The organism is Streptomyces sp. NPDC030840 (genome assembly GCF_055572015.1).
Genome location: NZ_JBVIEE010000009.1, coordinates 63606 through 121276, shown reverse-complemented (window position 1 = coordinate 121276; position 57671 = coordinate 63606). Strand labels below are relative to the sequence as shown.

Genomic DNA, 57671 nt, shown 5'->3' with positions numbered 1-57671 from the left:
TGCGGGCCCTGCTGACCGACCTGTCGGACACGGCTCCGGCCACCCACGCCTGGCCCCGCCCCTTCACCACGGACCCGCTCCGCTACGCCATCGGCCTGGGCCTCACCCCACCGGCTCCCGACACCCTCACGGCCGTCGCGGAACGCCGGCTGCGCGGCCTGCCGGGAGTCACGCTGAGGAGAGCCGAGGGCGGCGAGATCCCGACGTTGTACTGACCCGGGCCTCGTCCTGACCCGGGCCCTCGTACTACCCCGGCCTCCTACCGACCGGCCTCGTACCGACCCGCCTCGTACCGACCGCCCTGCCGATCAGCGGTCCGCCGCCAGCAGCCCATCCCGCAGCGCCCCGTACGCCGGCTTCCGCCCGAACTCCTCGTCCATCGGCGTCGCCGCGCCCTGGCCCTCGAAGACCCCGGGCACCCACGAGTACTTGTCCGTGTAGCCCCACACCGTGAACGAGCTGCAGCCATGGGCGCCGAGGCACGCGTCCAGCAGCCTCCGGAAGTAGCTCGCCTGGGTCGCGAGCTTCGTCTCGTCCGCCGGCATGATCATGCGGACGTCGACCTCCGTGAACGCCGTCTGCATGCCCAGGGCCTCGAAGCGGGCCAGGTTCTCGGCGACCTGCCCCGGGAAGCCGTACTGGATCGCGAGGTGCCCCTGGATGCCGAAGCCCTGCACCGGGACGCCCTGGGCGCGGAGTTCCTTCGCCAGTTCGTAGTACGCCGTGGACTTCGCGTTGACGCCCTCGACGTTGTAGTCGTTCAGGAAGAGCTTCGCCTTGGGGTCGGCCGCGTGGGCCCAGCGGAAGGCGTCGGCGATGTACGAGGGGCCGAGCTTCTGGAGCCAGATGGAGTCGCGCAGACTGCCGTCCTCCTCGAAGACCTCGTTCACGACGTCCCACTGCTGGATCTTCCCCTTGTAACGCTTGACCTCCGTGGTGATGTGCTTGCGCAGAATCGTGCGGAGTTCGGACGTGCCGATCGAGCCGTCCGCCACCCCCGCCGTCAGCCACCCCGGCAACTGGCTGTGCCACACGAGCGTGTGGCCGCGCACCACCTGGCCATGCGCGCGGGCGAAGCGGACCAGGTCGTCGGCGGCCTTCCAGTCGTAGACACCTCGCTGCGGCTCCACCGACTCCCACTTCATGACGTTCTCGGCGGTCACCGAGTCGAACTCGCGGGCGGTGGTTCTGCGGTACGTCCTGTCCTCGGCCAGTGCCGTCATGTCCACGGCCGTACCGATGCGTACGTCGGCCCGGTCGGCGAGGACGCGCAGCGGGGCCGGGGAGTGGGCGGCGGCGGGCTGCGTCACGGTGCCCGTGACCAGGAGTGCCGTACCCAGCAGGGCGACGGTGGTGGGCAGGCGGAAGCGGTTCATGTGCGGGTCCTCTCTCGTCAGCGAACGCGGTAGCTCTCCAGTGGGCCCAGGTACGTCGGCGTCAGCCCGCCCGTGTCGATCACCAGCCGTTGCAGGACGACCGTCGGATCGACCATCCAGAACTTCAGCCGGTGCACACCGGCCCGCCCGATCGTGTGCCTGGTCGCGGTCACGTTGACGTTGTCCGAGGTGTTGCGGGCCCACTGCTTGTTCATCAGGCCGTCGTCGGCGCCCGTGACCGCGTGGATGTCGACGACCTGCGGCTCACCGTCGTCGAACGACACCCCGTACCGCAGCCCGCCCGTCACGAGCGTCGGGTTCCGTGGCGAGAGGTACGACCAGACCGTCACGTCGCCCGCCGACAGCAGCGTCACCTCGTACTCCAGGCGTGGCCCGGAGCCGCCGGGCGTCTGCCGGGGAGCCGTGACCGGCCACGCGGTCATCCCCGCTCCCGTACGGCCGATGCGGTCGATCCGCCTCCAGCGCACACCCTGGGAGTCGACGACCCTCGTGGCGTTCTCGGCGTCCATCGCCACGTACCCGCCGGCTTCCACGAAGCCCCGCAGCCCCCGCCGTGCCGGTTTCTCGGCGACCGCCCTGACGGTCACCGAGGCTCCCGCGCCGCTCACCACCAAGGCCCCCTCCGCACCGCCCGCCGGCACCCGCGCCCAGTCCACCGTCAGCGTCACCCGCACCTGCTGTCCGACCCGGCCGCGCGGACGGTCGGCCCGCAGCCACGGCACCGACGACTCGATCCGGTACTCGAAGGGTGTGCGGCCCCGGTTGAACACCTCGACGTACTGGTCGGGGCGGGTCTGGTACGGGCTGAACACCGGGAGCACGGCCACGCCCTGCGCGCCCCCGGGCCACCACTCCCCCGCGTCCTCCGCACCGTCCACCGACACCCCGAGGCCGGCCGCTTCGGGCACCTCGACGCGTTTGACCTTGGGGAAGATCTCGTCCGGCAGGGCCACGTGGTCCTTCTCGGGCTGCTGCCAGCCCGCGTTCGGCCCGTACCGTTCCACGTCCCCGTAGCCGATGTGCGGCTGGGTCTGGAAGCCGTCCCATTTGCCGCCCGCCACCTCGGTGTTGAAGCGCCGGGCCAGGGCGAAGTCGCGCTCCAGGCCGGCCTCCGCCTGCGTCGCCCGGTCGTTCGTGGCGGCGCGCCCCTGAGCCGCGTACAGCAGGTTCTCGAACTCGGCCTCCCGCAGCGCGTACACGTTCGCGGTCGCCTGCACCTGGTAGCCGACCAGCTCGAACCACGCGTCCCGTGCCCTCGCCGGAAGCCGTCGCTCGATCCGCTCCGCCGCCTTCGCCAGCTTCCGCCACTCCCCCGTGACCCGCTCCAGCTCGCGGTGGCCGAAGAAGAAGGGCGTCTCCTGGTCGTCGTACACGACCGCCGACTCCTCCTTCGCCGGGTCCTTGGCCGGGTCGAGCGTGATCCGGCGGTTCAGCAGCTCCGGCTTGCGGCGCGCCTGGAGCTGCCCGTACTCGGCGAGCACGGCGGCGATGGCCTCCGCCTGGGCCGCGCCGAAGTTCTGCCGCGCGTACCGCCGCTCCCACTGCTCCAGCTCGGACAGGCCCAGGCGGTCCGGGTTCCAGGCGTAGTTCAGGAAGAACTCGGTCGGCAGCTCGTTTCCCTTGAGGTCGCCGACGTTCGTCACCCACAGGCCGTGGTTGCCGTACGCGTGGGCCTGGTGGAGCTGGTCCCAGAGGTTGGCGAGGTTCGCCGTGTCGACCCACTTGTAGTTGCGGCCGACGCCCACGTAGTCGAAGTGGTAGTACAGGCCGTAGCCACCGCTCCGGGGCTCCTTCGGGTCCGGGTGCTTGCGGATGTTGCCCCAGTTGTCGTCCGTGAGGACCACGGTCACGTCGTCGGGCGCGCGCAGTCCGCGGTCCCAGTAGCGCTGGACCTCCTTGTAGAGCGTCCAGACCTGCGGGGTCTCCTCCACCGGCCGCCCCGTCACCTCGGCGATGATGTCCCGCTGGGTGGCGATGATCTCCCGCATCAGTTCGATGCCGTCGCCGTCGGGGAGGCTCGTGTCGCCGTTGCCCCGCATCCCGAGCGTGACCACGCCCTCGAAGTCCTGGTCGACCATGCGCCGGATACCGTCGCGCCAGTAGGCCTTGACGGCCTCGGCGTTGCGCCGGTACGACCACTCGCCCGTGCCGCCGTAGGGGTCCCGTCCAGGTGTGACGATCTTCCCGGAACTGTCCCGCACCGCGGGCACGGCGTGCCGGTTCCACTCCTCGATGCCCCTCATCATGGGCGCCTCGTGAGACGTGCCCATGACAATCCCGTACTGCTTGGCCCGCGCGTGGTTCTCCGGATCGTCCTCGGCGAAGGCCCTCCCCCACACGGCGGGCCAGACGTAGTTCCCCTTCAGCCGCAGCACCACCTCGAAGACCTTGGCCCAGAAGTCCGCGGTGAAGCCCCCGGGGTGACCCGGCGCCTTCCCGGGGCCGAAGTACTTCGGTGCCCACGTCCCCAGCGCCGGGTTCTCGTCGTTGATGAAGACACCCCGGTACTTCACGGCAGGCGTGCCCTGGCTGAACCGGCCCGGCCGCACGTAAACCTCGTCCCGGTGGACCGGCGGCACGTCGTCCCACCAGTACCAGGGCGAGACCCCGATGCCGTACGAGACGTCGTACGCGCCGAAGATCGTGCCGCGCGGATCGCTGCCCGCGATCACAAGGGCCCGCTCGACCCCGGGCATCGGGTCCTCCACGACGGTCTGCAGCGAGGTCTCCCACCGGCCGCGCACGCCGCTCACATCGAGCTTGCCCGACGCCACCAGCCCGTCGATCAGGGGGCTGCGGCCGATCGTTCCCACCAGCACGGCCTCCCGCGCGACCGTGCCGCCGGGCCGCACACCCGTCACCCGCTCGATGTCGTCGCGCAGGTCCCCCGCGACCCGTACGACCCCGGGGTGGTCCTCGGGGCTGACGACGACCGGGGCACCCACGAGCGAGAAGACCCCACCGGTGAAGGAGATGTACGCGCCGGGGTCGGTGGGCCGTAAGCCCACATCCGCCTCCGCCACCGAAGTCGACGCGGGCAGCGCCAGGAAACCGATCCCCGCCCCGGCCCCCGCACCCAGCACGGCTCTACGGCTGACGCCTCCGGACATGCCTCACCCCTCCGTCGGTATGTGATCGGCGGTACTGATCAGCTGTGTTTGCTCAGCTGTATTTGCTCAGCGGCATGACAAATGGTGAGGGGAGTGCACGGTGGGGACAACGGGTCGTCCGTGTCGAATAGTTTCGTTACAGCGAAAAGGCCCGTACGACCGAAGTCGTACGGGCCTTTTCAGGTCAACTGACCGTCAGGCGAGCGAACTCACTTGTTGATCTTGGTGACCTGGCCGGCGCCCACGGTCCGACCACCCTCACGGATGGCGAACTTGAGGCCCTCCTCCATGGCGACGGGCTGGATGAGCTCCACCTTCATCTCGGTGTTGTCACCCGGCATGACCATCTCGGTGCCCTCGGGGAGGGTCACGACGCCGGTCACGTCCGTCGTACGGAAGTAGAACTGCGGGCGGTAGTTGTTGAAGAACGGCGTGTGGCGGCCACCCTCGTCCTTGGAGAGGATGTAGGCCTGCGCCTCGAACTCGGTGTGCGGGGTGACCGAGCCCGGCTTGATGATGACCTGGCCGCGCTCGACGTCCTCGCGCTTGATGCCGCGGAGCAGCAGACCGACGTTCTCACCGGCCTGGCCCTCGTCGAGCAGCTTGCGGAACATCTCGATGCCGGTGACCGTGGTGGAGGTCTTCTCCGGCTTGATGCCGATGATGTCCACGGTCTCGTTGACCTTCAGGACACCACGCTCGATACGGCCGGTGACGACCGTACCGCGACCGGTGATCGTGAAGACGTCCTCGATCGGCATCAGGAACGGCTTGTCGACGTCACGCTCGGGCTCCGGGATGGACTCGTCCACGGCCTTCATGAGCTCGAGGACGGAGTTGCCCCACTCCTTGTCGCCCTCGAGCGCCTTGAGCGCCGAGACCTTGACGACCGGAACGTCGTCGCCCGGGAACTCGTACTCGGAGAGCAGCTCGCGGACCTCGAGCTCGACGAGCTCCAGGATCTCCTCGTCGTCCACCATGTCGGCCTTGTTCAGGGCGACGACGATGTACGGAACGCCGACCTGGCGGGCCAGGAGCACGTGCTCCTTGGTCTGCGGCATCGGGCCGTCGGTGGCGGCGACCACGAGGATGGCGCCGTCCATCTGGGCAGCACCGGTGATCATGTTCTTGATGTAGTCCGCGTGACCGGGGCAGTCGACGTGGGCGTAGTGACGGGTCTCCGTCTGGTACTCGACGTGCGCGATGGAGATGGTGATACCGCGCTGGCGCTCCTCAGGAGCCTTGTCGATCTGGTCGAACGCCGAGGCCTCGTTCAGGTCCGGGAACGCGTCGTGCAGCACCTTGGTAATGGCGGCCGTGAGGGTCGTCTTACCGTGGTCGATGTGACCGATGGTGCCGATGTTGACGTGCGGCTTAGTCCGCTCGAACTTCGCCTTCGCCACTGGGGTCCTCCTGTGGAGTGGTTCTGAACGCCTTGCTTCATCGGCGCCAGGTGATCTTTGCTGGAAAGCCCGGGCCCCGGGGCATCCCCCCACGAATGCGGGTGAATGCCCCTCAAGGCTCCGGAGTCAAGCCTACGGCGTGAGAACGCGGTGCGTTACTCGCCCTTGGCCTTCGCGATGATCTCCTCGGCGACGTTCCGCGGAACCTCGGCGTAGGAGTCGAACTGCATGGAGTAGCTGGCGCGGCCGGACGTCTTGCTGCGCAGGTCGCCGACGTAGCCGAACATCTCCGAGAGGGGCACGAGGCCCTTCACGACGCGGGCACCGGCCCGCTCCTCCATGGCCTGGATCTGGCCACGGCGGGAGTTGATGTCGCCGATGACCTCACCCATGTAGTCCTCGGGCGTGGTGACCTCGACGGCCATCATCGGCTCGAGCAGCACAGGGCTGGCCTTGCGCGCGGCCTCCTTGAAGGCCTGCGAACCGGCGATCTTGAACGCCAGCTCGGAGGAGTCGACCTCGTGGTAGGCACCGTCGTGCAGGATGACGCGCACGCCGGTCATCTCGTAGCCCGCGAGGATGCCGAACTGCATGGCCTCCTGGCAGCCGGCGTCGACCGAAGGGATGTACTCCTTCGGGATACGACCACCGGTCACCTTGTTCACGAACTCGTACGACGCGTCGCCGCCCTCGAGCGGCTCGATGCCGATCTGCACCTTGGCGAACTGGCCGGTACCACCAGTCTGCTTCTTGTGCGTGAAGTCGACGCGCTCGACGGGCTTGCGGATCGTCTCGCGGTAGGCGACCTGCGGCTTGCCGACGTTGGCCTCGACCTTGAACTCACGGCGCATACGGTCGACCAGCACCTCGAGGTGCAGCTCGCCCATACCGCCGATGATGGTCTGGCCGGTCTCCTCGTCCGAGTGGACCTGGAAGGACGGGTCCTCCTCGGCCAGGCGCTGGATCGCGACACCCAGCTTCTCCTGGTCGCCCTTCGACTTGGGCTCGATGGCGACCTGGATGACCGGCGCCGGGAAGTCCATGGACTCCAGGATCACCGGCTGCTTGTCGTCGCACAGCGTCTCACCGGTCGTGGTCTGCTTCAGACCCATGACGGCGATGATGTCGCCGGCGCCCACCGACGCGATCTCCTCACGCTTGTTCGCGTGCATGCGGTAGATCTTGCCGATGCGCTCCTTCTTGCCCTTGACGGAGTTCAGCACCTGGGTGCCGGACTCCAGACGGCCGGAGTACACGCGGACGAAGGTGAGCTTGCCGAGGTGCGGGTCGCTCATGATCTTGAACGCCAGCGCCGACAGCGGCTCGTCCTCGGACGGCTTGCGCTTCACGACCTCTTCGGGGTCGCTCACCGCGTGGCCCTCGATGGCCTCGATGTCGAGCGGGGAGGGCAGGTAGCGGACCACCGCGTCGAGCAGGGGCTGAACACCCTTGTTCTTGAACGCGGTACCACAGAACACCGGGGTGACCGTGGTGTCGCTGGACTTGCCGGAGGCGATCGTGATGCGGCGGATGGCCGCGTACAGCTGCTCCTCGGAGGGCTCCTCGCCCTCCAGGTACAGCTCCATGATCTCCTCGTCGTTCTCCGCGACGGCCTCGAGCAGCTTGCCGCGCCACTCCTCGGCCGCCTCGGCGTGCGTGGCCGGGATGTCGACGGTGTCGTACATCTCGCCCTTGGTGGCCTCGGCGGACCAGACGAGCGCCTTCATGCGGACCAGGTCCACGACGCCCTTGAAGTCGGCCTCGGCACCGATCGGGAGCTGCATGACGAGCGGCTGGGCACCCAGGCGGTCGCTGATCATGTCGACGCAGCGGTGGAACTCGGCGCCCGTGCGGTCCAGCTTGTTGACGAAGCAGATACGCGGAACGCGGTAGCGGTCCGCCTGACGCCACACCGTCTCGGACTGGGGCTCGACGCCGGCGACGCCGTCGAACACCGTCACGGCACCGTCGAGCACACGCAGGGAGCGCTCCACCTCGACGGTGAAGTCGACGTGGCCCGGCGTGTCGATGATGTTGATGGTGTGGTCGACGTCTTCCAGCGGCCAGTGGCAGGTGGTGGCAGCAGAGGTGATCGTGATGCCACGCTCCTGCTCCTGCTCCATCCAGTCCATGGTGGCAGCGCCGTCGTGGACCTCACCGATCTTGTAAGACACACCGGTGTAGAACAGGATCCGCTCGGTGGTGGTCGTCTTGCCCGCGTCGATGTGGGCCATGATCCCGATATTGCGGACCTTGGCCAGGTCAAGTGAAGTGGTAGCCATAAGGCTTCAGTCTTCTCTCGGTCTCGATGTGGGTAGCGACTACCAGCGGTAGTGCGCGAAGGCCTTGTTGGACTCGGCCATCTTGTGCGTGTCCTCGCGCTTCTTCACCGCGGCACCGAGGCCGTTGGAGGCGTCGAGGAGCTCGTTGAGCAGACGCTCGGTCATGGTCTTCTCGCGACGGGCGCGGGAGTAGCCCACGAGCCAGCGCAGCGCCAGGGTGTTGGCACGGCCGGGCTTGACCTCGACCGGCACCTGGTAGGTGGCGCCACCGACGCGGCGGGACTTGACCTCGAGGGTCGGCTTGATGTTCTCGAGAGCGCGCTTCAGCGTGATGACCGGGTCGTTGCCGGTCTTCGTGCGCAGGCCCTCCATGGCGCCGTAGACGATGCGCTCGGCGGTGGAGCGCTTGCCGTTCAGCAGCACCTTGTTGATGAGCGAGGTGACCAGAGGAGAACCGTAGACCGGGTCGATGATGACCGGGCGCTTCGGGGCGGGGCCCTTACGAGGCATTCTTACTTCTCCTTCTTGGCGCCGTAACGGCTGCGGGCCTGCTTGCGGTTCTTGACACCCTGGGTGTCGAGGGAACCGCGGATGATCTTGTAGCGAACACCCGGCAGGTCCTTCACACGGCCACCACGCACGAGCACGATGGAGTGCTCCTGCAGGTTGTGACCCTCACCCGGAATGTAAGCAGTGACCTCGATCCCGCTGGTCAGACGCACACGCGCGACCTTACGCAGGGCCGAGTTCGGCTTCTTCGGGGTGGTCGTGAACACACGCGTGCAGACGCCCCGACGCTGAGGGGAACCCTCGAGTGCGGGCGTCTTGTTCTTCTCGACCTTGTCCTGCCGGCCCTTGCGGACCAGCTGCTGGATCGTAGGCACTACTTCTCCGGTTTCTGTGTGCCGATGGGTACAGCTAACCTGGAACGTCACCGACCCACGCGGTCGGGTGTGTCGAATCCGGCAGACTCCCACCGCAAGGCAGAAAGGGCGCAGATTACGGTGGCCGCTTACGGCTCCCCTCGCGGTCTGAAGGCACGCACGAGAGCCAGGGCACACCCCAGGCACAAGGTCTGAGCGTACCTAGCGTACGGACTCCGGTCAAAACAAATGGGGAGCGCATGACAGGCCGGAGGTTTAAGCGGGTGCGCGGCGGGTCAAAAGGGGGCTCTGCCCCCCGTGCTCGGTGCGGATGTCCGCTGTCGCGGTCGGCCGTCAACCGTCGGCCGTCGGCCCACAGGGCGCTCCGTGACCGCTGGAGGCCCGCTGCCGGGAGCAGGGCGGAGAGGAAGCCCGGAACCGGCGAACTCCCTCTGCGCGGCGCCAGAGAGCGTTTTCGACGGGCCGACGGAGCGGTAGACCGCCGAGCGGGCCAGGAGGCGAGCACCGAGCCAGGCCGGGCCCGAAAGCCGAGCCGACCGAGGCGAGCGCCGAACCGGCCGAGTCCCGAGCCGACCGAGCACCGAGCCCGGAGCCGACCGACCGCCGAGCCGACCGAGAGGCGAGTGCGCCGAGAGCCGAGCGCGAGCCGGCCGAGCACCGAGCCAGGAGCCGACCGACCGCCGAGCCGGCCGAGAGCCAGGCCGACCGAGAGCCAGGCCGACCGAGAGCCAGGCCGACCGAGAGCCAGGCCGACCGAGAGGCGAGCGCGAGCCGGCCGAGCACCGAGCCGCCGACCGACCGAGAGGCGAGCGCAAGCCGGCCCAGGCGAGCGCAAGCCGGCCGAGGCGAGCGCCGAGCCGACCAAGAGGCGAACCGGTCGAGAGCCAAGCCCGGAGCCGACCGAGCGCCGAGCCGGCCGAGAGGCGAGTTGCGCCGAGAGGCGAGTGCGCCGAGAGCCGAGTGGGCCGAGAGCCGAGTGGGCCGAGAGCCGAGTGCGCCGAGAGCCGAGCGCGAGCCGGCCAAGGCGAGCGCCAAGCCAGCCGAGCCCCGAGCCCCGAGCCCCGAGCCCCGAGCCCCGAGCCCCGAGCCCCGAGCCAGGGTCGCGCCTCGTCCGCGTACGGGCCATGGCTGTGCGCCCCGCAGGCGAGCGTGAGAGGGGGAGCAGAGCCGGTCTCCCCACGCGCCGGGGCCGGAGAACGCCGAAGGGCGGCCACCCCGGAGGATGGCCGCCCACGGCTCAGGCGACTCGCTTACTGGTTGTACGGACCGTAGTCGTAGTCCTCCAGCGGCACGGCCTGGCCGGAGCCCGTGCCGAACGGCGAGTAGTCGATGTCGTCGTAGCCCACGGCCGAGTACATCGCGGCCTTGGCCTCCTCGGTCGGCTCGACCCGGATGTTGCGGTAGCGGGACAGACCCGTACCGGCCGGGATGAGCTTACCGATGATGACGTTCTCCTTGAGGCCGATCAGGGAGTCGGACTTGGCGTTGATCGCCGCGTCCGTGAGGACCCTGGTCGTCTCCTGGAAGGACGCCGCCGACAGCCACGACTCGGTCGCCAGCGAGGCCTTGGTGATACCCATCAGCTGCGGACGGCCGGAGGCCGGGTGACCGCCCTCCTGGACCACACGACGGTTCTCGGTCTCGAACTTCGAGCGCTCCACGAGCTCACCGGGCAGCAGCTCGGCGTCGCCCGACTCGATGATCGTCACACGGCGCAGCATCTGCCGGATGATGATCTCGATGTGCTTGTCGTGGATCGACACACCCTGCGAGTTGTAGACCTTCTGGACCTCGCCGACCAGGTGGACCTGGACGGCACGCTGGCCCAGGATGCGCAGCACGTCGTGCGGGTTGGTGGCACCCACGGTGAGCTGCTGGCCGACCTCGACGTGGTCGCCCTCACGGACCAGGACCTTGGCACGCTTCGAGATCGGGTACGCCGTCTCGTCGCTGCCGTCGTCCGGGGTGACGACGATCTTCTTGGTCTTCTCGGTCTCCTCGATCCGCACGCGGCCGGAGGCCTCGGAGATCGGGGCGACACCCTTCGGGGTACGGGCCTCGAAGAGCTCGACGACACGGGGCAGACCCTGGGTGATGTCGTCACCGGCCACACCACCGGTGTGGAAGGTACGCATCGTCAGCTGGGTACCGGGCTCACCGATGGACTGGGCGGCGATGATGCCGACCGCCTCACCGATGTCGACCAGCTTGCCGGTGGCCAGCGAGCGGCCGTAGCACATGGCGCAGGTGCCGACGTGGGACTCGCAGGTCAGGATCGAGCGGGTCTTGACCTCCTCGACACCGTGGTGCACCAGCTGGTCGATGAGCACGTCGCCCAGGTCCACGTTGGCCGGCGCGATCACCTTGCCGTCGATGACGACGTCCTCGGCGAGCATGCGGGCGTAGACGCTGGTCTCGACGTCGTCGGCCTTGCGCAGCACACCGTCGGCGCCGCGGTGGGCGATCTTCAGCTTCAGACCGCGCTCGGTACCGCAGTCCTCCTCGCGAATGATGACGTCCTGGGAGACGTCGACCAGACGACGGGTGAGGTAACCCGAGTCGGCGGTACGCAGAGCGGTGTCCGCCAGACCCTTACGGGCACCGTGCGTGGAGATGAAGTACTCCAGCACGGAGAGGCCCTCACGGAACGACGCCTTGATGGGCCGCGGGATCGTCTCGTTCTTCGCGTTCGACACCAGACCACGCATACCGGCGATCTGACGCATCTGCATCATGTTGCCTCGTGCACCCGAGTTCACCATCATGAAGATCGGGTTGGTCTTCGGGAAGTTGTCGTTCATCGCCTCGGCGACCTCGTTGGTCGCCTTGGTCCAGATCGCGATGAGCTCCTGCGTGCGCTCGTCCTTGGTGATCAGACCGCGCTCGTACTGCTTCTGGACCTTCTCGTCCTGCGCCTCGTACCCGCGGACGATCTCCTTCTTCGCCTCGGGAACGACGACGTCGGAGATGGCCACGGTGACGCCGGAACGGGTCGCCCAGTAGAAGCCGGCCGCCTTCAGGTTGTCGAGCGTCGCCGCCACGATGACCTTGGGGTAGCGCTCGGCGAGGTCGTTGACGATCTCGGAGAGCTGCTTCTTGCCGACCTCGTAGTCGACGAACGGGTAGTCCTCGGGCAGCAGCTCGTTGAAGAGCGCGCGGCCCAGCGTGGTGGTCAGCCGGAAGCTGTCACCCTGCTGCCACTCGGGCTCGCCCTCCTCCTGAGCCGGCGGGGTCCAGCCGCGCGGCGGGATGGTGCCCACCGGGAAGCGGATGTCCACCTTCGACTGCAGCGAGAGCTCGCCGGCGTCGAACGCCATGATCGCCTCGGCCACCGACGAGAAGGAGCGCTCCTCGCCCTTGACCTCCCGCATCTCGCCGTCGGTGGTGAGGAAGAACAGACCGAGGACCATGTCCTGGGTCGGCATCGTCACCGGACGGCCGTCAGCGGGCTTGAGGATGTTGTTCGAGGACAGCATCAGGATGCGGGCCTCGGCCTGCGCCTCCGCGGACAGCGGCAGGTGCACGGCCATCTGGTCACCGTCGAAGTCCGCGTTGAACGCGGTGCAGACGAGCGGGTGGATCTGGATGGCCTTGCCCTCGACCAGCTGCGGCTCGAAGGCCTGGATGCCGAGGCGGTGCAGCGTGGGCGCACGGTTCAGCAGAACCGGGTGCTCCGCGATGACCTCTTCCAGCACGTCGTACACGACCGTGCGGCCGCGCTCGACCATGCGCTTCGCCGACTTGATGTTCTGCGCGTGGTTCAGGTCGACCAGGCGCTTCATCACGAACGGCTTGAACAGCTCCAGCGCCATCGCCTTCGGCAGACCGCACTGGTGCAGCTTCAGCTGCGGACCGACGACGATCACGGAACGCGCGGAGTAGTCCACACGCTTGCCGAGCAGGTTCTGACGGAAGCGGCCCTGCTTACCCTTCAGCATGTCGCTGAGGGACTTCAGCGGGCGGTTACCGGGACCGGTCACCGGGCGGCCGCGACGACCGTTGTCGAAGAGGGCGTCAACAGCCTCCTGAAGCATGCGCTTCTCGTTGTTGACGATGATCTCGGGCGCGCCGAGGTCGAGCAGCCTCTTCAGACGGTTGTTGCGGTTGATCACACGGCGGTACAGGTCGTTGAGGTCGGAGGTCGCGAAGCGGCCACCGTCCAGCTGCACCATCGGGCGAAGGTCCGGCGGGATGACCGGCACGCAGTCGAGCACCATGCCCTTGGGGCTGTTGGACGTCTGCAGGAACGCGGAGACGACCTTCAGGCGCTTGAGCGCACGGGTCTTCTTCTGCCCCTTGCCGGTACGGATGATCTCGCGGAGGCGCTCGGCCTCCTCGTCCAGGTCGAAGGACTCCAGGCGCTTCTGCAGCGCCGCGGCACCCATCGAGCCGTCGAAGTACGTGCCGAAGCGGTCACGCAGCTCGCGGTAGAGGAGCTCGTCGCCCTCCAGGTCCTGGACCTTGAGGTTCTTGAACCGGGTCCACACCTCGTCGAGACGGTCGATCTCGCGCTGCGCACGGTCACGCAGCTGCTTCATCTCGCGCTCGGCACCCTCGCGCACCTTGCGGCGCACGTCGGCCTTGGCGCCCTCGGCCTCCAGCTCGGCCAGGTCGGTCTCGAGCTTCTTGGCGCGGGCCTCCAGGTCGGCGTCCCGGCGGTTCTCGATCTGCTGCCGCTCGACGGAGACGTGGGCCTCCAGGGAGGGCAGGTCGCGCGTACGGCGCTCCTCGTCGACGTACGTGATCATGTATGCCGCGAAGTAGATGACCTTCTCGAGGTCCTTGGGAGCCAGGTCGAGCAGGTAGCCCAGGCGGCTCGGGACACCCTTGAAGTACCAGATGTGCGTGACGGGAGCGGCCAGCTCGATGTGGCCCATCCGCTCACGGCGCACCTTGGCGCGCGTGACCTCGACGCCACAGCGCTCGCAGATGATGCCCTTGAAGCGGACACGCTTGTACTTGCCGCAGTAGCACTCCCAGTCCCGGGTCGGACCGAAGATCTTCTCGCAGAAGAGTCCGTCCTTTTCGGGCTTGAGGGTGCGGTAGTTGATGGTCTCGGGCTTCTTGACCTCGCCGTGGCTCCACTGACGGATGTCGTCAGCGGTGGCCAGGCCGATCCGGAGCTCGTCGAAGAAGTTGACGTCGAGCACTATGCGTCAATCCCTCTCAGGGTTGTAAGTCTTGGGGTCTGAAACGGGGGTCCCGGGGCCGGCGGGCCTTGATCGCTCAAGGCCCGCCGAGTTCCCGTCAGACCTCTTCGACGCTGCTCGGCTCGCGCCGGGACAGGTCGATGCCGAGCTCCTCCGCAGCGCGGAAGACGTCCTCGTCGGTGTCACGCATCTCGATGGACATACCGTCGCTGGACAGCACCTCCACGTTCAGGCACAGGGACTGCATCTCCTTGATGAGCACCTTGAAGGACTCGGGGATGCCGGGTTCGGGGATGTTCTCGCCCTTGACGATGGCCTCGTAGACCTTCACGCGGCCGGTGACGTCGTCGGACTTGATGGTCAGCAGCTCCTGGAGGGCGTACGCGGCACCGTATGCCTCCAGCGCCCACACCTCCATCTCACCGAAGCGCTGGCCACCGAACTGGGCCTTACCACCCAGCGGCTGCTGGGTGATCATCGAGTACGGACCGGTCGAGCGGGCGTGCAGCTTGTCGTCGACCAGGTGGTGCAGCTTGAGGATGTACATGTACCCGACCGAGATCGGGTCCGGGAACGGCTCACCGCTACGGCCGTCGAACAGCCGCGCCTTGCCGGACGGGAGCACCATGCGCTCGCCGTCGCGGTTCGGAATGGTGTGCTGCAGCAGACCCGCGAGCTCGTCCTCACGCGCACCGTCGAAGACGGGGGTGGCGACGTTGGTGCCGGGGGCGACGCTGTCGGCACCGATGGCCTGCAGGCGCTGTGCCCACTCGTCGGCGAGACCGGAGACGTCCCAGCCACGGCTGGCGAGCCAGCCGAGGTGGATCTCCAGCACCTGTCCCGGGTTCATTCGGGACGGGACACCGAGCGGGTTGAGGATGATGTCGACCGGGGTGCCGTCCTCCAGGAACGGCATGTCCTCGATCGGCAGGATCTTGGAGATGACACCCTTGTTGCCGTGCCGGCCGGCGAGCTTGTCACCGTCGGTGATCTTGCGCTTCTGCGCCACGTACACGCGCACCAGCTGGTTCACACCGGGGGGAAGCTCGTCGCCCTCCTCGCGGTCGAAGACGCGGACGCCGATGACCTTGCCGGTCTCGCCGTGCGGCACCTTCAGCGAGGTGTCACGGACCTCACGGGCCTTCTCACCGAAGATCGCGCGCAGCAGCCGCTCCTCGGGCGTCAGCTCGGTCTCACCCTTGGGCGTGACCTTGCCGACGAGGATGTCACCGGCGATGACCTCGGCACCGATACGGATGATGCCGCGCTCGTCGAGGTCGGCGAGGACCTCCTCGGAGACGTTCGGGATGTCCCGGGTGATCTCCTCGGGGCCGAGCTTGGTGTCACGGGCGTCGACCTCGTGCTCCTCGATGTGGATCGAGGAGAGGACGTCGTCCTGCACGAGGCGCTGCGACAGGATGATCGCGTCCTCGTAGTTGTGACCCTCCCACGGCATGAACGCCACGAGCAGGTTCTTGCCGAGCGCCATCTCGCCGTTCTGGGTGGCCGGACCGTCGGCGAGGACCTGGCCCTCGATGATCCGGTCGCCCTCGTTGACGATGACCTTCTGGTTGACCGAGGTGCCCTGGTTGGAGCGGGCGAACTTGGCGAGGCGGTACGTGATGTACGTGCCGTCGTCGTTGGCGGTGGTGATGTAGTCCGCGGAGACCTCCTGGACCACACCCGCCTTCTCGGCCTTGACCACGTCGCCGGCGTCGACGGCGGAGCGGTACTCCATGCCGGTGCCGACGAGCGGGGACTCGGACTTGATGAGCGGCACGGCCTGGCGCATCATGTTCGCGCCCATGAGGGCACGGTTGGCGTCGTCGTGCTCGAGGAACGGGATCATGGCGGTCGCGACCGACACCATCTGGCGCGGCGAGACGTCCATGTAGTCGACGTCCTCGGGGCTGACGTAGTCGACCTCACCGCCACGGCGGCGCACCAGGACACGCGCCTCGGCGAAGCGGAACTCGTCGTTCAGCGTGGCGTTGGCCTGCGCGATGACGAACCGGTCCTCTTCGTCGGCCGTGAGGTAGTCGACCTCGTCGGTGACCTGCCCGTCGACGACCTTGCGGTACGGCGTCTCGATGAAGCCGAACGCGTTGATGCGGCCGTACGAGGCGAGCGAACCGATCAGACCGATGTTCGGTCCTTCCGGCGTCTCGATCGGGCACATGCGGCCGTAGTGCGAGGGGTGCACGTCACGGACCTCGAAGCCGGCCCGCTCACGGGAGAGACCACCCGGGCCGAGGGCGTTGAGACGACGCTTGTGCGTCAGGCCCGACAGCGGGTTGTTCTGGTCCATGAACTGGGACAGCTGGCTGGTGCCGAAGAACTCCTTGATGGAGGCGACGACCGGCCGGATGTTGATCAGGGTCTGCGGCGTGATCGCCTCGACGTCCTGGGTGGTCATGCGCTCGCGCACGACGCGCTCCATACGGGCGAGACCCGTACGGACCTGGTTCTGGATCAGCTCTCCGACGTTGCGGATACGACGGTTGCCGAAGTGGTCGATGTCGTCGGTCTCGACGATGATCTCGCGCCCCGACTCGGCGATCGTCTCCGTCTCACCGGCGTGCAGCTTCACCAGGTACTTGATGGTGGCGATGATGTCGTCGGTGGTGAGCACGCCGGCGTCCAGCGGCTCGTTCGCACCGAGCTTCTTGTTCACCTTGTAGCGGCCGACCTTCGCCAGGTCGTAACGCTTGGGGTTGAAGTAGAGGTTCTCCAGCAGCGTCTGCGCGGCCTCACGGGTCGGCGGCTCGCCCGGGCGCAGCTTGCGGTAGATGTCGAGCAGCGCGTCGTCCTGGCCCTGGGTGTGGTCCTTCTCCAGGGTGGCGCGCATGGACTCGTACTCGCCGAACTCCTCGAGGATCTGCTCGGTGGTCCAACCGAGAGCCTTGAGCAGGACGGTGACGGACTGCTTGCGCTTGCGGTCGATGCGGACACCGACCATGTCGCGCTTGTCGATCTCCATCTCCAGCCAGGCACCCCGGGACGGGATCACCTTGGCGGAGAAGATGTCCTTGTCGGACGTCTTGTCGATCGAGGAGTCGAAGTAGACACCCGGCGAACGGACCAGCTGCGAGACCACGACACGCTCGGTGCCGTTGATGACGAAGGTGCCCTTGTTCGTCATGAGCGGGAAGTCGCCCATGAAGACCGTCTGGGACTTGATCTCGCCGGTCTCGTTGTTGGTGAACTCGGCCGTGACGAAGAGGGGCGCGGCGTAGGTGAAGTCGCGCTCCTTGCACTCGTCGATGCTGTTCTTCGGCGGCTCGAAGCGGTGGTCGCGGAACGTCAGCGACATCGACCCGGAGAAGTCCTCGATCGGGGAGATCTCCTCGAAGATCTCCTCGAGACCGGACTTGGTGGGGACGTCCTGACCGGACTCCAGAGCCTCCTCGACCCGACTCTGCCAGGCGGTGTTCCCGAGCAGCCAGTCAAAGCTCTCGGTCTGCAGCGCGAGCAGGTTGGGAACCTCGAGAGGCTCCTTGATCTTTGCAAAAGAGATGCGCAGCGGGGCGGTGCTGGCGCCGTTGTTCGTATTCGCGGTCGAGGCAGTGCGCGAGGCGGCCAAGAGGGGGTCCTTCCGAGGGCTCGGACTCACTACGCGCGTACCGGCCCCTCGAGCGGGCACAGAGATAGATGTCCCAGGTCGGAGACAGTTCTATCGTCGGTGCTCGAGCGAGGGCATGTTCCTGGTGACGGGCAGGAAGCAGCTAACAGGCAGCGCAAAGGGTCAGTGTAGCCACTTGGCTCACTGATGTCCAGTGCGGGTTTGCGGACCCTCGGAAACCCTCGTTGTTCGTCAACACCTGCGGCAAGCCACGCCCTCGATGCACACCGATACTTCCCTCTCCGCCGTCGATCCATGCCTCGGATTGCGGATCGTTGTGACGACGCGTCCTGAGAATTGCGCGCTGCGTGCGGTTCGTCAAGGCCCCCCAAGCCCGAGCCAGGTGCTGCGATCGTCACTCGCAGCGGGTCACCGGGGGTGCCCGGAGGCACAACGAAGATCACCATACTCGTCGGAACCCACAGTGCAAGGCAGCCGTCCGACAACGTCAGGAAACGCCGAAGGGCGACCACCCACTTGGATGATCGCCCTTCAGTGCGTTTGCGTTACAGCCCTACGGAGAGAGCTGCGCCGCGCACGAGAGTCCGTGCGGACCCGCGAAGGTCTTACTTGACCTCGACGGAGGCGCCGGCGGCCTTGAGGGACTCGGCAGCCTTGTCCGCGGCCTCCTTGTTGACCTTCTCGAGGACCGGCTTCGGGGTGCCGTCGACGAGGTCCTTGGCCTCCTTCAGACCCAGGGAGGTCAGCTCACGCACGACCTTAATGACCTGGATCTTCTTGTCGCCGGCGCCGGTGAGGATGACGTCGAACTCGTCCTTCTCCTCGACGGCCTCGGCGGCGGCGCCACCAGCGGCACCACCGGCGACCATGACCGGCGCGGCAGCGGCGGCGGTGACGTCGAACTTCTCCTCGAACGCCTTCACGAACTCGGAGAGCTCGATGAGGGTCATCTCCTCGAACTGCGCGAGCAGGTCTTCCTGGCTGAGCTTCGCCATGACGGGCGATCCTTCCACTAAATCGGCTGGTGCCGGATGTACATGTCTGGCGGGCGTGCGCCTTGCGGCGTTACTGCGTAGACGTTCGGCCCGCTACGACCGTCGCGTCAGGCGGCGGTCATGTTGCGAGCCGAATTACTCGGCACCGCCCTGCTCGTCCTGCTTGGCGCGCAGCGCGTCCACGGTGCGGACGAGCTTCGACGGCAGCGCCTGGAAGACAGAGGCAGCCTGGGACTGCTTGCCCTTCAGAGCACCGGCCAGCTTGGACAGCAGAACCTCGCGGGACTCGAGGTCCGCAAGCTTCTTGATCTCGTCGGCGGACAGCGCCTTACCGTCAAGGACACCGCCCTTGATGACGAGAGCGGGGTTCTCCTTGGCGAAGTCACGCAGACCCTTCGCCGCCTCGACCGGGTCACCGGTCACGAAGGCGACGGCCGTCGAGCCACTGAGGTGCTCGTCCAGCACGGAGATCCCGGCCTCCTGGGCCGCGATCTTGGTCAGCGTGTTCTTCACCACTCGGTACTGAGCGTTCTCGCCGAGAGAACGGCGCAACTGCTTGAGCTGCGCCACGCTCAGCCCGGTGTAGGACGTCACAACAGCGGCGTTGGAGCCACGGAGCTTCTCCGTAATCTCCTCCACGGCTGCGACCTTGTCGGGCGTCGCCATGAGCCTCGGCCTCCTTCCGGGTGATGAGGACCGCTCGGAAGGGGCTGGGACAAACGAAACGCCCTGGCGCAGGCGCACAGGGCGTAGCTCGACCGGACGAATTCCATCGGAGAACGGAACCGGCCCAGGAGCACTTCCACAGTCACCTACGCGGGTCGTCCGCAGTTCAGCGGATCCTTCGGCCACCGGGCCCTCTCACGAGTGCACGGCAACGACCAGCGGTCTTTGGCTTCCCCGGAAGGGTACGGGACCGGATCGCTGTCAAGCAAATCCGCTCGGGGTCCAGGGCCGGGACTGCCCCAGGGCCGTCCGGCCGACCGCCCTGGGGCCTCAGGTGTCAGGCGCCCGAGTTCGCCTCGAGCTCCTTCAGCTCCTTCTCGAGCTCTTCCAGCTCCTTGAGCTCCTCGTCCACCGTGCTGTCGTCCACGGTGCCCTCACCCGAGGCGGCTTCCTCCCCGAGGCCGCCCTCGCCCAGGCCCTTGAGCATCTCGAAGAGGTCGAAGGTGTCAGCAGCGGGCGGGACCTCGACGTCCGCCTTCGCACCGTAGTCCGACATGGTCATGGTGATTTCGACGGCACCCTCGGGGCTGTCGATGCCCACGTCCATCCGCACCGGCAGGTCGTCCTCGTTGACCCAGACCTCGGTGTCGTAGCCCTTGATGCCCGCCTTGTCGATGCCGTCCAGGAGCTGCTTCCGCTCCTTGGCGTCGAGGACGTCCAGCCCCTCGTTCGAGTCCAGCATCTCCTTGACACTCAGTGTGCCCTTGTAGTGCTGGGTCTCCTCGCCGTCGATCTTCTCGCTGCCCACGTGCTTGAGGTTGGGCGAGTCGAGGAGCATCGCCAGCTGCTGCGCCGGGTCCTGGTTCATGTTCTCCAGGCCGGAGGTCATCTGCTCCATGGCCTTCTCGTCCCCGGAGGCCTTCGCCGCGGCCTCCAGGTCCATCTTCATCCAGCGCTTGCCGTCCATGTCCTTGGCGGCGGCCGCACCCATGTCCATGTACATGACGTTGTCGCGCCAGATCATGCGTATGCGGTCCGGGGCGGCCGGTTCCGCCGCGAGCGCGGAGCCCTCCATCGTCACATCCATGACGGTCGGGTCCCAGCCCATGACCCCGGACATCTTCATGTCGCCGCCGCCCTTCATGGAGTCCGGCATCGACAGGGTCATGCTGATCTTGGCGGACTTGGCCTCCGCCGTCTTCTCGTACGCTGCGGTGATGACCTGCGCGGCTGAACGCTTCGTGGCCGCACCGCCACTCTCCCCGCCCCCGCACGCCACAGCACCGCCGAGCAGTGCCGCTGCGCCGACGGCGCCGGCCGTGGTGCGGCGGACGGTGCCACGCGCGGAATACCTCATGAGTCCCCCCAGGAACGTATGACTCCTGTGCGGAGCCTGTGATCAGGAGGCGACCTTACCCCGCGCCGGTCGTGCGCCCCCACGGATTTCAGGCCGCCGGCTGGCTCTGTATCAGCTTTGTGAAGTCCACCGTGTCCCCCGCCGGAGGCACCTCCGTGGCGACTTTCACGCCATAGTCGCTGTAATACGCCGTCTGCGACATCGTGCCGGACGTCATCTCGCCCTTCTCGACCTTCTTGACCAGCAGATCCCTGTCGTTGACCCAGATGTCGATGGTCTCGGTGGTGATCCCGGCCTGCTGCAGCTGCTTCTTCAGGTCGTCCAGCTGGCTCTCGGTCAGGCCAGAGTTCTTCTCGGCGAGGTCCGCGACCTCGACCGTGCCCGAGTAGTGCGTGGTCTTCTCACCGCGCACGGTCTCCTCGCCGACCTTCTTCACGTCGCCGGAGGCGAGCAGCAGCTTCACCGACTGGTTCGGCGTGGTGTTCTGCATCTGGTCCTTCATGTACGCGCCCGAGCCGCCGGCCGCTTCCGCCAGGGCGTCGTAGTCGTACTTGATCCAGTGCTTGCCGCCCGCCTGCTCGGCGAACGTGTCGCCCATCTGCGCGTAGTAGGCGTCGGGCAGGTAGCGGGCCTCCATCTTGGTGGCGCCCATCTGGCGCATCTGGTCGGCCATCGTTCCGCCGGTGTACTCGATGGTCATCGTGCCGGTGTAGCCGTCGGACCAGTCGAGGGCGCCCTCGGCCTCCATGGACATCATGGTGCCCATCGTGGTCGTGGACGTCACCCGCGCGGAGTCGGCGCTGCTGGTGGACTTCTCCGCCAGACGCAGGGCCGCGAGGGGACTGACGGCCGCCCCGCCCTTGCGGCCCGCCTTGTCGTCCTTGCCGGAGCCGCCCGAGGACTCCGCGGACGTGCAGGCGGCCGCCCCCGCCAGCGCGGTCACCACAGCGATCGAAAGAGCCATCCGGCGCACGGTCGTGCTGGTCATTCGTCCCAACCCCCCATGAGATTCCTGTGCTTCGCACGCTAGCGCAGAGCACTGACACTCGTACGTATGCCAGATATGGGACGAGCCCCGCACCTCGAAAGGTTGCGGGGCTCGCTGACCAGAACGCTTGCGCGACCGGCTACCGAAATCGGCGTAGGCCTCAGACGGCGGCCGGGTCCTCCTCGACGAGGAGGTTCCGGGTGCGGTTGGGGTCGACGGGAATGCCGGGGCCCATCGTGGTGGTGATGGCGGCCTTCTTGATGTAGCGACCCTTCGCGGCGGACGGCTTGAGACGGGTGATCTCCTCCAGCGCCGCGGCGTAGTTCTCCACCAGCTTCGTGTCGTCGAACGACGTCTTGCCGATGATGAAGTGCAGGTTCGAGTGCTTGTCGACGCGGAACTCGATCTTGCCGCCCTTGATGTCGTTGACGGCCTTCACGACGTCCGGGGTCACGGTGCCGGTCTTGGGGTTCGGCATGAGACCACGGGGACCGAGCACGCGGCCGAGGCGGCCGACCTTGCCCATGAGGTCCGGGGTGGCGACGACGGCGTCGAAGTCCAGACGGCCCTTCGACACCTCGTCGATCAGCTCGTCGGAGCCGACGATGTCGGCGCCGGCGGCACGAGCGGCCTCGGCACGGTCACCGGTCGCGAAGACCAGGACCCGGGCGGTCTTACCGGTGCCGTGCGGGAGGTTCACGGTGCCACGGACCATCTGGTCGGCCTTGCGCGGGTCGACACCCAGACGGAAGGCGACCTCGACGGTGCCGTCGAACTTGGTCGTGGAGGTCTCCTTGGCGAGACGGACGGCCTCGAGCGGGGCGTACAGCTTCTCCCGGTCGACCTTGGCGTCCGCAGCGCGGAGAGCCTTGCTGCGCTTGCTCACAACTGCTCCTGTGTGTTCTGAAAGGAGTCGTGGTACGGGCCGAGCAGGCCCTGCCACGTGCGGCGGGTGATCAGGGGATCACAGCCGCATGGTACGAAGGTGGGGTTCAGCCCTCGACCGTGACGCCCATGGAACGCGCGGTACCGGCGATGATCTTCGCGGCGGCGTCCAGGTCGTTGGCGTTGAGGTCGGGCAGCTTGGTCTGGGCGATCTCGCGGACCTGCGCCTCGGTGATCTTGGCGACCTTGGTCTTGTGCGGCTCGCCGGAGCCCTTCTCCACGCCCGCGGCCTTGAGGATCATCTTGGCGGCCGGCGGCGTCTTGGTGATGAAGGTGAAGGAGCGGTCCTCGTAGACCGTGATCTCCACCGGGATGACCCAACCGCGCTGCGACTCGGTCGCGGCGTTGTAGGCCTTGCAGAACTCCATGATGTTGACGCCGTGCTGACCCAGCGCCGGGCCGACCGGCGGGGCCGGGTTCGCGGCACCGGCCTGGATCTGGAGCTTGATGAGCCCCGTGACCTTCTTCTTCTTGGGAGGCATTGCTCTCCGGGTCCTTTCGATTCGAGTGCGCCTCCGACCGGGTCGCGTCCCGGATGGAGGCATACCGCACAACGATAACGGGTATAGATGCGCGGCCAAAAACCGAGCAGGTCAGACCGGCCACGAGAGCCCGCCTGACCTGCTCGGAAGCGACAGTTCCAGAAGCCGGGGCTCCCGGCCGCCGAACCAGTCCTCGAACCAGTCCTCGAACTAGTTCTTCTGGATCTGGTCGAAGCTCAGCTCGACCGGCGTCTCGCGGCCGAAGATCTCGACGAGGCCCTTGACCTTCTTCGAGTCGGCGTTGATCTCGTTGATCGTCGCCTGCAGCGTGGCGAACGGGCCGTCGGTGACGGTGACCGAGTCGCCGACCTCGAAGTCGAGCACCTGAACCTCGACCTTGCGGGCCGGAGCCGGCTTGCCCTCGGCCTCTGCGGCCTCGCGGGCGGCCTTCTCCTCGGCCTCGGGGGCGAGCATCTTGACGATCTCGTCGAGCGTCAGCGGGTACGGGTCGTAGGCGTTGCCCACGAAGCCGGTGACGCCGGGCGTGTTGCGGACGACACCCCAGGACTCGTTCGTCAGGTCCATGCGCACCAGGACGTAGCCCGGGAGCTTGTTCTGGCGGATGGTCTTGCGGTCGCCGTTCTTGATCTGGACGACCTCCTCCTGCGGCACCTCGGCCTGGAAGATGTAGTCCTCGACGTTCAGCGAGACGGCGCGCTGCTCCAGGTTGGTCTTCACGCGGTTCTCGTAGCCGGCGTAGGTGTGGATCACGTACCACTCGCCGGGCAGGGTCCGCAGCTCCTCGCGCAGGGCGGCGACGGGGTCGACGGGCTCGGCCTCCTCCTCGGCGGCCTCCTCCTCGACCTCGTCCTCGACGTGCACGGCGGCTTCCTCAGCCGGCTCCCCCGCCTCGGCCTCGGCAGCCTCGAACTCGTCGACCTCGTCCGCTCCCTCGACGATGTCGAGCTCGTCGTCCGCGGACTCGACACCTTCTCCACGAGGCTCGATGGCGTCGTTCACGTTCGGGTCAGACACGGTGGCTGCTTCTTCCTGGATTCATGGCGGTGGAACACGCGAAAGGGGCGCCGGGTACGGCGCCCTTCGCTTTCGGCTCAGCCGAAGACGTACTTGGCGGCCTTGTCGAGTCCGAAGTCAATCACAGTCACCAGACCGATCATGATGACGACGAAGACAATCACCACGGTCGTGTACGTCGTCAGCTGCGAGCGGGTCGGCCAGACGACCTTGCGGAGCTCCGCGACGATCTGGCGGTAGAACAACGCCAGGCGCTTGAAGGGGCCCTTCTTGCCGCGCTTGCCGCCCTTGCGGGTCTTCTTCTTGGACTCCGGCGCCTCATCCTGGGCATCAGGCATGTCGATGGAGCCCACGGCGTCCGTCACTCGTCCTCACCTGATTCCGGGTCGTGGCCGTGCCGCGCCCGGTCTGAGCCGCACGGCGGTGCATTGCTGCTGTACGTACATGCGCACACATCCTGGCGTAAGGAGTGTGTAGCAGGGCCGGAGGGACTTGAACCCCCAACCGCTGGTTTTGGAGACCAGTGCTCTACCAATTGAGCTACGACCCTTTGGTTCCCCACAAACGTACCGCATCCGCCTGAGTGCTCGGTGTGCACCGGGTGAGCGCGGCCGGTGGAGGCCAACGAGGTGAGAGTGTACGTGGTCCGGAGCCGGTCGTCGAACAGAAAGTGTTCCCACGGGCGTTGTCGGTTGCGGTTTCGCCGCTGCGCCGCCCTCGCACGGGCGTGTTTTTCGGTCGTACACGCCGCAGCCGCCCGTGGGGCGGCAGGGCTCGTACGCGCCCCGGGCCCGCGGCCCGGTCCGCCTGTGCCACGGGCCCGTCGGGCGTCTGTTCACCCGCGTGACCAGTCTGTGAAACCCGCGTGCCGCGGGCGTTTCGTGTCTGAAACGATGGGGTCCATGAGCGCTGCAACCCCTCCCACCGAGCGCCGGGTCTCCGCCCGAGTCGGCGCGATCTCCGAGTCCGCCACCCTCGCCGTGGACGCCAAGGCCAAGGCCCTCAAGGCCGCCGGGCGTCCGGTGATCGGCTTCGGCGCCGGTGAGCCCGACTTCCCGACGCCGGACTACATCGTCGAGGCGGCCGTCGAGGCCTGCAAGAACCCGAAGTTCCACCGCTACACGCCGGCGGGCGGCCTGCCCGAGCTGAAGGCCGCGATCGCCGCGAAGACGCTGCGCGACTCGGGCTACGAGCCCGACGTCTCCCAGATCCTGGTCACCAACGGCGGCAAGCAGGCCATCTACGAGGCCTTCGCCGCGATCCTCGACCCGGGCGACGAGGTCATCGTCCCGGCGCCGTACTGGACGACGTACCCGGAGTCGATCCGCCTCGCCGGCGGCGTCCCGGTCGAGGTCGTCGCGGACGAGACCACGGGCTACCGGGTCTCGGTCGAGCAGCTGGAGGCCGCCCGCACGGAGAAGACCAAGGTCGTCCTCTTCGTGTCACCGTCCAACCCGACCGGCTCCGTCTACAGCGAGGCCGAGACCGAGGCGATCGGCCGCTGGGCCGTCGAGCACGGCCTGTGGGTGCTCACGGACGAGATCTACGAGCACCTGGTCTACGGCGACGCGGTCTCCGTGTCCCTCCCCGCGCTCCTGCCTGAGCTGCGCGACAAGTGCATCGTGGTCAACGGCGTCGCCAAGACGTACGCGATGACGGGCTGGCGCGTCGGCTGGGTCATCGGCCCGAAGGACGTGGTCAAGGCCGCGACGAACCTCCAGTCGCACGCCACGTCCAACGTCTCGAACGTCGCCCAGGTGGCCGCGATCGCCGCCGTCTCCGGTGACCTGGACGCCGTCGCGACGATGCGCGAGGCCTTCGACCGCCGCCGCCGGACCATCGTCCGGATGCTCAACGAGATCGACGGCGTGCTCTGCCCGGAGCCCGAGGGCGCCTTCTACGCGTACCCCTCCGTGAAGGCCCTGATCGGCAAGGAGATCCGCGGCAAGCGTCCGCAGAACACCGTCGAGCTGGCGGCGCTCATCCTGGAGGAGGCCGAGGTCGCGGTCGTCCCGGGTGAGGCGTTCGGCACGCCGGGGTACCTGCGGCTGTCGTACGCGCTGGGTGACGAGGACCTCGTCGAGGGCGTGAGCCGCATCCAGAAGCTGCTGGCGGAGGCGCGGGACTGAGGCGTTCTCGTACGAGCGGGTGAGCACCTCCCGAGTGCGGGAGGTGCTCACCCGTTTTTTCGTGTCCGAGTGCGAGCAAGACCACGATCGGGGAAAGCGGTACCGATACGTAATCCGTGTACGGCAGGATCCTCGGATGGAGCACGTACGTGATGTCTCTGAGCTGCCCAAGGCTCATCTGCACCTGCATTTCACCGGGTCGATGCGGCCCGGAACCGTCCTCGAACTCGCCGACAAGTACGGCGTGCGGCTGCCCGAGACCCTCACCGAGGCACTGACCAGCGGGGAACCGCCCAGGCTGCGGGCGACGGACGAGCGGGGCTGGTTCCGCTTCCAGCGGCTGTACGACGCCGCGAGGTCCTGCATCAGAGAGCCCGAGGACATCCAGCGGCTGGTGCGCGAGGCGGCCGAGGAGGACCTCAGGGACGGCTCCGGCTGGCTGGAGATCCAGGTCGACCCCACGTCGTACGCGCCGCGGCTGGGCGGGCTCATCCCGGCCCTGGAGATCATTCTGGACGCGGTGGACACGACCGTCCGCGATACCGGCCTCGGGATGCGCGTCCTCGTCGCCGCGAACCGCATGAAGCATCCGCTCGACGCGCGCACACTGGCACGGCTGGCCGTGCGCTACAGGGACCGCGGCATCGTCGGTTTCGGGCTCTCGAACGACGAGCGGCGGGGCATGGCGCGGGACTTCGACCGGGCGTTCGCGATCGCGCGGGACGGGGGGCTGCTGTCGGCGCCGCACGGCGGTGAGCTGACCGGCCCGTCGTCGGTCCGGGACTGCCTGGACGACCTGCACGCCTCGCGGATCGGACACGGGGTGCGCGCGGCGGAGGATCCGCGGCTGTTGAAGCGGCTGGCCGAGCGGGGGATCACCTGCGAGGTGTGCCCGGCCTCCAACGTCGCGCTGGGCGTCTACGAGAAGCCCGAGGACGTCCCCTTGAGGACTCTGTTCGAGGCGGGGGTCCCGATGGCGCTCGGTGCGGACGACCCGCTGTTGTTCGGTTCACGCCTCGCGGCCCAGTACGAGATCGCCCGCGATCACCACGGTTTCACGGACGCCGAGCTGGCGGAGCTGGCCCGCCAGTCGGTACGCGGTTCGGCGGCCCCGGACGACGTCAAGGAGAAGCTGCTGTCGGGCGTCGACGACTGGCTCGCGGCGTGAGGCCGCGGTGGACGCGGCGGGCAGGGCCCGCTCTCAGAGGCTGACGCCCACCGTCACGGGCTCGTTCACCAGGGTGATCCCGAAGGCGTCCCGGACGCCGGCGACGACCTCCCGGGCGAGGGCGAGCAGGTCCTCGGTGGTGGCATCGCCGCGGTTGGTGAGGGCCAGCGTGTGCTTGGTGGAGATGCGGGCGGGTCCGGTGCCGTAGCCCTTGGTGAAGCCCGCCTTGTCGATCAGCCAGGCCGCGGAGGTCTTGGTGTGGCCGTCGCCCGCGGGGTAGGCGGGCGGGACGGCGCCGTCGCCCAGCCGCTCCCGTACGCGCGCGTGGAACGCGGCGAAGTCCTCGTTGGTGAGGATCGGGTTGGTGAAGAACGATCCGGCCGACCAGGTGTCGTGGTCCTCGGGGTCGAGGACCATGCCCTTGCCGGAGCGCAGTTTCAGCACCGCCTCGCGGGCGGCTGCGAGGGGGACGCGGTCGCCGGGTTCGACGCCGAGGGTCCGTGCGGCCTCCGCGTACCTGATCGGAGCCGACAGACCGTCCGCGTCCTCCAGCTCGAAGCGGACGCGCAGTACGACGTACCGCTCGGGGTCGCCCTTGAAGCGGCTGTGCCGGTACGAGAAGGCGCACTCGGCGTTCTGAAGGGTGACCGTCTCGTGGGTGACGCGGTCGTAGGCGACCACTTCGGTGATGGTGGAGGAGACCTCCTGGCCGTACGCCCCGACGTTCTGGATCGGTGTCGCGCCCGCCGAGCCGGGGATTCCGGCGAGGCACTCGACCCCCGCGAGTCCGGCCTCGACGGTGCGGGCGACGGCGTCGGTCCACACCTCGCCGGCCGCCAGCTCCAGCCGTGTGCCGTCGAGCGTGAAGCCCTTGGTCGCGATGACGAGTGCGGTCCCCGCGAAGCCCTTGTCGCCGATGACCAGGTTGGATCCGCCGCCGATGAGCAGCAGGGGTGTACCGGAGTCGTCGGCCTCGCGGACGGCGGCGATCACTTCGGCATCGGTCGTCGCGGTGATCAGCCGGTCCGCGGGGCCGCCGAGCCGGAAGGTGGTCAGCGGAGCGAGCGGGGCGTCGTGGAGTTCCAGCACGGGCACAAGGGTACGAGACGGCGCTGGGGCTTCCCCGCGCGCGTGCACGCCACGTGCGTCGCTTCGGCGTGTGTCCGGTGTGTCCACGAAGCTGGTGCCCCAGGGAGTACGACGCGTAAGGGGTGCCCCACCTGGATGGGCACCCCTTACGTGAACAGGCGCGGCTCACGCCAGGCGTACGACCGCCCGGGACATGCCGAGCACCTTCTGGCCGGCGCTGGTGACGGTCAGGTCGACGCGGACGGTGTCGTCGTCGAGCTTGGCCGCGACCTTGCCGCTGACCTCGATGGTGGCGCCCTCGTCGTCGTTCGGGACGACCACGGGCCGGGTGAAGCGGACCCCGTACTCCACGACCGCCGCCGGGTCGCCCGCCCAGTCGGTGACCACTCGGATCGCCTCGGCCATGGTGAACATGCCGTGCGCGATGACGTCCGGCAGCCCGACCTCCTTGGCGAACTTCTCGTTCCAGTGGATCGGGTTGAAGTCGCCGGAGGCGCCCGCGTACCGCACGAGCGTGGCCCGGGTGACCGGGAACGTCTGTCCGGGCAGTTCCGTGCCGACCTCGACGTCCGCGTACTTGATCTGTGCCGTCATCGGCTCACGCCTGCCCTTCTGCCGGGGCCTCGTCGTCCTCGGCGCGGGCGACGAGCTTGGTCCAGGCGGTCACCACGTGCTCGCCCGCCTCGTCGTGGACCTCACCCCGGATGTCCAGGAAGTCGTTGCCGGCCATGGACTTGATCTTCTCGATGGTCGAGGTGACCGTGAGCCGGTCGCCCGCGCGCACGGGGCGCGTGTACGCGAACTTCTGGTCGCCGTGCACGACGCGGCTGTAGTCGAGCCCCAGCTTGGGGTCCTGGACGACCTGCTCGGCCGCCCTGAAGGTGATCGAGAACACGAAGGTCGGCGGGGCGATCACATCGGCGTGACCGAGCGCCTTGGCGGCCTCCGGGTCCGTGTACGCCGGGTTGGTGTCCCCCACGGCCTCCGCGAACTCGCGGATCTTCTCCCGGCCGACCTCATAGGGATCGGTGGGCGGGTAGGACCGCCCCACGAAGGACTGGTCGAGCGCCATGGGCTCGGCACCTCCTGATGTGTGCTGTGGTTGACCGGTGAACGACGGCTCTGCAGGATCCTGCCTGATAACGAGCGTTCGCCACAGTGGCCGAAACGACGCGAGGCCGCCCCCTGTTACGGGGGCGGCCTCGCGTACGAGCCTGTTTTATCGCGTCTCGCGGTGCGCGGTGTGCGCGTTGCAGCGCGGGCAGTGCTTCTTCATCTCAAGACGGTCCGGGTTGTTACGCCGGTTCTTCTTGGTGATGTAGTTCCGCTCCTTGCACTCCACGCAGGCCAGCGTGATCTTCGGGCGGACGTCGGTGGCAGCCACGTGAGTGCTCCTTGACGAACAGAATGGACTGAATTAACGCAAGAAGAGTAGCCGATCGAAGGACCGACCCCGCAATCGGCTACTGTCTGTAGCGGTGACCGGACTTGAACCGGTGACACAGCGATTATGAGCCGCTTGCTCTACCGACTGAGCTACACCGCTGCGATGCGATCGATCCCCGCCTCACGGCGGGAACCCTTCACATCAGAGCCCCAATACGGAATCGAACCGTAGACCTTCTCCTTACCATGGAGACGCTCTGCCGACTGAGCTATTGGGGCGAGCGATGAAGACATTACACGCCCCACGGCCGATCGCCCAAATCGGTTTCGCGGCACCCACCCCGGACTGTTCCCGGATGCTTCATCGCCCTCCGTCACCTCACGTGTCACGGCCGCCGCACCGCCTGGACCAGGAGGGCAAGCCGTCGGGGCCGCGCCGATCACGCCCCCCGCCGACGGGGAGGACCACACCGGTACGACTATTCCGCTCCTCCCTGAAGCGGGCGGTCGGCCGCCCTAGGCTCGACTCACTCCGCGTGATCTTGCGTGTCCTCCTCGCGCAGCGGCCTACCCCAGGAGTGCGATGCCCGACAGTCAGCCGCAGCCCTCCCCTTCCTCGTCGGACCCCTCACCGGGCTTCTCGTCGGGACAGCCCGAGGGAACCGCCCTGCTGTTGTGCGGGGCGCGGCTCACCGACGGCCGGACCGTGGACGTACGGCTGTGCCGCGGGCGCATCGAGGCGGTGGGCACGGCGGGAAGCCTGGCGGGCGGAGGGGCCTCGGGCCCGGGCGGGCACGCCGCGCGCGTGGACCTCGGCGGCTACCTGCTGCTGCCCGCTCCGGCCGAGCCGCACGCACACGGCGACACGGCTCTGTCCGCCGACGCCGACGGACCGGTCCCGCACGACGCCGAGGACGTCCAGCGGCGGGCCACCGAGGCGGCGCTGCTCCAGCTCGGGCACGGGACGACGGCGCTGCGCTCGCACGTGCACGTGGGAGACGTACAAGGGCTCGGCGCGCTGACGGCCGTGCTCCGTGCGGGGCGGGCGCTGCGCGGCCTCGTCGAGCTGACGACGGTGGCGATGCCGCGGCTGCTGACCGGCGTCGCCGGTGCCGACGGGCTCGCGATGCTGCGGGACGCGGTGAAGATGGGCGCCTCCGTAGTGGGCGGCCGTCCGGATCTGGACCCCGATCCCACCGGGTACGTGGAAGCGGTCCTTGACGTCGCCTCCGAGCAGGGCTGCCCGGTCGACCTGCACGTCGACGGCTCCGATCCCGCGCGGCTCGGCCGGCTCGCCGCGATGGCGGGGGGCCTGCGGCCCGGCGTGACGCTCGGCCCCTGTGGTGGGCTCGGGCGCCTGCCCGCCGAGGCGGCGGCGCGAGCGGCGGACCAGCTCGCGGCGGCGGGGATCAGTGTCGTGTGCCTCCCTCAGGGCGGCTGCGGGGGCGCGGACGACCGGGGCACGGCTCCCGTACGGCTGCTGCGCGCGGCCGGCGTACGGGTCGCGGCGGGCAGCGGCGCCCTGCGTGACATGTCGAACCCGGTGGGGCGCGGCGACCCCCTGGAAGCGGCGTACCTGCTGGCCTCGCGTCACGGTCTGCGGGCCGAGGACGCCTACGACACGGTGAGCACGTCCGCGCGCAGGGTGCTCGGGCTCCCCGAGGTGCGGGTGGAGGCGGGCTTTCCCGCGGAACTCCTCGCTGTGCGGGGCGACCGGCTCGCGGGGGCGCTCTCACTGGCGTACAGCCGGATCGTGGTGCACCGGGGGCGCGTGGTGGCACGTACCAGCGCGGTACGGGAGTACTGCAACTCGTCGGCGGCCGCGGCACTGGACCTGCCCCGGCAGGGCCGGGGCGAGCCGTCGTAGGGCTCCCGGGTCGGGAGGCATGGGGCTTCCGGGGCGGCGGAACCCGCCGGGAAGCCATGCGGCGCACGGGGCCGGTCGGGCGTACGGTCGAAGACATGCGCATTGTTATCGCTGGAGGTCATGGTCAGATCGCGCTGCGGCTGGAGCGGTTGCTCGCCGGGCGCGGCGACGAGGTCGCGGGCATCATCCGCCGCCCCGAACAGGGCGACGACCTGCGGCGGGTCGGTGCCGAACCCGTGCTGTGCGACCTGGAGTCGGCCACGGTCGAGCAGGTCGCCGCGCATCTCCAGGGCGCGGACGCGGCCGTCTTCGCCGCGGGCGCGGGCCCGGGCAGCGGAGCGGCCCGCAAGGACACCGTGGACCGCGACGCCGCGGTGCTGTTCGCGGACGCCGCGGTACGGACGGGCGTGCGCCGTCACATCGTGGTGTCGTCGATGGGCGCCGACCCGGGTCACCAGGGCGACGAGGTCTTTGACGCGTACCTGCGCGCAAAGGGCAAGGCCGACGAGCACGTCCGGAACCAGAGCGCTCTGGACTGGACGATCCTGCGCCCCGGATCGCTGACCAACGACCCGGGCACGGGCCTGGTTCGCCTGGAGGCCTCGACCGGCCGCGGCTCGATCCCGCGTGACGACGTGGCCGCCATCCTCGCGGAACTGGTGGACACCCCGGCCACGGCCGGCCTGACCCTGGAACTGGTCAGCGGCTCGACACCGGTGTCGGTGGCGGTGAAGTCGGTGGCGGGCAACTGAGGGGCTCCTGAGGGGTCTTCGAAAGGTCCGTGGGGCATCGGAAGGTCTGTGGGGCGTCCCGCCTGCGGGGGCTTCGGAAAGCGCCTCAGAACAGCGGCAGTTGTCCAGGGAACTCCGGAACCACGTACCCGTCCAGCGTCGGCTGAGCCGCTCCCACCTCCGCCGGCCTGCGCGACCCGGCACACGACACCAGCCCACCGTTCGCACCGGGCGGATCATGCCGCGCGAACCGCCCGGCGACCACAGCGATCTCGCGACGACACTCAGGGCACCTTCTGCGACGGGACGACATGCTCTCAGTGTGCCCGGAAGCCCGTGCCGGCCACCGTGGTTGCGAAGCCGCCGGTCGAAGGACGGGCCGTGGCCAAGGAGTTGGAACACGGGGCCGGACAGCGGATCAGCAAACGGTGTCCGTCGAGTTGGCCCAGAAAACCAGGAAGGACCACGTCTGGGCCCCGACCACCCCGTCCACGACGATTCCGGCACAGCGCTGGAACCGCTGTGTCGCCGATTTGGTGACCGGTCCGAAGTCCCCGTCCACGTCCAGGTTCGCGCCTGTCATGGCGTTGTTCAGATAGCACTGGGCCTGTTGGACAGCGCTTCCTGACGACCCGTTCTTCAGCGTTGGACGCTGCTTGGTGAAGTTGCAGACGTCCCGGGATCCGTGCTCGGGCAGCGCGGCACTCGCCGGCTTCGCACGAGGCGCCTCCGGCTGGGCGCTGTGAGGTACCGCCAAGGCCGTGCCTCCCCCAAGGACGAGAGAGGCGACCACAGCCACGCTGGGAAACAGGTGTCGCATGCCCATCACCTCCAAACGACGCACCCCCAGTACCACCGTGCACTTTCACCCCACTGGTCGCATCTCGGAAGGTGCAGGACGCGACCCCCAAGTCGTGGCGGAGCGCACGGGCACCGAGCCGGAGTGAGAGGGCCCTTCCTTCCCTGGTGCCGCTCTCGGGAGACACATCGGGGAGGAGAGAATTCATGCGCGCACTGGCCAGGATGGCCGCAGTGTCCGCTCTCACGGCTGGGCGTCCACTTCGGTACAGCCTCAGCCCGCTTCTGCCGCACCGTCACGGCCATCGTGCAACGGCACTGTCCTCACCGTCACGGCCGCGGCATCTCCGTCATAGAGGAGGCGCGGATCGTCTGCCTGAGGAGGAACGAACCGGGTGCGGTATCGCTGGAGGCCGTCTTCGGAGAAGTCATGGCGGAGACGGCATCGTTGCCGGCCCGCCGTCCCTACGACCTGTGGCACGTCACGGTGTCGTTCCGGCTCAGCTCCGGCGTGAACGCCATGGAGTGCGCCCGCCGTGCCGGGCACAGCATCGCGGTACTGCACCAGGTGTACGCCAAGGTGCTCGACCAGACCCGGGAGCGCGCGAACAGCCGGATCGACGCAGCACTTCGGGAGTGGAACGAACCCGAGTGATCATGCTCACCCCCGGGGGACACCTGGGGGACACGCACTGATCAACGGTGGGATACGGGCGATACGAGGTGAGACACGTCCGCGCCCCGTCCACAGCCAGTCGAACCGAGGTGATCAACGAGAAACCCCCTCCGATCAGGTGCTATCCCTGATCGGAGGGGGTCTTCCCCAGTGTGGCGGCGCCAGGATTCGAACCTGGGAAGGCTGAGCCGGCAGATTTACAGTCTGCTCCCTTTGGCCGCTCGGGCACACCGCCGGGGTTTGCTGCCCGTCGCACCGCCTTTCGGCGCTGCTCCGGTGGCAACGACGTAAACGATACCTGATGCGCGGGGGTGCTTCGCCACCCGATTGATCTGCGCTCCGAGGGGAGGGGGTGGCTAGGCTTATGCGGATGCGGCCCGGGATCGACGCCGGGCTCGGCGACCGCCCCCACGTACGCCGATACGCACCGATTCACACCCTGATACAAGGAGCCACAGGACATGGCCGACTCCAGTTTCGACATCGTCTCGAAGGTCGAGCGGCAGGAGGTCGACAACGCCCTCAACCAGGCCGCCAAGGAGATCTCCCAGCGCTACGACTTCAAGGGCGTGGGTGCCTCGATCTCGTGGTCCGGCGACAAGATCCTGATGGAGGCGAACTCCGAGGACCGGGTGAAGGCGATCCTCGACGTCTTCCAGTCCAAGCTGATCAAGCGCGGCGTCTCCTTGAAGGCGCTGGACGCGGGCGAGCCCCAGCTGTCCGGCAAGGAGTACAAGATCTTCGCCTCGATCGAGGAGGGCATCTCCCAGGAGAATGCCAAGAAGGTGGCGAAGATCATCCGCGACGAGGGCCCCAAGGGCGTGAAGGCCCAGGTCCAGGGTGACGAGCTCCGGGTCAGCTCCAAGAGCCGCGACGACCTGCAGGCCGTGATCGCCCTCCTGAAAGGCAAGGACTTCGACTTCGCCCTTCAGTTCGTGAACTACCGGTGAGCCGACCGCGTCGGTGGTGAGCAACTGAGCGCTGCCGAGCCGATGGTGGTGGCACGCGCCGCGGGAGCCCGCGCTGCGGGCCGTGCTCGCCGGGGACGGACACGAAGAGGGCCGGTCCGGCGCTCACCAGCGCCGGACCGGCCCTCTCGCCTGCTGACTGCGGGCTCGGGGTATCTGATCAGCGGCGCGAGTGGCCGAAGAGTATGCGGTAGGCGATCAGCAGAACGAGGGAGCCGCCGATGGCCGCGGCCCAGGTGGCGCCGTCGTAGAAGTCCCTGCTGATGGGGTGGTCCATCCAACGGGCCGATATCCAGCCACCGATGAACGCGCCCGCGATACCGATGAGGGTCGTGCCGAAGAAGCCGCCCGGGTCGCGCCCCGGCAGCAGGAACTTGGCGATGGCTCCGGCCAACAGCCCCAGAATGATCCAGCTGATGATGCCCATGCCGTGAACCTGCCCTTCCGTTCTGTCTGTGCGCTGTACTCCTGCTCCGGCCAGGCTGTTTTCACACATGTCGCATCTGTCACATGTGTCGCAGAGGACACAGGTGCCTTGTGCTCGTGACGCCTGTACCGGTGCCCCGCTCGTCCCGGTGTGTCGCTCTCTTCGTGTCGTGTTGTGATGCAGGACGTCTCCGCGGTGCCTGCCGGTTGCACAGATCAGTAGGGTGCGGGCCATGACACAACCCGGTTCGAACACCAGCCTGCGGCGGACCCTCGGGGTAGGGGACGCCGTGGTCATCGGTCTGGGATCGATGGTCGGGGCCGGCATCTTCGCCGCCCTGGGACCGGCGGCGGCCGCTGCTGGGCCGGGACTCCTTCTCGGTCTCGGGGTGGCTGCCGTGGTCGCCTACTGCAACGCCATGTCCTCGGCACGGCTGGCGGCCCGCTACCCCGCTTCGGGCGGCACGTACGTGTACGGGCGCGAGCGGCTCGGGGACTTCTGGGGATACCTGGCGGGCTGGTCGTTCGTCGTCGGCAAGACGGCATCGTGCGCGGCGATGGCGCTCACCGTGGGTGCGTACGTCTGGCCTGGCCAGGCGCACGCCGTGGCCGTCGCGGCCGTGGTGGCGCTGACCGCGGTGAACTACGGCGGCGTCCAGAAGTCCGCCTGGCTGACGCGGGTGATCGTGGCGGTGGTGCTCGCGGTCCTCGCTGCCGTGGCGGTCGTGTGTCTCGGGTCCGGGGAGTCCGACGCCAGTCGGCTGGACATCGGCCTCTCGTCAGGCGCCGGCGGTGTGCTTCAGGCGGCCGGCTTGCTGTTCTTCGCTTTCGCCGGGTACGCACGGATCGCGACCCTCGGCGAGGAGGTGCGGGATCCGGCGCGCACCATCCCCCGCGCGATCCCGCTGGCCCTGGGTATCGCCCTCGTGGTGTACACAGCCGTGGCCGTCGCTGTCCTTTCCGTGCTGGGGCCCGGCGGGCTCGGGCAGGCCTCGGCGCCGCTCGCCGACGCGGTCCGGGCCGCGGGTGTCCCGGGGCTCGTTCCCGTGGTGCGGGTCGGTGCCGCCGTGGCCGCGCTGGGGTCGCTGCTCGCGCTCATCCTGGGTGTCTCCCGAACGACGCTCGCCATGGCCCGCGACCGGCATCTGCCGGGCGCCCTGGCCGCCGTGCACCCGCGCTTCCAGGTGCCGCACCGGGCCGAGCTGGCCGTCGGCGCGGTGGTCGCCGTCCTGGCCGCCACCACGGACGTGCGGGGTGCGATCGGTTTCTCCTCCTTCGGTGTGCTCGCCTACTACGCCGTGGCCAACGCGTCGGCCTGGACGCTGAGTCAGGCCCCGTTGGCACGGGTCGTACCGGTGGTCGGGCTCCTCGGCTGTGTCACGCTGGCGTTCGCGCTGCCCGGGGTGTCGGTGGCCGTGGGTGCGGCCGTCCTGGGCGTGGGGGCCGCCGCGTACGGGGTACGGCGGTGGTGGGTTTCGCGGCAGCGCGGGGCAACGGGGGCCTGACGGACGGAGATGGCTCCGGCACGCTCACGGGCATCAGCTCAGCCTCGCGGGCATCGGCTCAGCCTGTCGTGCCGCTGGGGCGCGCCGTGCGGTTACGACGCCTGCGCCGCCCTCGTCCGTATCTGGAACTCGGTCCAAGGGGCCAAATCCGTCCCCTCGTTGGGCTCCTCGTACCAGCCTGTGCCGTCCAGCCAGGTGTGCAGCCACTCCGTGAGGGTGGGAGCGTCGACGTACCAGGCGTGGTCCGCCTCGTGGGCGTTCGGCTCGTAGAGCAGCACCGTGCCCTCGGGGGTGTCGCAGTCCACGCAGGCGTACATGCCGCAGCCCCAGTGGGATATCGGCAGTACGTGCTCGGGCCAGGGCCATTCGGGGTCCTTACGGCCGCTCTTGCGGTTGGCCAGGTACTGCGTGACGGCGGCGGGCTCACCGGCGGGCGGGCTGTCGAGCAGGGGCAACAAGCCGTACTCCGGACCGAATCCGCCGTCTCCTATGCGCAGGTAGAGCGCGGCCAGCAGCGGCGGCAGGGCGAAGCCGAGGGCGGACTCGGCGCGGGCGACCGTCGCCTCGTCCACAGGCGCGGGGAGCGAAGGCCAGCCCCACGGCCGGGTGGTGCGGGCCTTGTCCGCCACCCTGTCCAGCAACTGCTCGAACTCGGTCATGGGTTCATGATGCAGGCCGGCACTGACAGTCGGGGCAGGCTGTGGACAAGCCGCGACAGGACGCATTCCGGGCGGCTTGCCCGAGCCGCTCTACCAGCTCTGCGTGAACGGCTGGTCCGTGGGCACGATCTCGCGTCCCAGGGGGAACAACGAGACCGGGATGAGCTTGAAGTTGGCGATGCCCAGGGGGATGCCGATGATCGTGGCGCACAGGACGAGGCCCGTCACGATGTGGCCGAGCGCCAGCCACCAGCCCGCGAGGACCAGCCACAGCACATTGCCGACGCAGGAGGGCGCACCCGCGTCGCGACGCTCGATGGTCGTGTACCCGAAGGGCCACAGGGCGTAGACACCGATACGGAACGACGCGATGCCGAACGGGATGCCGATGATGGTGATGCACAGCAGCAGGCCGGCGAGGAGGTAGGCGAGGAACAGCCAGAAGCCGCTCACGATGAGCCAAATGACGTTGAGGATTGTCTTCACTGGTGACGACCTGCCATCTGCTCGAGACGGGCGATGCGCTCCGCCATCGGTGGGTGTGTCGAGAACATCTTGGAGAGCCCCTGACCTCGGCGGAAAGGGTTCGCGATCATCATGTGGCTCGCCGTCTCGATACGCGGTTCCGGGGGCAGCGGTAGCTGTTTGGTGCCTGCTTCCAGCTTGCGCAGGGCGCTGGCCAGCGCCAGGGGGTCGCCGGTCAGCTGGGCACCGGACGCGTCCGCCTCGTACTCGCGGGAGCGGCTGATGGCCAGTTGGATCAGGGATGCGGCGAGCGGGCCCAGGATCAGGATCAGCAGCATGCCGAGGATGCCGGGTCCCTCGTCGTCGTCGGAGCGGCCGATGGGGATCAGCCAGGCGAAGTTGACCAGGAACATGATCACCGATGCCAGGGCGCCGGCGACCGATGAGATCAGGATGTCCCGGTTGTAGACGTGGCTCAACTCGTGGCCGATGACTCCGCGCAGTTCGCGCTCGTCCAGGAGGCGGAGGATGCCGTCGGTGCAGCACACCGCGGCATTGCGCGGGTTGCGCCCGGTCGCGAACGCGTTGGGCGCGTCCGTCGGGGAGATGTACAGGCGTGGCATGGGCTGGCGGGCCTGGGTGGAGAGCTCGCGGACCATGCGGTAGAGGGCGGGGGCTTCGAACTCGCTCACCGGGCGTGCGCGCATCGCGCGTAGAGCCAGCTTGTCGCTGTTCCAGTAGGCGTACGCGTTCGTGCCGAGCGCGACGACCAGCGCCACGATGAGCCCCGTACGGCCGAAGAAGCTGCCGATGAGGATGATGAGTGCGGACAGCCCCCCGAGGAGTACGGCGGTCCTGAGCCCGTTGTGCCGGCGGTGCACGGTACGCCCTCCAAGTCGTGCGGCGGGGAACCCTTGCTTGCGGATGCTGTTGACGCCACTTCTCAGTGGACCCTCCCGTACTGGTCAACGCCAGGCGGGGACCCCTAGTTCCCTTGTGCGCGCTGGGGCGCCCTCGGCCGTACGGGTGAGGGACGCCAGGCCGGGCCCACGCGCGCCGTCGGCTCGGGTGCCCCACTCGCGCGCGTGGATGCCGTAACGGTCAGAACAGGCCGGTGTCGGAGAAGCGCAGGATCAGCTGGGGCGCTCCGGACAGGGCGATTCCAAGGGCGCCGGTCAGGGCGATGGCAGCGGTCAGCGGGGCCGGTACGCGGTGCTTCTCGGGCTCGCCCTCCGGGGCGCGGAACAGCAGGGCCGTCCATTGGAGGTAGTAGAAGAGGGCGATCACGACGTTGGCGGCCATGACGACGGCGAGCCAGCCGAGGCCCGCGTCGACGGCTGCCGAGAAGACGGTGACCTTGGCGAAGAGGCCGATGATGCCGGGCGGGAGTCCGGCGAGGCAGAGCAGGAAGAAGCCGAGGAGCAGGGCGGTGAGGGGGCTGGCCGCGTACAGGCCGCGGTAGTCGCTCAGACGGTTCAGCGGCTTCGAGCGGGCCACGAGCGCCGCCACCGCGAAGGCGCCGAGGTTCACCGCCGCGTACATCAGGGCGTAGGCGACGGTGGAGCCGATGGCCTTCTCGGAGTCGTCGGTGTACGCGGCCGCCGCTATCGGCACCAGGAGGTAGCCCGCCTGGCCGACGGAGGACCACGCGAGGAGCCGTACCGCGCTGTACGCGCGCGTGGCCTGCTGCCGGAGGGCGCCGACGTTTCCGACGGTCATGGTGAGGGCGGCCAGCACGGCGAGGGCCGGGCCCCAGACGTCGGCGTATGACGGGAGGGCGACGACGGTGACGAGGATCAGGCCGGAGAAGCCGACCGCCTTGCCGACCACCGACAGGTAGGCGGCCACGGGCAGCGGTGCTCCCACGTAGGTGTCGGGCACCCAGAAGTGGAACGGTACGGCGGCCGTCTTGAAGGCGAAGCCGATGAGAGTGAGGACGACGCCGGCCTGGGCGAGTGTGTGGAACTGGCCGTCGACCTGACGGATCTCGTCGGCGATCTCGGTGAGGTGCAGGGTGCCTGTGGAGGCGTACACGAAGCTGATGCCCATCAGGCTCACGGCGGTCGCCGTGACCGACGACAGGAAGAACTTCAGGGCGGCTTCGGAGGACCGCTTGTCGCCGTGCCGGATGCCGACGAGGGCGAACGCGGGCAGGGAGGCGACCTCCAGGGCGACGATGAGGGTCGCCAGGTCGCGTGACGCGGGCAGGAGGGCGGCTCCCGCGGCGGACGACAGCAGCAGGAACCAGAACTCCCCTTCGGGGAGTTCCCTCCTGGCGTCCTTCAGGGTCGTCATCGACAGCAGGGCAGCGAGGAGGGCGCCGCCGAGGACGAGGAACTGGATGGCCAGCGCGAACCGGTCAGCCGTGTAGCTGCAGACGTTCGCGTCACCGGTCAGGCAGAAGGTCGAGCGGTCGCCGTCGAGCAGGGGCAGCAGGGCGAGGGTGGAGGCGGCGAGACCCGCGACCGACGTCCAGCCGAGCAGCGCCTTCTTGCTGTCGTCGACGAAGAGGTCCGCTACGAGTACCAGGAGTCCGACGACCGCCGCGATGGTGGGCGGCGCGATCGCGACCCAGTCGACGGACTGGACCACGGACTGGGCCAGGGAGCTCATCGGGTGCCTCCTGCGAGGAGCTGCTGCACGGCCGGATCGGTCAGGCCGAGGAGTGCCGCGGGCCAGAGGCCGGCGAGGACGGTGAGGGCGACGAGCGGGGTCCAGGCGGCGTACTCGTATGTCTGAACGTCGGTCAGGCGCGGGCCTTCCTGCGGTACGGCGCCCATGCAGACGCGGCGTACGACGACGAGCAGGTACGCGGCGGTGAGCAGTGTGCCGAACGCGGCGATCGCCATGAAGGTGAGGAAGGCGGGGCGGCTGAGGCCGTCGGCGGGCTTGAACGCGCCGAACATCGCGAGCATCTCGCCCCAGAACCCGGCGAGGCCCGGCAGTCCGAGTGAGGCGACGGCGCCGAAGGCGAGCAGGCCGCCGAGGCGGGGCGCCTTGCCGTAGAGGGCGGCACCGGTCTCCTGGGCAAGGGTGTCGAGGTCGGAGGTGCCCGTACGGTCCTTGAGCGCGCCGACCAGGAAGAAGAGCAGGCCGGTGATGAGGCCGTGGGCGATGTTCGCGAACAGCGCGCCGTTCACGCCGGTCGGGGTCATCGTCGCGATGCCGAGCAGGACGAAGCCCATGTGGCCGACGGAGGAGTAGGCGATGAGGCGTTTGAGGTCGCCCTTGGCTCCCTGCTTGGCGAGGGCGAGGCAGGCCAGCGAACCGTAGATGATGCCGACGACGGCGAAGGCGGCGAGGTAGGGCGCGAAGGTCCGCAGGCCGTCGGGCGTGATCGGCAGGAGGATCCGGACGAACCCGTACGTACCCATCTTCAGCAGCACTCCGGCCAGCAGGACCGAGCCGATGGTCGGCGCTGCGGTGTGGGCGTCCGGCAGCCAGCTGTGCAGCGGCCACATCGGCGTCTTGACCGCGAGCCCGATTCCGACCGCCAGAACGGCGATGACCTGCACGGATGTGGTGAGCGACCGGTCGTTGTCAGTGGCGAGTGCCACCATGTCGAATGTGCCGGCCTTGATTCCGATCAGGAGCAGGCCCAGCAGCATGACCACGGAACCGAGCAGTGTGTAGAGGATGAACTTCCAGGCGGCGGGGGTCCGTCGCTCACCGCCCCAGCGGGCGATGAGGAAGTACATCGGGATGAGCACCATCTCGAACGCGAGGAAGAAGAGCAGCAGGTCGAGGACGGCGAAGGTCGCGAGGGTGCCGGACTCGAGGACGAGCAGGAGCGCGACGAAGGCCTTCGGGGACGGGCCCTTGGGCATCTTGAAGTAGGAGTACAGCGCGCAGAGGAAGGTCAGCAGCGCGGTCAGGACCACAAGGGGGAGGGAGATGCCGTCGATGCCGAGGTGGATGCGCACGTCGAGTGCGGGGATCCAGCTGATGTCCGTGCTGGCCTGCATCTTCGACGGATGGTCGTGGTCGAAGCCGAGCGCGAGGACGATCGCGGCGATGAGGACCGCGCCGGTCACGGTCACGCCGTGGCGGAGCACGGCCTGCTCGGGTGACTTCCCCTTCAGTCCTGGTGGGGCGGGCAGGAGAGCGGCGACGGCGCCGAGGAGCGGGCCGACGACGGCGAACGCCAGAAGGAACTGCATCACGGACTCGCTGATATCGATCACGCCTGCTCACGCTCCCGTGGCGACGAGGACGACGGCGACCGCCAGGACGACGGTGCCGGCGAGCAGCGCGCTCACATAGGTCTGCACATTGCCGGTCTGGGCGCGCCGCACGGCCGCGCCGAGCACGCGGGGTACGGCGCCGGCACCGTGTACGTAGGTGTCGACGACCTCGCGGTCGAGGAACCGGACAAGACTCGCTCCGGCCTGGACCGGTCGGACGAAGAGCGTCCTGTACACGGCGTCGAGGTGGAAGCCGAGGGCCGCGTGGCGGTGGAGCGGGCCGAGCAGCAGCCGTCCCGGGTCCGCGGGGTCGGGTGCGGCGGCCACGTCTCCGTACGCGGGTGCGTGGCTCGCGATTGCCTCGGCCTCGACCTGGGCGGCGTCGCCCTCGGGGTGGGCGGCGACCGCGCCCAGTGGGACGCGTGCCGCGAGTGCGGTGGTGTGCTTCCAGGCGCCGTAGGTCACCAGTCCGCCCACCAGGGCGAGGCCCGTACCGAGGACGGCCGTCGTGAGAGTCGGGGTGAGGTCTCGTCCGTCGAACCAGTCGGGCAGCGGGCCGGTGACCAGTCCGAAGGCGAGGGAGGGGACGGCGAGGAGCCACAGCACGGCGTTCATGGCCGGCGGCTGTTTGCCGTGGTCGGGGGCGTCGGCACCCCGGCCGTGGAAGGCGAGCAGCCACAGGCGCATGGCGTACCCGGCGGTGAGCAGGGCAGTGAGCAGGCCGGAGACGAGGACGATCCAGCCCGCGGCGCCGGGGATGCCCTCGGCGTGGCCGGTGGCGACGTGTTCGGCGGCGCCGAGGACGGCCTCCTTGGTGAAGAAGCCGCTGAAGGGCGGGATCGCCGCGAGGGCGAGGAGCGCCACGGTCATCGTCCAGTAGGCGTCGGGGACGCGGTCGCGCAGGCCCTTCATACGGGACATGGCGGCCAGCGAGTTGGTGCCGGCGGCGTGGATGATCACGCCGGCCGCGAGGAACAGCAGCGCCTTGAAGGCGCCGTGCGCGAGGAGGTGGAAGACGGCGGCTCCGCGGTCGCCGACGGCGAGGGCGCCGGTCATGTAGCCGAGCTGGCCGATCGTCGAGTAGGCGAGGACGCGTTTGATGTCGTCCTGGGCGAGCGCGGCGACGCCGGAGCCGACCATCGTGGCCGCGGCCATGACGGCCATGACGAGCAGGGCCGCCGAGGAGGCGGCGAAGACCGGGAGGAGCCGGGCGATGAAGTAGACACCGGCGGCGACCATCGTGGCGGCGTGGATCAGCGCGGAGACGGGTGTGGGGCCCGCCATCGCGTCGGGGAGCCAGGTGTGGAGCGGGAACTGCGCCGACTTGCCGGCCACACCTGCCAGGAGCAGCAGGGCGATGAGCGTCGGGTGGTCGAGTCCGCCGCTCGCGACCGCGCCCAGGACGGTCGTGATGCGGAAGGACCCGGCCTCCACGGCGAGGGCGAACAGGCCGATGAGGAAGGGGACGTCGCCTAGCTTGGTGACCAGGAAGGCCTTGATGGAGGCGGCTCGGGCCTCCGGGGTCTCCCAGTAGTGGCCGACCAGGAAGTAGGAGCAGATGCCCATGATCTCCCAGCCGACCAGCAGCACCATGAGGTCGCCGGAGTAGACGACGAGCAGCATCGCGGAGGTGAACAGGGAGACGAGAGCGGCGTACGAGGGATAGCGCGGGTCGTCGCGCAGGTAGCCCGTCGAGTAGATCTGCACGCAGGTCGCGACCAGGCCGACGAGGACGGCGACGAGGGCGGCGAAGCCGTCGATGTGCAGGGCGAGTTCGATGGGCACCGAGCCGGTGGGCGTGAGCTCGGTGGCGGCGTCGATGGCCCGGCCCCCACCTTGGCGTACGGCGACGAGCACGGCGAGCGCGAAGGCCGTGAGGGTCGGCAGGACGGCGAGGGGCCGGACGAAGCCGGGTGCCGTACGGCCCAGGAGCAGGCCGGCGGCGGCGCCGAGGAACGGAAGGAGAGGGACGAGGACGGCGAGGGTGGTCGTGGTCACGCGGTGGCCTCAGCCTTCTGGGCCGCGGGGGCTTCGCCGTCGGGGCCGTCGCTGTCACGGCCGTCGGTTTCGTGGCCCTCGGCGGTGTCGCGGAGCTTGTCGATGTCCGAGGTGCCGCGGTTGCGGTACACGGCGAGCACGATCGCCAGACCGATGCCGATCTCTGCGGCGGCGATGGCGATGGTGAACAGGGTCAGGGCCTGGCCGGAGTGCAGGGTCTCCTCGGTGGCCCGGCTGAGCCAGACGTCGAAGGCGACGAGGTTGAGGTTGACAGCGTTGAGCATCAGCTCGACCGACATGAGGACCAGGATGGCGTTGCGGCGGGCGAGGACGCCGTACAGGCCCGTGCAGAAGAGGAGGGTGGAGAGCACGGCGGGGTAGGCGAGGTGCATCAGCGCGGCTCCTTCGCACGCGGGGTGCCGGACTCGGTGCGGGCGCCCGGACGGTCGGTGGTCGCCTTCGCCTTGCGGGACAGGACAATCGCGCCGACGAGGGCGGCGAGGAGGAGGACGGAGAGAGCCTCGAAGGGGAGCACCCAGTTCTGGAAGAGGGCCTCGCCGGTGACCTCGGTGGAGCCCGCGGCGGCGCCGTCCAGGTCGATCCATGTCGTGCGGAAGGCGTCGACGACGACCCAGACCAGGGCGGCGGCCGAGGCGACGGCCACCGTGAGTGCGGCCCAGCGGTTGCCGGAGTCGGCGTCCGGGGAGCGGCCGATGGGGGCCTTGGTGAGCATCAGGCCGAACAGAAGGAGGACCACGACGGAACCGACGTAGATGAGGACCTGCACCCAGGCGATGAACTCGGCTGTGAGCAGGAGGTACTCGACGGCGAGGCCGCCGAGCGTGACCACCAGCCACAGGGCGGCGTGCACGAGTTGCCGGGTGGTGACGGTGATGATCGCGGCGCCGAGGGTGACCAGACCGACGAGGAGAAAGGCGATCTCGACACCGGTCGGGGAGAGAAAGCCGTGGGTGTCGGCGGCAGTGGCGGCACCGGCCGCTGCGGCCGCTGGGTGCGCCACCGTGGCGGCGGCTGCGGCGAGGCTCACGACTCTCCTTCCTGGGGCTTTCGGGGAGTATCGGGGTCGGCAGTATCGGGGTCGGCAGTATCGGGGTCGGCGGGCTCAGGCCCGGCAGCGGTCCCGGGTCCGGTCCCCCCTCCGGCCCCGGGACCGGTCCCCCCTCCGGCCCCGGGACCGGTCCCCGGTCCGGTCGCGGTAGGGGGCTCGGCAGTGGCTCGGGGCCCGGCGCTGGAACGGGGCCCGGGCTCGGGGTCACGACGGGGCTCGGTCGCGAGCCGGGGCCGTGCCTGAGCCGCCGGCGCTGCCTGGGTGTGGGCATCCGGCGCGGCCTGCCCTGACGGGGGCTTCCCGTCGGACGCGGTCTGCCCGGCGGACGTGGGCTCGGCGGCCGCGGCGAGTTTCTCCGCGGACTTGCGGGCCGCGGTGATCTCCTTCGGTTCCTCCGCGCCGGGGTCGAGGGCGGGTGGGGCCGGGACGGTCCACATCCACTCGCGGAGCTTGTCGCGTTCGTGGGTGAGGTCGCGGATGTCGGTCTCGGCGTACTCGAACTCCGGGGACCAGAAGAGGGCGTCGAAGGGGCAGACCTCGATGCAGATACCGCAGTACATGCAGAGGGAGAAGTCGATGGCGAAGCGGTCGAGGACGTTGCGGCTTCGCTCGCGGCCGCCCGGGGTGGCGGGCGGGACCGTCTCCTTGTGGGAGTCGATGTAGATGCACCAGTCCGGGCACTCGCGAGCGCACAGCATGCAGACCGTGCAGTTCTCCTCGAACAGGCCGATCACGCCGCGGGTGCGGGGCGGGAGGTCGGGCTGGGCGTCCGGGTACTGCTCGGTGACGGTCTTCTTCGTCATCGTGCGGAGGGTGACGGCCAGGCCCTTGGCCAGGCCGGAGCCGGGGATGGGGGCCATGGTTACTGGTTCACCACCTTGACGATGCCGGTGAGGGCGATCTGGGCGAGGGAAAGGGGAACGAGGAGGGTCCAGGACAGCTTCTGCAGCTGGTCCTCGCGGAGACGGGGGTAGGTGACGCGCAGCCAGATGACGAGGAAGGCGAGGATCGCGGTCTTCAGCAGGGTCCAGACCCAGCCGAGGCCGTCGGCGCCCCAGGGGCCGTGCCAGCCGCCCAGGAAGAGGACGGTGGTCAGGCCGCACAGGACGACGATTCCGGCGTACTCGGCGAGCAGGAAGAGGGCGAAGCGGAGGCCGGTGTACTCGGTGTAGGCGCCGAAGATGATCTCCGAGTCGGCGACGGGCATGTCGAACGGGGGCCGCTGCAGCTCGGCGAGACCGGCGACGAAGAAGACGATCGCGCCGACGATCTGCCAGGGCAGCCACCACCACTCGAAGGCGTCGACGATGCCCGGGAGGGAGACGGTGCCGGCCGCCATCGCTACGGAGGCGGCGGTGAGCAGCATCGGGAGTTCGTAGGCGAGGAGCTGAGCGGCGGTGCGGAGGCCGCCGAGGAGGGAGAACTTGTTGGCGGAGGCCCAGCCGGCCATGAGGGAGCCGAGGACGCCGACGCCCATGACGGCGAGGACGAAGAAGACGCCCGCGTCGACGACCTCACCGACGGCGCCCTCGCCGGGGCCGATCGGGATGGCGAGGAGGACGAGCAGGTAGGGCAGGAGGGCGACGGCCGGGGCGAGCTGGAAGACACGGCGGTCCGCGCCCGCCGGGACGACGTCTTCCTTCTGGGCGAACTTGACGCCGTCGGCGACGAGTTGGGCCCAGCCATGGAAGCCGCCGGCGTACATGGGGCCGAGGCGGCCCTGCATGTGGGCCATGACCTTGTGTTCTGTCTGGCCGATGATCAGGGGGAAGGTGAGGAAGACGGCGAAGACGACGAGGAGTCGCAGGGCGACGTCGAGTGCGTCGTTCACGGCGTGCCTCCTGCGGGGTCTTCGGGGGTCGCGTCCGGGTCCGGGGTAGGGGTCGAGTCAGGGGCAGGGGTCGAGTCAGGGGCAGGGGTCGAGTCCGGGGCAGGGGTCGAGTCCGGGGCAGGGGCCGGGTCGGCCTGCGGCGTCGCGTTCGGTGGTGAGTCCGCGCTCGGCTTCGGGGTGGGTGGTGAGTCCGCGCTCGGCTTCCGGGTGGGTTCGGCTTCGTCGTGGGCTGGACGGGCGTGGTGCCAGGGAGCGTCGGTGCTGCGCGAGGACGTGGATGCCTTCGGGGCGGAGCGCTCGGGGCGGGGCTCGGTCGATGCCTCCGGCCGCGCGGCCCCCGTGGAGGGTGCCGCCTTGGGGGACCCCGTGGGGGACTCCGTGGGGGACTCCGTGGGCTCGGTGGATCCCGAGCGCTGGCTCGCCGAACCCTCGCCCGCGCTCCGTGAACGCCGGGTGGGGGTGGTACCGGAGGGAGCCCCGGTCTGGCTGGCCGAGCCCTCGCTCGCCGAGCGGGTGCGGCGGACCGGGCGGTCGCCTGCGGCGCGGGCGGGGCGGGCAGGGCGTTCTCCGGCCGCGCGGGACGGGCGGTCGCGACCGGGGCGGGAGGGGGCCGGGGGCAGCTGCCCCTTCAGGGGCCCCCACTCGTTGGGGTCGGGGACGCCCGGGGGGAGCATCTGGCGGCGCTTGGGGCCGCCGTGGTCCGACTCGCCCGGTTCCTTGGCGCCGGGCCAGGCCTTGGCCACGCGCGCGGCCAGGACGAAGTCCTTGCGCAGGGGGTGCCCCTCGAAGCCCTCGGGCAGCAGGAGCGGGTCGAGGGCGGGGTGGTCCTCGAAGGTGACGCCGAACATTTCGTGGGTCTCGCGCTCGTGCCAGGCCGCGCCCGCGTACACGCCGGTGGCGGTCGGCAGGACGGGGTTCTCGTGCGGGACCGTGGTGCGGAGCAGGAGGCGGCGGACCGGGGACAGGGCGACGACGTGGGCGGCGACGCGGAAACCCGTGCCGGGTTCGTCGACCGCGCTCAGCCAGTCGAAGTAGGTGCAGCTCAGCGCGGAGTGGGCCGTGCGGAGCGCGTCGGTCCAGGAAGCGGACGGGACGTCCACGGTGAGGACGCCGTAGGACTCCTCTGCCATGGCCTCGGGGCCGAAGAGTTCCTCGACGGGTGCGGGGAGCCAGCCGGTCACCGGTCCCCCTCCCCCGCGGCAGCCGGCGGCGTCACGAGTCCGCTCTGCAGCGCGGCCGCCGAGGGGCGCGCCCCATGGCCGTACCGCTCCCCCAGGGACTCGCGCGCGATCTTCTCCTGGAGCTTCAGGATGCCCTGGAGCAGGGCCTCCGGGCGGGGCGGGCAGCCGGGGACGTACACGTCGACGGGGATGATCTGGTCAACGCCCTTCGTGACGGAGTACGAGTCCCAGTAGGGGCCGCCGCAGTTGCTGCACGCGCCGAACGAGATGACGTACTTCGGCTCCGGCATCTGCTCGTACAGGCGCTTCACGGCCGGGGCCATCTTGTCCGTGACCGTGCCGGAGACGACCATCAGGTCGGCCTGGCGCGGGCCGGGCGCGAAGGGGATCACGCCGAGACGGATGAAGTCGTGGCGGGCCATCGACGCGGCGATGAACTCGATCGCGCAGCAGGCGAGGCCGAAGTTGAACACCCAGAGCGAGTAGCGGCGGCCCCAGTTGAGGATGACCTTCATCGGCTCCGGGGCGAGGCGCGCGAGCGCGCCGAGGCGCTTCGGCTCGGGCAGCAGCACGGGCTCAGCAGGAGCGGGGTTCACGTCCATGCCAGGACGCCCTTCTTGTATGCGTAGAGCAGGCCGACGGCCAGGAAGCCCAGGAAGATGAACATCTCCACGAGCGTCGTCGCGCCGTAGCCGGGGGCGGCGAACACCGTCGCCCAGGGGAACAGGAAGATCGAGTCGACGGCGAAGATCACGTACAGGAAGGCGTACACGTAGTAGCGGACCTGGGTGTGCGCCCAGCCCTCGCCGACGGGATCGACCCCGCACTCGTACGTGAGGAGTTTCTCGGGGGTGGGGACGACGGGGCGCAGCAGGCGGCCCGCGCCGAAGGCGACGGCGACGAACAGCACGCCGATGACGGCGAGCAGTCCGACGACGGAGTAGGACTGGAAGTAGTCCGCCGCGACCACGGTCACGGTCCCGTGTTCCGCGACAGCGGCAACGGCTGCGACGACCGTCGGTTCCGGCACGTCCGTCCCCTCACTCCCTGACTTCGCTGACTGCGCCCCTGGTGGATGCCGACCGGTCGGCATCGGCCCGCCGGTGCCGGCCTGCCGATCCTGACCTGGCGGTTCCGGCCCGCCGGCCGGCCGGCGGGAACGCTGTGGTTCGGTGATCTGTACGCACGGGAGTCTAGGCCCTGCTAAAGAAACGGTAAGCAGCCCGTCACAGCTTGAACGGTAACGCGGGCCGGCTCGACGTGCGGAGGCTGCCCGCGCTGCCGGGGATGGTGGGGTTTTCCCCAGGATGGCCGGGCGGCCCGCAGCATGGCGCTGGCGGGGCCCGCCGGGCAGGCTGTGGAGCATGACCGCTCGTATTCCCGCCGACTCCGCCCAGCCACGCCCTTCGTGGGACAGACAGAACCCACGGGGTGCGGAGAACTCAGGCAGTAGACAGCACTCATCGGACGGGCAGCGCCAGGGGGTCCCGCCCACCGTGCGGCGGCTGCCCGCCGGCCGGGCGCCGTCCGATCCGTTACCGCCCGCACGGTTCGCGTTCGGCGGACAGACGTGGCGGGAGATCGCGCATCTCCTGGCCAATCTGCCGCTGGCGGTGGTCGGGTTCACGTACGTCACGACCGTGCTGTTCACTTCGGCCTTTCTGACGGTGACGGTGATCGGCTTCCCGTTGCTCGCTGCCGCGCTGATGGGTGCCCGGCAGCTGGGGAAGCTGGAGCGGCGGCGGGCCCGGGCGCTGCTGCGGGTGCGCGTGGACGAGCCGAGTCCGCTGCCGTTGCGCGGGGGCGGCGGGTTCGTCTCGCAGGTGTGGATGAGCGTGAAGGACCCGGTGGGCTGGCGCACGATGCTGTACGAGTTCATGCGGCTGCCGTGGGGGATCGTGACCTTCACCGTCACGATCACCTCGTTGTTCGTGGCGTGGCCGGTACTGCCGTACATCGCGCGGGGACTGACGCACGTGGACCGGGCCATGGTGCGCGGCCTCCTCTTCCCCTCCGAGGAACTGGAGCGCCGTATCGCGGAGCTGGAGTCGGACCGCGGGATCGTGGTCGACACGGCGGCGGCCGACCTGCGCCGCATCGAACGCGATCTCCACGACGGCGCCCAGGCCCGTCTGGTGAACCTGGCGATGGGCCTCGGTCTGGCCAAGGAGAAGCTCCTGGAGGACCCCGACGCGGCGGCGGCGATGGTCGAGGAGGCGCACGGCGAGGTGAAGCGTGCGCTGCAGGAGCTGCGGGATCTTGCGCGGGGAATCCATCCGGCGGTGCTCACCGACCGGGGGCTGGACGCGGCGCTGTCGGCCGTCGCCTCGCGGTGTACGGCGCCCGTGAAGGTGACCGTCGACCTCGACAGCCGGCCGGCCGCGGCGATCGAGGGCATCGCCTACTTCACCGTCTCCGAACTCCTGCAGAACGTCAGCAAGCACAGTGGTGCCCGGTCCGCGGCGGTCGACGTGTGGCGCTCGGACGAACGGCTGCTCATCCAGGTCTCCGACGACGGCCGCGGCGGTGCCCGCCTCGACGGCGGCACGGGGATGGCGGGGCTCGCGGAACGGCTGGGCGCGGTGGACGGGCTGTTCGTCGTCGACTCGCCGGTCGGGGGGCCGACGACGGTGACGGCGGAGCTGCCGTGGCGGGACCGGGGAGCCGAGGCGACCGACAAGCGGTGAGGGCGGCGGCGCCCGTGGGGGCGCGTGGGTGGGGAAAACCCCCGCCTCAAGACGCCGACGGCCTTCATGGTCCGGTCGGCCCGGTGCAAGCACTGTGGAACCACGACGGAAGCACGGCGGAAGCACGCCGGAACCACGGCATCCGAAGTGCGGAATCCGAAGCGACGAAGAGGAACGGACGGCGGCCATGGCCACGGAGTACGGACACGGGTACGGGAGCTGGGGTGGCTCCGGGGCGGTCGAGGAGCGGCGGCGCCGGCTCCCGGCGGGTCTGCGGGCACCGTTCGAGGCGCGCAGTTGGCGGGAGTTCGTGTATGTGTTGCTGAGTCTGCCGATCGGCATCCTGATGTTCGTGTACGCCGTGACGATGGTGTCGCTCGGAGCGGGCCTGCTGGTCACGTTCCTCGGCGTGCCGGTGCTGGCCGGCGCGCTGGCGGGTGCCCGGGGGCTCGGCGCGATGGAGCGTGCGCGGGCGCGTGGGCTGCTCGGGGTGGAGGTGGCCGCGCCGGAACCGCTGCGGGTGAAGCGGTCCGGGGCGATGGCGTGGATGGGGGCCATGCTCAGGAGCGGCAGTGCGTGGCGGCACATGCTGTACGCGATGGTGCAGTTCCCGTGGGCGGTGTTCTCGTTCGTGGTGGCGGTGAACCTCTGGGTGTTCGGGTGGGGGATGCTCACGTATCCGCTGTGGTTCTGGGTCTTCCCCCTGTGGGCGGGCCAGGACGGGATCCAGCTGTACGGCGACGAGACGCACCACGTGTACCTGGACAACCCGTTCGAGATCACCGTGACGGCGCTGGTCGGGCTGCTGTTCACGATGGCCACGCCGTGGATCGTGCGGGCGCTGACGACGGTGGACGGGCTGATGGTGCGAGGGCTGCTGGGGCCGTCCCGGCTGGCCACGCGGGTGGTGGAACTGGAGTCGGACCGGGGGGTCGTGGTCGACGCGGCGGCGGCGGACCTGCGCCGCATCGAGCGCGATCTGCACGACGGGGCGCAGGCGCGGCTGGTGGCGCTGGCGATGGACCTCGGGCTCGCGCGGGAGAAGCTGGCGGAGGATCCGCAGGCGGCGGCGCGGATGGTGGACGAGGCGCACGGTGAGGTGAAGACGGCGCTGCAGGAGTTGCGGGACCTGGCGCGGGGGATCCATCCGGCGGTGCTCACCGACCGGGGGCTGGACGCGGCGCTGTCGGCGGTGGCGTCCCGGTGCGCGGTGCCGGTGCGGGTGGAGGTGGATCTGCCGGCGGCTCGGCCGGCGCCCGCGATCGAGGGGATCGCCTACTTCACGGTGTCCGAGCTGCTGCAGAACGTCAGCAAGCACTCGAGGGCCACTCGGGCGACGGTCGATGTGTGGAAGGTGGACGACCGGTTGATGCTCCAGGTCGTGGACAACGGGGTCGGCGGGGCCGACACGTCCGCCGGGTCGGGGCTGGCGGGGCTCGCGGAGCGGTTGGACGCCGTGGACGGGATCCTGGTGGTGGACTCGCCGGTGGCGGGGCCGACACGGGTTACGGCGGAGCTGCCGTGGCGTCGGGCGTAGCCCGCTGACGGATTTACGGGTTCGTCAGGCTGACTCGGCGTGGGCTGGGCGCCCCTCGTTCGTGCGGTGGCACGGGTGGGGGGCGTTGTGCTGTGCCCCGGGCGGGGCCGGGGCGGCCCAGGTCGGCCCTCGGGGCGGGCCCCGGGTCGGGCCGCAGGTCGGGCCCCAGGCGTCAGCACCCGGGGCCCCAGTCGGCCGCCAAGCCGCCCCCGGCTCGGCCCCGGGGGCGGCCCCCGGGTCTGGTTGACCTTCACGGCGCCCGTCGTGGGCAGCCTCGGGGCAGGTCCCAGGCGCCAGCACCCGGGTCGGGCCCAGTCGGCCGCCGGGCCGGCCGACTGGCCAGCCCCAGGCTCGGCCCCGGAGTCGGCCCCCCGGGTCTCGCCGACCTTCACGGCGCCCGTCGTGGGCAGCCTCGGGGCAGGCCCCAGGCGCCAGCACCCGGGTCGGGCCCAGTCGGCCGCCGGGCCGGCCGACTGGCCAGCCCCAGGCTCGGCCCCGGAGTCGGCCCCCCGGGTCTGGTTGACCGTCACGGCGCCCGTCGTGGGCAGCCTCCCGCCGTCGGCGGCCTTTCCGCCGCAGGCGGCGTGCCTGCGCCTTGGTCGTGGGTCGGGGGCGCGCCCCCGAGGTCTCCGTCCTCGGGCCGGCGGTTCTGTGGGCCGTATGCCACTCGACGGCGGACGCCGGCCGCTGCGGGCGGACACCTCCCAGCACGCCCCCTTCCGTGCGTACGCGCCTGCGGCCCGGTGGGGGCGTGCGTCACTCCCGCTGCCCTCGGCTGCACGAGGGAGCCTGGTGCGGGCGGTACGTCGTGTTACCGGCTCTCCAGGGGCGCGGGGAACTGCGCGACGAGCCGTGACGAAACCCGCACTCGGCCACCGACAAGAACCCGGCAGACGTAAACCGCCCAACCGCCGGAGGCACCACGCGGGATACTGGTGTGTCGAGGGGCGGCCGGAGCACGGCCGCCCGATGGGGATCGTCCGATGCGCGGGGCGGGCGGCCGGACACAGGGCTCGGGGGGCCGGGGAATCGTGGAGGACAGGGTGCGCGTGGTCATCGCCGAGGATTCGGTGCTGCTCAGAGAGGGGCTGACCCGGCTGTTGACCGACCGTGGGCACGAGGTCGTCGCGGGGGTCGGGGACGGAGACGCGCTGATCAAGACCATCACCGAGCTGGCGGCGCAGGGTGAGCTGCCGGACGTGGTGGTCGCGGACGTGCGGATGCCGCCGACGCACACGGATGAGGGGGTGCGGGCGGCCGTGCACCTGAGGCGGGAGCATCCGCGGCTCGGTGTGCTCGTGCTGTCGCAGTACGTGGAGGAGCAGTACGCCACGGAGCTGCTCGCCGGTTCCAGCCACGGTGTCGGCTACCTGCTGAAGGACCGGGTGGCCGAGGTGCGTGAGTTCGTGGACGCGGTGGTGCGCGTGGCCCAGGGGGGCACGGCGCTGGACCCGGAAGTCGTCGCGCAGCTGCTCGGGCGCAGCCGCAAGCAGGACGTGCTGGCGGGACTCACTCCGAGGGAGCGGGAGGTCCTGGGGCTGATGGCCGAGGGGCGCACCAATTCGGCGATCGCACGACAGCTCGTGGTCAGTGACGGTGCCGTGGAGAAGCACGTCAGCAATATCTTCCTGAAGCTCGGGCTGTCCCCGAGTGACGGGGATCACCGTCGCGTTCTGGCGGTACTGACCTATCTGAACTCATGAGGAGCTGACACCGTGTCAGCTAGAGGGCGGTTCCGGCGCCAGAGGGCCGTTGGGGCGAGAACCGAGGGACAAGTACGGAGCGTCTTCACCGTAATCGGCGAGTAAATCGTGACAAGTCGGGGCGTCAGGCGGTCTCATATGTGCGTCCATCATGCGAATGGTCGAGGGAAGGCGACCCTTACAGACGTAGGGTTGACCTTGGGACGGCCGGCGGGACGGCCACTCCCAGACAGCCGCCTCAAGGGAGGTCCAGTTCAGTGACCAGCCAGGTCAGCAGCCCAGCGGAGCCGGCCGACGAGGCCGTCGTGGGAGAGCAGCGCAATCCGGCGGGAGCGAAGGACGTCCGCCGGCTGGATCGGGTGATCATCCGTTTCGCGGGGGACTCGGGTGACGGCATGCAGCTCACCGGCGACCGTTTCACCTCGGAGACGGCGTCCTTCGGCAACGACTTGTCGACCCTGCCGAACTTCCCCGCCGAGATCCGCGCCCCCGCCGGCACCCTGCCCGGGGTTTCGAGCTTTCAGCTGCACTTCGCCGACCACGACATCCTCACCCCGGGTGACGCCCCGAACGTCCTGGTGGCCATGAACCCCGCCGCCCTGAAGGCCAATATCGGCGATGTGCCGCGGGGCGCGGAGATCATCGTCAACACGGACGAGTTCACCAAACGGGCGATGCAGAAGGTCGGGTACACCGCCAATCCCCTGGAGGACGGCTCCCTCGACGGCTACCACCTCCACCCGGTGCCGCTGACCACGCTGACGGTGGAGGCGCTGAAGGAGTTCGCCCTCAGCCGCAAGGAGGCCGAGCGCAGCAAGAACATGTTCGCGCTGGGTCTGCTGTCGTGGATGTACCACCGGCCCACCGAGGGCACCGAGAAGTTCCTCAAGGCCAAGTTCGCCAAGAAGCCCGACATCGCGGCCGCCAACATCGCCGCCTTCCGCGCCGGCTGGAACTTCGGCGAGACCACCGAGGACTTCGCCGTCAGCTACGAGGTCGCGCCCGCGGCCACGGCTTTCCCGGTCGGCACCTACCGCAACATCTCCGGGAACCTGGCCCTGTCCTACGGGCTGATCGCCGCCGCACGCCAGGCCGACCTGCCGCTGTTCCTGGGTTCGTATCCGATCACGCCGGCCTCGGACATCCTGCACGAGCTCAGCAGACACAAGAACTTCGGTGTGCGCACCTTCCAGGCCGAGGACGAGATCGCCGGTATCGGTGCCGCTCTGGGGGCGGCCTTCGGCGGTTCGCTGGGGGTGACCACGACCTCCGGCCCCGGCGTGGCGCTGAAGTCCGAGACCATCGGGCTCGCCGTCTCCCTGGAACTGCCGCTGCTGGTCATCGACATCCAGCGGGGCGGCCCGTCGACGGGTCTGCCGACCAAGACGGAGCAGGCGGATCTGCTGCAGGCGATGTACGGCCGCAACGGCGAGGCGCCGGTTCCGGTGATCGCGCCCCGCACTCCGGCCGACTGCTTCGACGCCGCCCTGGAGGCGGCCCGGATCGCGCTGACGTACCGCACGCCGGTCATGCTGCTGTCCGACGGTTACCTGGCCAACGGCTCCGAGCCCTGGCGCATCCCCGAGCCGGACGAGCTGCCGGATCTGCGGGTCCGTTTCGCCCAGGGTCCCAACCACACGCTGGACGACGGCACCGAGGTCTTCTGGCCCTACAAGCGTGACCCGCAGACCCTGGCCCGCCCGTGGGCGATTCCGGGCACTGAGGGCCTGGAGCACCGCATCGGCGGCATCGAGAAACAGGACGGCACGGGCAACATCTCCTACGACCCGGCCAACCACGACTTCATGGTCCGCACCCGCCAGGCCAAGATCGACGGCATCGGCATCCCCGACGTCGAAATCGACGACCCGCACGGCGCGAGGACCCTCGTCCTCGGCTGGGGGTCGACCTACGGGCCCATCACCGCCGCCGTACGACGCCTGCGCACGGCCGGGGAGTCCATCGCCCAGGCCCACCTGCGCCACCTCAACCCGTTCCCGCGGAATCTCGGCGCGGTGCTGCGGCGTTACGACAAGGTGGTGATCCCGGAGATGAACCTCGGCCAGCTGGCCACGCTGGTCCGGGCGAAGTACCTGGTGGACGCCCACTCGTACAACCAGGTGAACGGTATGCCGTTCAAGGCGGAGCAGCTCGCCACGGCTCTCAAGGAGGCCATCGATGGCTGAGACGTCCACGGAAGGCACGGGCACGATCGAGGCGCTCTCCCTCGTGCCCAAGGCCGAGGCCAGGCAGTCCATGAAGGACTTCAAGTCCGATCAGGAAGTGCGCTGGTGCCCCGGCTGCGGCGACTACGCGATCCTCGCGGCCGTCCAGGGCTTCATGCCCGAGCTCGGTCTCGCCAAGGAGAACATCGTCTTCGTCTCCGGTATCGGCTGCTCCTCCCGCTTCCCGTACTACATGAACACCTACGGGATGCATTCCATCCACGGCCGCGCACCGGCCATCGCCACGGGGCTGGCGTCCTCGCGCCGGGACCTGAGCGTGTGGGTCGTCACCGGTGACGGTGACGCGCTGTCGATCGGCGGCAACCACCTCATCCACGCCCTGCGCCGCAACGTCAACCTCAAGATCCTGCTCTTCAACAACCGGATCTACGGCCTGACCAAGGGCCAGTACAGCCCCACCTCCGAAGTCGGCAAGATCACCAAGTCGACGCCGATGGGGTCGCTGGACGCGCCCTTCAACCCGGTGTCGCTGGCGATCGGCGCCGAGGCGTCCTTCGTGGCCCGCACCGTCGACTCCGACCGCAAGCACCTCACGGAGGTGCTGCGCCAGGCGGCGGCCCACCCGGGCACGGCCCTGGTGGAGATCTACCAGAACTGCAACATCTTCAACGACGGCGCCTTCGAGGCCCTGAAGGACAAGCAGCAGGCCGAGGAGGCCGTGATCCGCCTGGAACACGGGCAGCCGATCCGCTTCGGCGCCGACGCGTCCAAGGGCGTGGTCCGCGACCAGGCCACCGGTGACCTGAAGGTGGTCACCGTGACCCCGGAGAACGAGCCGCGGATCCTGGTCCACGACGCGCACGCCACGTCGCCGACCACCGCCTTCGCCCTGTCGCGGCTGGCGGACCCGGACACCCTGCACCACACCCCGATCGGCGTGCTCCGGTCCGTGCGACGGCCCGTGTACGACGACCAGATGGCGGACCAGCTGGACACCGCGATCGAGCGGAACGGCAAGGGGGATCTGGCGGCGCTGCTGGCCGGCGGGGACACCTGGACGGTCGTCGGCTGACGGGCTTCACCGGCCGGGGGCTTCGCCGGCCGACGGGGACACCCGGACGGCCATCGGCCGACGGGCTTCACCGGCCGAC

The 57671-nt window shown here is 69.3% G+C and carries 49 protein-coding genes and 4 tRNA genes (1 of these 53 only partly in view); 13 read left to right on the top strand and 40 right to left on the bottom strand.

Translation table 11 applies throughout. From position 1 onward, the window contains the following. Positions 1-215 carry the 3' portion of a poly(A) polymerase gene (locus ACZ49J_RS21025; RefSeq protein ID WP_467449962.1) on the top strand. The gene continues 2617 nt to the left of window position 1, outside the view, so 215 of the gene's 2832 nt are visible here — the last part of the coding sequence; its start codon lies beyond the left edge, outside the window; its stop codon occupies positions 213-215. A gap of 93 nt (positions 216-308) precedes the next feature. Here the strand turns inward: ACZ49J_RS21025 and ACZ49J_RS21020 are convergent, their stop codons facing one another. The 17 genes from ACZ49J_RS21020 to ACZ49J_RS20940 all read right to left on the bottom strand — a co-directional run bounded on the left by ACZ49J_RS21020 (position 309) and on the right by ACZ49J_RS20940 (position 24827). Continuing rightward, the gene (locus tag ACZ49J_RS21020) at positions 309-1376 is read right to left on the bottom strand and encodes an endo-1,4-beta-xylanase (protein WP_467449960.1); all 1068 of its coding nucleotides are present in this window, start codon (positions 1374-1376) and stop codon (positions 309-311) included. 17 nt (positions 1377-1393) lie between these two features. Then, entirely contained in the window at positions 1394-4507 is a 3114-nt protein-coding gene (locus tag ACZ49J_RS21015) for a glycosyl hydrolase 115 family protein (protein WP_467449959.1), read from the bottom strand. A 209-nt stretch (positions 4508-4716) separates the two neighbouring features. Further along, positions 4717-5910, bottom strand: a complete 1194-nt coding sequence (gene tuf / locus ACZ49J_RS21010; protein ID WP_467449958.1) for an elongation factor Tu — start codon at positions 5908-5910, stop codon at positions 4717-4719. A gap of 155 nt (positions 5911-6065) precedes the next feature. Next, positions 6066-8192, bottom strand: a complete 2127-nt coding sequence (gene fusA, locus ACZ49J_RS21005) for an elongation factor G (protein WP_467449957.1) — start codon at positions 8190-8192, stop codon at positions 6066-6068. Between the two features lie 39 nt (positions 8193-8231). Continuing rightward, positions 8232-8702, bottom strand: coding sequence for a 30S ribosomal protein S7 (gene rpsG / locus ACZ49J_RS21000; RefSeq protein ID WP_467449956.1), 471 nt, complete (start codon positions 8700-8702; stop codon positions 8232-8234). A 2-nt stretch (positions 8703-8704) separates the two neighbouring features. Next, the gene (gene rpsL / locus ACZ49J_RS20995) at positions 8705-9076 is read right to left on the bottom strand and encodes a 30S ribosomal protein S12 (RefSeq protein ID WP_003948652.1); all 372 of its coding nucleotides are present in this window, start codon (positions 9074-9076) and stop codon (positions 8705-8707) included. A gap of 1250 nt (positions 9077-10326) precedes the next feature. Further along, the gene (locus ACZ49J_RS20990; protein ID WP_467449954.1) at positions 10327-14226 is read right to left on the bottom strand and encodes a DNA-directed RNA polymerase subunit beta'; all 3900 of its coding nucleotides are present in this window, start codon (positions 14224-14226) and stop codon (positions 10327-10329) included. A gap of 97 nt (positions 14227-14323) precedes the next feature. Further along, a complete protein-coding gene (rpoB, locus tag ACZ49J_RS20985; RefSeq protein ID WP_467449951.1) occupies positions 14324-17809 on the bottom strand; it encodes a DNA-directed RNA polymerase subunit beta in 3486 nt (1161 codons plus the stop codon). Positions 17810-18414: 605 nt separating this feature from the next. Continuing rightward, positions 18415-18804 (bottom strand): 50S ribosomal protein L7/L12, encoded by a 390-nt coding sequence (gene rplL, locus ACZ49J_RS20980; RefSeq protein ID WP_467449950.1) that lies wholly within the window; start codon positions 18802-18804, stop codon positions 18415-18417. A gap of 135 nt (positions 18805-18939) precedes the next feature. Further along, positions 18940-19470: a 50S ribosomal protein L10 gene (gene rplJ / locus ACZ49J_RS20975; RefSeq protein WP_467449948.1), complete on the bottom strand. Its 531-nt coding sequence runs from the start codon at positions 19468-19470 to the stop codon at positions 18940-18942. A gap of 337 nt (positions 19471-19807) precedes the next feature. After that, positions 19808-20827 carry an SCO4651 family lipoprotein gene (locus ACZ49J_RS20970; protein ID WP_467449947.1) on the bottom strand — a complete coding sequence of 340 codons (1020 nt, stop codon included), beginning with the start codon at positions 20825-20827 and terminating at the stop codon, positions 19808-19810. Positions 20828-20915: 88 nt separating this feature from the next. After that, a complete protein-coding gene (locus ACZ49J_RS20965) occupies positions 20916-21815 on the bottom strand; it encodes an SCO4651 family lipoprotein (protein WP_467449946.1) in 900 nt (299 codons plus the stop codon). A 160-nt stretch (positions 21816-21975) separates the two neighbouring features. Next, a complete protein-coding gene (rplA, locus tag ACZ49J_RS20960) occupies positions 21976-22701 on the bottom strand; it encodes a 50S ribosomal protein L1 (RefSeq protein WP_467449945.1) in 726 nt (241 codons plus the stop codon). 106 nt (positions 22702-22807) lie between these two features. Continuing rightward, positions 22808-23242: a 50S ribosomal protein L11 gene (rplK, locus tag ACZ49J_RS20955; protein ID WP_019756559.1), complete on the bottom strand. Its 435-nt coding sequence runs from the start codon at positions 23240-23242 to the stop codon at positions 22808-22810. 210 nt (positions 23243-23452) lie between these two features. Next, a complete protein-coding gene (gene nusG, locus ACZ49J_RS20950; RefSeq protein ID WP_467449944.1) occupies positions 23453-24277 on the bottom strand; it encodes a transcription termination/antitermination protein NusG in 825 nt (274 codons plus the stop codon). A 77-nt stretch (positions 24278-24354) separates the two neighbouring features. Further along, entirely contained in the window at positions 24355-24642 is a 288-nt protein-coding gene (gene secE / locus ACZ49J_RS20945) for a preprotein translocase subunit SecE (protein ID WP_467449943.1), read from the bottom strand. A gap of 112 nt (positions 24643-24754) precedes the next feature. After that, a tRNA-Trp gene (locus ACZ49J_RS20940) sits at positions 24755-24827 on the bottom strand. 352 nt (positions 24828-25179) lie between these two features. On the opposite strand from ACZ49J_RS20940, the gene ACZ49J_RS20935 reads away from it, so the two are divergent. Continuing rightward, on the top strand, positions 25180-26406 hold the full coding sequence (locus tag ACZ49J_RS20935; RefSeq protein WP_467449942.1) for a pyridoxal phosphate-dependent aminotransferase: 1227 nt from the start codon (positions 25180-25182) through the stop codon (positions 26404-26406). 136 nt (positions 26407-26542) lie between these two features. Then, positions 26543-27574: an adenosine deaminase gene (locus tag ACZ49J_RS20930; RefSeq protein ID WP_467449941.1), complete on the top strand. Its 1032-nt coding sequence runs from the start codon at positions 26543-26545 to the stop codon at positions 27572-27574. A 33-nt stretch (positions 27575-27607) separates the two neighbouring features. On the opposite strand, the gene ACZ49J_RS20925 is transcribed toward ACZ49J_RS20930, so the two are convergent. From ACZ49J_RS20925 to ACZ49J_RS20900, 6 genes are all read right to left on the bottom strand, one after another. Next, entirely contained in the window at positions 27608-28663 is a 1056-nt protein-coding gene (locus tag ACZ49J_RS20925) for a UDP-N-acetylmuramate dehydrogenase (protein WP_467449940.1), read from the bottom strand. A 165-nt stretch (positions 28664-28828) separates the two neighbouring features. Beyond that, positions 28829-29257, bottom strand: coding sequence for a MaoC family dehydratase (locus ACZ49J_RS20920; RefSeq protein WP_467449939.1), 429 nt, complete (start codon positions 29255-29257; stop codon positions 28829-28831). A 4-nt stretch (positions 29258-29261) separates the two neighbouring features. Further along, complete coding sequence (locus tag ACZ49J_RS20915; RefSeq protein WP_467449938.1) at positions 29262-29735, bottom strand: FAS1-like dehydratase domain-containing protein; 474 nt, start codon at positions 29733-29735, stop codon at positions 29262-29264. Between the two features lie 147 nt (positions 29736-29882). Next, positions 29883-30047: a 50S ribosomal protein L33 gene (gene rpmG / locus ACZ49J_RS20910; protein ID WP_003948671.1), complete on the bottom strand. Its 165-nt coding sequence runs from the start codon at positions 30045-30047 to the stop codon at positions 29883-29885. An 89-nt stretch (positions 30048-30136) separates the two neighbouring features. Beyond that, positions 30137-30209 (bottom strand) — tRNA-Met (locus ACZ49J_RS20905). A gap of 46 nt (positions 30210-30255) precedes the next feature. Further along, positions 30256-30328 (bottom strand) — tRNA-Thr (locus tag ACZ49J_RS20900). A gap of 304 nt (positions 30329-30632) precedes the next feature. Between ACZ49J_RS20900 and ACZ49J_RS20895 the strand changes: the two genes are divergently transcribed. Beyond that, positions 30633-31916 (top strand): amidohydrolase family protein, encoded by a 1284-nt coding sequence (locus ACZ49J_RS20895; RefSeq protein WP_467449936.1) that lies wholly within the window; start codon positions 30633-30635, stop codon positions 31914-31916. 95 nt (positions 31917-32011) lie between these two features. Beyond that, complete coding sequence (locus tag ACZ49J_RS20890; RefSeq protein WP_467449935.1) at positions 32012-32668, top strand: SDR family oxidoreductase; 657 nt, start codon at positions 32012-32014, stop codon at positions 32666-32668. 85 nt (positions 32669-32753) lie between these two features. Here ACZ49J_RS20890 and ACZ49J_RS20885 read toward each other — a convergent pair whose 3' ends face one another. Both ACZ49J_RS20885 and ACZ49J_RS20880 read right to left on the bottom strand, forming a co-directional pair. Beyond that, positions 32754-32960, bottom strand: a complete 207-nt coding sequence (locus ACZ49J_RS20885; protein ID WP_467449934.1) for a hypothetical protein — start codon at positions 32958-32960, stop codon at positions 32754-32756. A 105-nt stretch (positions 32961-33065) separates the two neighbouring features. After that, positions 33066-33404 (bottom strand): peptidoglycan-binding domain-containing protein, encoded by a 339-nt coding sequence (locus ACZ49J_RS20880; protein ID WP_467449933.1) that lies wholly within the window; start codon positions 33402-33404, stop codon positions 33066-33068. A 471-nt stretch (positions 33405-33875) separates the two neighbouring features. On the opposite strand from ACZ49J_RS20880, the gene ACZ49J_RS20875 reads away from it, so the two are divergent. Next, positions 33876-34100: a hypothetical protein gene (locus ACZ49J_RS20875; RefSeq protein WP_467449932.1), complete on the top strand. Its 225-nt coding sequence runs from the start codon at positions 33876-33878 to the stop codon at positions 34098-34100. Positions 34101-34274: 174 nt separating this feature from the next. Here the strand turns inward: ACZ49J_RS20875 and ACZ49J_RS20870 are convergent. Next, positions 34275-34356: transfer RNA gene (locus ACZ49J_RS20870), tRNA-Tyr, on the bottom strand. A 226-nt stretch (positions 34357-34582) separates the two neighbouring features. Here ACZ49J_RS20870 and ACZ49J_RS20865 point away from each other — a divergent pair. Then, entirely contained in the window at positions 34583-35071 is a 489-nt protein-coding gene (locus tag ACZ49J_RS20865) for a YajQ family cyclic di-GMP-binding protein (protein WP_467449930.1), read from the top strand. 178 nt (positions 35072-35249) lie between these two features. Here the strand turns inward: ACZ49J_RS20865 and ACZ49J_RS20860 are convergent, their stop codons facing one another. Continuing rightward, positions 35250-35516: a GlsB/YeaQ/YmgE family stress response membrane protein gene (locus ACZ49J_RS20860; protein WP_467449928.1), complete on the bottom strand. Its 267-nt coding sequence runs from the start codon at positions 35514-35516 to the stop codon at positions 35250-35252. 232 nt (positions 35517-35748) lie between these two features. On the opposite strand from ACZ49J_RS20860, the gene ACZ49J_RS20855 reads away from it, so the two are divergent. Beyond that, positions 35749-37020 carry an APC family permease gene (locus ACZ49J_RS20855; RefSeq protein ID WP_467449927.1) on the top strand — a complete coding sequence of 424 codons (1272 nt, stop codon included), beginning with the start codon at positions 35749-35751 and terminating at the stop codon, positions 37018-37020. Between the two features lie 92 nt (positions 37021-37112). Here the strand turns inward: ACZ49J_RS20855 and ACZ49J_RS20850 are convergent, their stop codons facing one another. The 13 genes from ACZ49J_RS20850 to ACZ49J_RS20790 all read right to left on the bottom strand — a co-directional run bounded on the left by ACZ49J_RS20850 (position 37113) and on the right by ACZ49J_RS20790 (position 49437). Next, positions 37113-37679, bottom strand: a complete 567-nt coding sequence (locus ACZ49J_RS20850) for an SMI1/KNR4 family protein (RefSeq protein ID WP_467449926.1) — start codon at positions 37677-37679, stop codon at positions 37113-37115. Positions 37680-37769: 90 nt separating this feature from the next. Beyond that, entirely contained in the window at positions 37770-38165 is a 396-nt protein-coding gene (locus ACZ49J_RS20845; RefSeq protein WP_467449924.1) for a YccF domain-containing protein, read from the bottom strand. Further along, entirely contained in the window at positions 38162-39025 is an 864-nt protein-coding gene (htpX, locus tag ACZ49J_RS20840) for a zinc metalloprotease HtpX (RefSeq protein WP_467449923.1), read from the bottom strand. Before htpX ends, ACZ49J_RS20845 begins: the two co-directional genes overlap by 4 nt. A gap of 220 nt (positions 39026-39245) precedes the next feature. Then, on the bottom strand, positions 39246-40757 hold the full coding sequence (locus tag ACZ49J_RS20835) for an NADH-quinone oxidoreductase subunit N (protein WP_467449921.1): 1512 nt from the start codon (positions 40755-40757) through the stop codon (positions 39246-39248). Further along, the gene (locus tag ACZ49J_RS20830; RefSeq protein ID WP_467449919.1) at positions 40754-42328 is read right to left on the bottom strand and encodes a complex I subunit 4 family protein; all 1575 of its coding nucleotides are present in this window, start codon (positions 42326-42328) and stop codon (positions 40754-40756) included. The genes ACZ49J_RS20835 and ACZ49J_RS20830 overlap by 4 nt, the downstream gene beginning before the upstream one ends. A 6-nt stretch (positions 42329-42334) precedes the next feature. Continuing rightward, positions 42335-44326, bottom strand: coding sequence for an NADH-quinone oxidoreductase subunit 5 family protein (locus ACZ49J_RS20825; protein ID WP_467449918.1), 1992 nt, complete (start codon positions 44324-44326; stop codon positions 42335-42337). Beyond that, positions 44323-44718 carry an NADH-quinone oxidoreductase subunit NuoK gene (nuoK, locus tag ACZ49J_RS20820; protein ID WP_467449916.1) on the bottom strand — a complete coding sequence of 132 codons (396 nt, stop codon included), beginning with the start codon at positions 44716-44718 and terminating at the stop codon, positions 44323-44325. Before nuoK ends, ACZ49J_RS20825 begins: the two co-directional genes overlap by 4 nt. Continuing rightward, the gene (locus ACZ49J_RS20815; RefSeq protein WP_467449914.1) at positions 44718-45374 is read right to left on the bottom strand and encodes an NADH-quinone oxidoreductase subunit J family protein; all 657 of its coding nucleotides are present in this window, start codon (positions 45372-45374) and stop codon (positions 44718-44720) included. The genes nuoK and ACZ49J_RS20815 overlap by 1 nt, the downstream gene beginning before the upstream one ends. Then, positions 45371-46255, bottom strand: a complete 885-nt coding sequence (locus ACZ49J_RS20810; protein WP_467449912.1) for a NuoI/complex I 23 kDa subunit family protein — start codon at positions 46253-46255, stop codon at positions 45371-45373. The genes ACZ49J_RS20815 and ACZ49J_RS20810 overlap by 4 nt, the downstream gene beginning before the upstream one ends. Before the next feature lie 2 nt (positions 46256-46257). Next, positions 46258-47226 carry a complex I subunit 1/NuoH family protein gene (locus tag ACZ49J_RS20805; RefSeq protein ID WP_467449910.1) on the bottom strand — a complete coding sequence of 323 codons (969 nt, stop codon included), beginning with the start codon at positions 47224-47226 and terminating at the stop codon, positions 46258-46260. Then, on the bottom strand, positions 47223-48407 hold the full coding sequence (locus ACZ49J_RS20800) for an NADH-quinone oxidoreductase subunit C (protein WP_467449909.1): 1185 nt from the start codon (positions 48405-48407) through the stop codon (positions 47223-47225). The genes ACZ49J_RS20805 and ACZ49J_RS20800 overlap by 4 nt, the downstream gene beginning before the upstream one ends. Beyond that, entirely contained in the window at positions 48404-49009 is a 606-nt protein-coding gene (locus tag ACZ49J_RS20795) for an NADH-quinone oxidoreductase subunit B (protein WP_467449907.1), read from the bottom strand. Before ACZ49J_RS20795 ends, ACZ49J_RS20800 begins: the two co-directional genes overlap by 4 nt. Beyond that, entirely contained in the window at positions 49000-49437 is a 438-nt protein-coding gene (locus ACZ49J_RS20790; protein WP_467449905.1) for an NADH-quinone oxidoreductase subunit A, read from the bottom strand. Before ACZ49J_RS20790 ends, ACZ49J_RS20795 begins: the two co-directional genes overlap by 10 nt. Before the next feature lie 466 nt (positions 49438-49903). Between ACZ49J_RS20790 and ACZ49J_RS20785 the strand changes: the two genes are divergently transcribed. From ACZ49J_RS20785 to ACZ49J_RS20765, 5 genes are all read left to right on the top strand, one after another. Continuing rightward, on the top strand, positions 49904-51094 hold the full coding sequence (locus tag ACZ49J_RS20785; RefSeq protein WP_467449903.1) for a sensor histidine kinase: 1191 nt from the start codon (positions 49904-49906) through the stop codon (positions 51092-51094). A 187-nt stretch (positions 51095-51281) separates the two neighbouring features. Then, positions 51282-52631: a sensor histidine kinase gene (locus ACZ49J_RS20780; RefSeq protein ID WP_467449902.1), complete on the top strand. Its 1350-nt coding sequence runs from the start codon at positions 51282-51284 to the stop codon at positions 52629-52631. Positions 52632-53674: 1043 nt separating this feature from the next. Beyond that, positions 53675-54334, top strand: a complete 660-nt coding sequence (locus ACZ49J_RS20775; protein ID WP_467450224.1) for a LuxR C-terminal-related transcriptional regulator — start codon at positions 53675-53677, stop codon at positions 54332-54334. Positions 54335-54591: 257 nt separating this feature from the next. Continuing rightward, positions 54592-56520 (top strand): 2-oxoacid:acceptor oxidoreductase subunit alpha, encoded by a 1929-nt coding sequence (locus ACZ49J_RS20770; RefSeq protein ID WP_467449900.1) that lies wholly within the window; start codon positions 54592-54594, stop codon positions 56518-56520. Continuing rightward, positions 56513-57592 carry a 2-oxoacid:ferredoxin oxidoreductase subunit beta gene (locus tag ACZ49J_RS20765; protein ID WP_467449899.1) on the top strand — a complete coding sequence of 360 codons (1080 nt, stop codon included), beginning with the start codon at positions 56513-56515 and terminating at the stop codon, positions 57590-57592. The genes ACZ49J_RS20770 and ACZ49J_RS20765 overlap by 8 nt, the downstream gene beginning before the upstream one ends. Positions 57593-57671 lie beyond the last annotated feature (79 nt).

Coding starts and splice junctions, on each gene's coding strand:
- ACZ49J_RS20875 (WP_467449932.1), top strand. CDS start 33,876: ATGGCGGAGACGGCATCGTTGCCGGCCCGCCGTCCCTACGACCTGTGG.
- ACZ49J_RS20920 (WP_467449939.1), bottom strand. CDS start 29,257: ATGACGGCACAGATCAAGTACGCGGACGTCGAGGTCGGCACGGAACTG.
- ACZ49J_RS20795 (WP_467449907.1), bottom strand. CDS start 49,009: ATGGACGTGAACCCCGCTCCTGCTGAGCCCGTGCTGCTGCCCGAGCCG.
- ACZ49J_RS20915 (WP_467449938.1), bottom strand. CDS start 29,735: ATGGCGCTCGACCAGTCCTTCGTGGGGCGGTCCTACCCGCCCACCGAT.
- ACZ49J_RS20965 (WP_467449946.1), bottom strand. CDS start 21,815: ATGACCAGCACGACCGTGCGCCGGATGGCTCTTTCGATCGCTGTGGTG.
- ACZ49J_RS20930 (WP_467449941.1), top strand. CDS start 26,543: ATGGAGCACGTACGTGATGTCTCTGAGCTGCCCAAGGCTCATCTGCAC.
- fusA (WP_467449957.1), bottom strand. CDS start 8,192: ATGGCTACCACTTCACTTGACCTGGCCAAGGTCCGCAATATCGGGATC.
- ACZ49J_RS20865 (WP_467449930.1), top strand. CDS start 34,583: ATGGCCGACTCCAGTTTCGACATCGTCTCGAAGGTCGAGCGGCAGGAG.
- ACZ49J_RS20850 (WP_467449926.1), bottom strand. CDS start 37,679: ATGACCGAGTTCGAGCAGTTGCTGGACAGGGTGGCGGACAAGGCCCGC.
- ACZ49J_RS20890 (WP_467449935.1), top strand. CDS start 32,012: ATGCGCATTGTTATCGCTGGAGGTCATGGTCAGATCGCGCTGCGGCTG.
- ACZ49J_RS20765 (WP_467449899.1), top strand. CDS start 56,513: ATGGCTGAGACGTCCACGGAAGGCACGGGCACGATCGAGGCGCTCTCC.
- ACZ49J_RS20780 (WP_467449902.1), top strand. CDS start 51,282: ATGGCCACGGAGTACGGACACGGGTACGGGAGCTGGGGTGGCTCCGGG.
- ACZ49J_RS21015 (WP_467449959.1), bottom strand. CDS start 4,507: ATGTCCGGAGGCGTCAGCCGTAGAGCCGTGCTGGGTGCGGGGGCCGGG.
- rplJ (WP_467449948.1), bottom strand. CDS start 19,470: ATGGCGACGCCCGACAAGGTCGCAGCCGTGGAGGAGATTACGGAGAAG.
- ACZ49J_RS20935 (WP_467449942.1), top strand. CDS start 25,180: ATGAGCGCTGCAACCCCTCCCACCGAGCGCCGGGTCTCCGCCCGAGTC.
- rplL (WP_467449950.1), bottom strand. CDS start 18,804: ATGGCGAAGCTCAGCCAGGAAGACCTGCTCGCGCAGTTCGAGGAGATG.
- ACZ49J_RS20970 (WP_467449947.1), bottom strand. CDS start 20,827: ATGAGGTATTCCGCGCGTGGCACCGTCCGCCGCACCACGGCCGGCGCC.
- nuoK (WP_467449916.1), bottom strand. CDS start 44,718: ATGCACCTCGCCTACCCCGCCGTGCTCTCCACCCTCCTCTTCTGCACG.
- ACZ49J_RS20855 (WP_467449927.1), top strand. CDS start 35,749: ATGACACAACCCGGTTCGAACACCAGCCTGCGGCGGACCCTCGGGGTA.
- ACZ49J_RS21020 (WP_467449960.1), bottom strand. CDS start 1,376: ATGAACCGCTTCCGCCTGCCCACCACCGTCGCCCTGCTGGGTACGGCA.
- rpsG (WP_467449956.1), bottom strand. CDS start 8,702: ATGCCTCGTAAGGGCCCCGCCCCGAAGCGCCCGGTCATCATCGACCCG.
- ACZ49J_RS20885 (WP_467449934.1), bottom strand. CDS start 32,960: ATGTCGTCCCGTCGCAGAAGGTGCCCTGAGTGTCGTCGCGAGATCGCT.
- ACZ49J_RS20860 (WP_467449928.1), bottom strand. CDS start 35,516: ATGGGCATCATCAGCTGGATCATTCTGGGGCTGTTGGCCGGAGCCATC.
- ACZ49J_RS20895 (WP_467449936.1), top strand. CDS start 30,633: ATGCCCGACAGTCAGCCGCAGCCCTCCCCTTCCTCGTCGGACCCCTCA.
- ACZ49J_RS20810 (WP_467449912.1), bottom strand. CDS start 46,255: ATGGCCCCCATCCCCGGCTCCGGCCTGGCCAAGGGCCTGGCCGTCACC.
- rplK (WP_019756559.1), bottom strand. CDS start 23,242: ATGCCTCCCAAGAAGAAGAAGGTCACGGGGCTCATCAAGCTCCAGATC.
- ACZ49J_RS20835 (WP_467449921.1), bottom strand. CDS start 40,757: ATGAGCTCCCTGGCCCAGTCCGTGGTCCAGTCCGTCGACTGGGTCGCG.